Origin of the sequence: uncultured Streptococcus sp., assembly GCF_963525625.1 — a bacterium.
Taxonomy (GTDB): Bacteria; Bacillota; Bacilli; order Lactobacillales; family Streptococcaceae; genus Streptococcus.
This window is the reverse complement of sequence record NZ_CAURLD010000006.1, coordinates 1-57,671: the sequence shown is the minus strand read 5'-3', so window position 1 is coordinate 57,671 and position 57,671 is coordinate 1. Positions and strand designations below refer to the sequence as shown.

The following is a 57,671-nucleotide window of genomic DNA, read 5'->3' as shown; positions in this document are numbered from 1 at the left end:
GAGAATACTGCCCTTGTATTCTTTCAGCGCCCGTTTGAGTTCCTCCTTGGCATCGACATCCAGGTGGTTGGTCGGCTCGTCCAGCACCAGAACATTATTTTCTCGGTTCATGAGGAGGCAAAGGCGGACCTTGGCCTGCTCTCCACCTGAAAGGACTTGAATCTGGCTCTCGATATGTTTGGAAGTCAGGCCACATCTGGCCAGAGCTGCTCGGACTTCTGCTTGGTTAAGAGCCGGAAAGGCGTTCCAGACTGCTTCCAGCGGTGTCTGACGATTGCCGCCTTCGACTTCCTGCTCGAAATAACCCAGCTCCAGATAGTCCCCGCGCTCGACTTGACCTGCGATAGGCGGGATAATCCCTAGCAAGCTCTTGAGCAGGGTTGTTTTCCCAATCCCATTTGCCCCGATGATAGCCACCTTCTGATTGCGCTCAAAGGTCAGGTTAAGGGGCTGGGTTAGCGGACGGTCGTAACCAATCTGCAAATTCTCAGCCTGAAAGATAAAGCGACCAGGTGTGCGGGCAGGCTTGAAGTCAAAGGTAGGCTTTGGCTTCTCACTTTGTAGCTCAATAATATCCATCTTATCCAGCTTTTTCTGGCGGGACATGGCCATATTACGAGTTGCCACACGGGCTTTATTACGAGCTACAAAGTCTTTGAGGTCCGCAATTTCTTTCTGCTGGCGCTCATAGGCTGCTTCCAGCTGAGATTTTTTCATCTCATAGACTTCCTGGAACTGATAGTAGTCGCCAGAATAACGAGTCAAGTGCTGATTTTCCACATGGTAGACGATATTGATAACGTCATTCAGGAAAGGAATATCATGCGAGATTAGAACAAAAGCATTTTCATAATTCTGCAGATAGCGTTTGAGCCAGTCAATATGCTCCGCATCCAGATAGTTAGTCGGCTCGTCCAAGAGCAGAATATCCGGTTTTTCCAAAAGCAACTTAGCCAAGAGAACCTTAGTCCGCTGCCCACCAGATAGCTCCGTTACATCGCTTTCCATACCGTAGTCCATGACACCTAGAGCCCGTGCGACCTCGTCAATCTTGGCATCTAGAGTATAGAAATCTCGGCTCTCCAAGCGGTCCTGCAGCTCACCCACTTCTTCCATCAGGACATCAACGTCCGCTCCATCCTCAGCCATGCTCATATAGATTTCATTTATGCGGGCCTCTGTCTTGAAAAGCTCGTCAAAGGCCGTGCGCAAGACATCACGGACAGACTGACCTTGCTCCAGCACAGCATGCTGATCCAGATAGCCAGCCGTCACATACTTGGACCACTCAACCTTACCTTCGTCTGGCAGCATTTTACCCGTCACAATGCTCATAAAGGTTGACTTTCCCTCACCATTGGCACCGACTAGGCCGATATGCTCACCCTTGAGCAGGCGGAAGGATACATCCTCAAAAATAGCCCGGTCTCCAAAACCGTGGCTGAGATTTTTCACTTCTAAGATACTCATTTTTTCTCCTCTATCATTGATTGCAGTTCCTTGATTATACCATCAAAAGGGATTTTTTGGCAAGACTGAAGAAAAGGAAAAGCGAGCCACTTAGGTCTCGCTTGCTTGTTCTCAATTCGCATGATGCGTATGCTTGGTAATCCACTGGGTCATTTTGATTTTCAGCCAAAAGCCATAAATACCAAAAGTAACAATGGTCAGGAGCCACCACTTGATCCAATTTCCAAAAAGCTGCATAGCAGTACCGTCAAAGTAAAGACGGTGCCCGTCAATAACTGTATGTTTTATCTTCCAATTATACAGAATACACATGCCCCAAGGTGCACAAATCCCCAGTGTAAAAACGGTAATCAAGGTAGCCAAAATCACATGACCGATGTAAGAAAAGAGACCACCATCAAAATAAGACTCTTTGTACATACTATCTCCCCTTTAAACCAACTCTTTTAGAAATTGAATCAGGGTTTCTGCAGAGCGTTTACCAGCTTCAAGAATAAATTCATCAAAAGTGACATTGGCATCATGACTAGCTGTGTCGCTCATAGCGCGAATAACCATAAAGGGCAAGCCAATCGAATGTGTGGCTTGAGCAATAGCTGCGCCTTCCATCTCAACAGCCAGGACATCTGGAAAATGCTCCTTGATGCGGTCAATCTTGTCTTGACCAGCAACAAAACTATCACCTGTCGCAATCAACCCTACTCTGGCCTTCTGATGAGTCTTGTCTAAAATTTTCTTCATTTCAGATACCAGATAGCGACTCGCTTCAAAATAGAGTGGCTGCCGCGCCATCTGACCATAGTCATAGCCAAAGGCCGTTACGTCCACATCATGGTAGACCAGACGATCTGCGACCACCACATCGCCGATAGCTAGGCCTTCTGCCACTGCTCCAGCTGAGCCTGTGTTAATCACAGCTGTAACCTTAAAGTCATTGACCAAAACAGCCACACTCATAGCGGACATAACCTTGCCAATCCCGCTTTCGACCAACACCACTTCATGGTAGCCGATGGAGCCCGTATGATAGACATGGCCCAAACGTAGGTGCTTCTGCGGGTTTTCTAAATGCTCCAGCAGAATCTTCAACTCCTCGGGCATGGCTGCGATAATTCCAATTTTCATATAATACCTCAAATCATCTGATGAAAAAGAAGCTTAGACAGGCTAGGCTTCCTTTTAAGTGCAATAGAGCAGGTTTTTAAGGCCACCAAATAATAGCAGCAATCAAACCAATCAGCAGGATAACTACCCAAAGGAGAATCTTATTGAGTTTGGCTTGAAAGAGGCTCCGCTTTTGGTTTTCAATCCGACGGCTCTTAGTCACGGTCGGATCTACCTCAATGTGCAGAGTCTCATCCGTAAACTCCTCTTGGTTTTGAGCAGTCTGATAGCCAAAACGACTCTGATTCTGCTGAGACCGAGCTTCTTCATAACCAAAGCGGTTTTGAGGGCTCTGATAACCAAACTGAGTATCCTGTCGGCTAGACTGCTGTGAGCTAAAGGAGCTTCTGCCAGTTGAAAGAATCTTGGTTTCCTCGTCATCCATGAGAGGCGGCCCCGAAATATCCTCACCGCGGTTGGCCCGCTCAATGATTTCATCTGTTAATAAAGCTTTTCCCATTGATCTACGTTCCTATTTATTCAGATTTTTTTGTTGCCAGTACTGAAGGGCCATGATGGTCTTGGCATCACAGATATCACCGTTTTTCAGCAACTGATGTGCCTCCTCCAGACTGACTTCAAAAAGTTCCAATGTTTCATCCTCGTCTTGGGGACGAGGGTTTTCGACCTTTTTCAAATGGCTGGCGCTGTAGAGCTTGATTTTCTCATTGCAAAAACCGATGGCAGAGTAGAAATCATAGACCAACTCCAGCTGTCCTGTGTAGCCGGTCTCTTCTTCTAATTCTCGGAGGGCAGCCGCTTGGGGATTTGCATTCTCTCCTAGCTCAAGCTTGCCAGCTGGAATCTCGTAAGAAGTCGCTTCAATCGCCTTGCGGTACTGCTTGACTAAAATCATCTTGTTCTCCGGAGTGATAGCAATCACAGCCACCGCCCCATTATGAAAAATCAAATCCCGTTGGGCTTGACCCTTACCTCCTGGCAGCTCTACCTGGTCCTGAACCACTTTAAAAATCGGTCCCTGATAAATTTCCGTACGTTGGACGGTTTTTTCTTCAAATTCCATGACTGAACCTACTTATTTTGAGGATGATGAGGAAGTCGCTTAGCGTAATCTTCCTTGTTAATCTGACGGCCACGTCCCAGAGCAATAGCATCTGCTGGTACATCTTTCGTAATAGTAGAACCCGCACCGACTAGTGAATTGTCACCCAGTTCAACTGGAGCAATAATAGTCGAGTTAGAACCAACAAAGACATTGTCGCCAATGATAGTCTTGTACTTCTTCTGACCATCGTAATTAACCGTAATCGTGCCTGCACCAAAGTTGACATTGGCTCCCACCTCAGAGTTGCCAATGTAGGTCAAATGACCAGCCTTGGTATTTTCTCCGATTGACGATCCTTTAACTTCAACAAAGTTGCCGACATGGACATCCTTAGCCAGAATAGAACCTGGACGAATGTGAGCGTAAGGTCCGACCGTCACTCCATCCGCAACACTTGACTCCTCAATCATGGAGTTGGTGATAACGGTCCGCTCTCCAATGACAGAGTCCACGATATAAGTACCATTAGTCAAAATAGTCTCTGCCCCAATCTTGGTCTGACCTTTCAGGGTCACATTTGCTTCGACTTGGACTTCAGGCGCAATTTCCACATCCACATCAATATAGGTCGCATGAGGATTGACAAAGCTGACACCATTGACCATATGCTGCTGGTTAATTCGGCGGCGCATAACACTCTCAGCTGTAGCCAGAGCCACGCGGTCATTAACACCCAGACTTTCATCAAAGTCTTTCAGCGTATAAGCGCCGACTTTTTCACCGTTCTCGCGGAAAATACCAATCACATCTGTGATATAGTATTCGCCTTGAGCATTATTGGTATTGATATTTTTGAGGGCTTCAAAGAGGCGAGCATTGTCAAAGACGTAAGTTCCTGTATTGATTTCCTTGATTTGCCGCTCAAAATCAGAAGCATCCTTCTGCTCAACAATTTTCAAGACTTCGTCATGTTGATTGCGAACGATACGGCCGTAGCCGAAAGGATTGTCTGCTTCTGCTGTCAGGATAGTCGCAACGTTCTTGTGGTTGACATGAAAGTCAATCAGATTTTTCAGGCTTTCTCCTGTAATCAGGGGAGTATCGCCAGCAATGACCAGCGTCTGACCTGTCAGATTTTCCAAAACAGGCTCCGCCATCATAACGGCATGACCCGTTCCCAGCTGCTCGGTCTGACGGACAAAGTCTGTCTGACCTGCCAAGACTTGCTCGACTAGCTCTGCCTTGTGGCCAACAACTGTCACGGTCTTTTCTGGATTAATGGCATTGACACTGCGGAAAACATGTTCCAGCATGGAAATTCCTGCAACCTTATGCAGAACCTTTGGTAAATCTGACTTCATGCGAGTCCCTTTACCCGCAGCCAAAATAATCGCGTAATTTGTCATCAATTATCTCTTTTCTGTAGGATATCACCTTTATTATATCACTAAAAGGTAATTTTTAAAAATTTAAAATCAAGCCAACCCCATAAAAATCTGCAACAAAAAAACTTTTGCACAAAAAAATCAGCCTTTAAACAGCTGATTTTGCTTCTTTTTCTTTGATTTTCTTTGGAAGATGAACTTTAGCCTTGCCATAGTCCTTGAAAACAGCCCGCTGCTTGAAGTAAATCAATTCTTCATCTAAAGCTGTATCTTCGTCCAAATCCATAGTCATATCAATAGAGCGGATGGTCCGAGTCTTAGGGTCAACCACAAAGGCAACCTTACACTTCTCAATGTCGATGGTCGTATCATAATGCTCATCATTATAAGCATAGTAGAAGGCATCGATAAGGTCATAGGCCAAATCACCTTCTGCTGTCACCGAAAACTCATAGCCGCCTTCCACTTTTTTCTTAGTTAGTTCTGACTCATTATCTACCATGACCTGCAGCAAAGCCTTAAAGGAGGATATGCCCGAATAGCCATCAATATGTTTCCGGGAGTCGGTGTCATCAATGGTCTCAAATCCATCCTTTTCTTCCAAGTACATCCGATCTTCGCTGAAATAATGGGTCAGTTCTTGATCATCATAGGTTTCATAAAGCTTGGCTAAATAGGGTGACTCTGAAACGGTCAGCTGTTTAACGGTCTCAGCTTTTCTTTTTTTGTAGCCTTCCAGGTAAGTCGACTCAGACAGCCGATCCATATAGAAACTATCCTGATCGAATTTTTCAAAGGACGCATCCACTACAGCTGACAGCTTAAAGCGGGATTCAAGAGCTTCTGCGATTCCTCCAGGTTTAAAGTAGGTATAAAGAAAGGTTCCGCCAATCAGTACAAAGCAGACACAGCCGTAAATGATAAAAAAATGAACCTTCTTCAAAATCAATCCTCCTAGAAGCCTTCTGTCGTTTTATAGCTTTTATTATAAGCTTTTTTAGACCTATTTTCAATCTTTTTTCAGAAACAGTCTTTGAAAGACTGTAGCGGAAGAAATGCTAATTGGTTTTTCAAACTCTCAAAGTCATTGCCAAATGTATCTACAAGGGAAGTAGCCGGTGCTTTTTGAATACTTAGCATCTCAGCCCTCTTTCTCATTTTCAGCCAACTGCTGGCGAAGCTTGGTAAACCAGTCCAACTGAAAGCGAGCCGAATCAAGCCCAAATTCTAGCGTTTTCATTTCAAAATAGCCAATCTGGGAAATACTTTCAGCTAAATCACCTGCCTGACTGGTCTCTATCAGCTCTGTAGCCAGGTGGCTGTTCTGCTCTAGATAGGCTTTTACTTTTTCTTGTTCCTCCGTAAAACGAATCGCGTCTTTGACAGCTTCAAACTCTTGGACTTCAATTTCCAGCCCCTCAATGGTCAAATCCAGCATCTGAAGCTGCTCTTTCTTAGGAAGATAACCCATAAAGAGGAATTTCCCCAAGTCCATATTCTTGTTCTTGCTCATGTCAATAGGCGTTTTAAGCCACTCCAAAAACAAGATTCGTCCCGAAGCTGTAATGGCATATTCCTTTTTCATTTTTCCTTTTTCTACATACTCCGAATAAGTCACTGCTCCTTGCTGGGACAGTTTTTTTAAGGCTGCTTGTATACTGCCTAGACTGTCACTGCACATAGAGCTGAAATTTTGCCGCATTACCTGACGAATTTCATAAACTGTAAAATGCTTTATCATGAGTAAGCCTAAAATTAATTTGTCCATTTCTCCTCCAAATCACGATTTCTTTATATACCTAATAGTAATATTTTTACTTCGATTTATCAAGGGAAAACAAAAAGCCTATTCAAAAATAGACTTAAGCTTGATCCAGCGGATAGACCTTGCGAAATTCTTCTAGGACGACACCCGTTTCTTGGGAAAATTCCAAATCGGCTTCCACCAGACACTCCGTAAAAAATTCCTCATGGACTTGCTGCCAGTAGGCCAAGGATTTGTCTCCTTCTCCTTCCTTAAAAGCGTGTTCGGCTGAAATCTCATTAAAAGGCAGCACAGAGACTTTGGTGATTTCGATGATACAGACGGCTCTATTCCGGCTGTCTAGTATGATATCGAAAGTTCCTACTTGAGGTAGAGGCTCATTTTCAAACTTATAGAGCTCATAGACCGAATCCGTCGCTGTCTTTTCACCACGAAGCACCAAATCAGCCAGTTGGTCTGCTTGGACACCGAAGGCCCAGGCATCAATCTCGTCACCAATCGCCGGATTGATTTTCTTGTATGCCTGCCACATTTCTTTTGGGGTCATCATTTCTCCTGTCTTTCTAAAATGATAATTATTGTTTATAAACATCTTCCTACAAAACTGTATCTTTATCAAAATCCATAAAGTCATCATGATCATAATAGTAAAGCAGAGCCTGTAAACACTCTTGGTCAGTTGCTTCTGCTTTCTGCTCCATAACTGACAAGAGAACATCCGCAAAATCTTCACCGTAATAAATCAACTCCAGCTCCTGCTCCCTTACTTGTCTTTGGACTCATTGAAGATACCATTTCTTATGTAAATCCTATTTTTCAAACTGTTTTTAAGACCTTCTTGAAAAACAAGGATAAGATCCTGAACGCACTGGAACTGCCCTACTCAAACGCAAAATTAGAAGCTACTAACAACCTCATCAAAGTCATCAAGCGAAACGCTTTCGGTTTTCGGAACTTTGACAATTTTAAATCTAGAATCCTTATCGCTTTGAACATCAAAAAGGAGAGGACTGATTTAGTCCTCTCCAGATTATAACTTCTCATCAACCCACTACAGTTGACAAAGAGCCAAAAAATCAAACATTTCCCACACTTTCTGAAATCATTTCATCCCCTTACATAGAAAGCAGACACCATTTTATAGCCTCTAGGCATTTCGAGACTTGCTTCCGTAACAAACCTTTAGTAAAATGTTAGTAACACAAGTCTAAAGGAGGCGCTTATGACTCAAAAAACGATCCGTCGCTGGGCTCCCTGGTCTATTTTAGGAAGCTGGCTGATTTATGTTGCAGATATATTGATTGCTATCTCTGACGGTTTTGGAAAGGGATTTTGGCAGCACATGCCTGATTTAGCAGCTTGGAAAGTTGATTTTGCAGGCTATGCCTTACTTCTTTTCCCGCTTTTAGGAATGGGCGTCTATATCCTCTCTATCGGGCTGAGACAAAAATGGCTAGGAATAGTAGGAGCTTGGATTCTCATGACTGTCTGTGTTTTCCTCCACACCAGCTATTTCTATTTTGCCGCCACTTCGCGGCTGTATGCCCATAATCCCTCTGCCGATATTGCAAAATTACTAGAAAGCTTTTCAATAGTGAAAAATAACTTTCTGCTTATTTATTTCGTACTTATGGCTGTACTTCTCCTATTTATTGTTATCCTCGTTTTGAGTAAGAAAACGGCTTACCCGCGCTGGTTTGCCCTAACAACTCCCTTAACAGGAATTCTCCTTAGTCGGCTACTCAGCGCTATTGCACCAGCCCTTCGTGAAATGCTTTCTCCTATTCTCATTCCCGCCTTTTGGTTTGCTTTAATGATAACAATAGCCATGATTTTTGCCCTAAAGGACAAAAACTTTACCAACAAGGAAGCAAGTAGCTGTCCTGAAAATTCAGTTCTCCATTTTCCTTAGCATACAAACAGAAATCATCATCTAGCTCTTCCGATTTTACAGCCTCCATGATGTCTTTTAAGAAATAGGTTTGGTTTTTCTTCATTGGTCAAAAGTCCCTCTCCATTCATAAGCTGGATAAGCTCCTAGGCACTGATAGCCCAAGCTTTCTGCGACTTTTTTGGAGGCTTCATTGTGCGCATCCCATAGAGGAAAGAGTAAGCGTTTTCGAGCTTCTAAAATCATCTGGGCACCTAAAATTTTGGCCAAGCCCTGTCTTTGGTAGGCTGGCTTGGTGGCAATTTCAATCTCAAGAGCTCCATGATAGACCAATCCTGTCGATACGCCAGCTATGATTTCCTCTCCTGAATAGAGTAAAAAGCCAAAGCCACCCGCCGCTTGAAAATGGTCAAAATCGGAAAAATCACCCTGCAAATCCTGAGACCAGGCTTCCTCAGCCAAACGCTCATAACTCTCCTCATCAATCGGACAAAGGTGGTAGTTTACTGGTAGACTGCTCTGCCATTTCTCCAAAGCCTCTGTGTCAAAGGCAACCCTGTCCGCAAAAGCATAGCGAGTAAACTTGCCCAACTCACTCTGACTATCCAGAAACTCTTGCCAACTGCGCTCCTCGGAGATAATGACCTTGTCAGCTAAACTATATTTTTCGCTAAATTCCTGCCACAAATCGGGATCCACCTGACCAGCCGGAAAGATGAAATTTCCTAGTTGGTAAAGGCAGGATGTCTCAGGCGCATTCATGAAGAACTGCCCTAAGCCAGCATCCAAACCGTAAATTACCATATTTTTGGTCCAGGTTTGGAAAAGGTTCTTAGCTTTCTCATTGTTCGCATCCTTCATTTACTTACTTCAAACTCCATCCGCCGTCGATTTTGATAATCTCGCCCTGCATAGCCGCTGCCTTACCACTAGCTAGAAAGAGGCTGATGTCTGCCACTTCCTGAGGATCCAGCCAGCGCTTGATCGGCGTTTCCTCAGCAACCCAGTCTGCCAGTCCGCCTGGCTCAAAGTCGGCGGCAGTCATAGCTGTCTTGACAGCGCCTGGCGCTAGGCCAAACACTTGGATATTTTTATCCGCATAGTCTAAGGCTATCTGTTTGGTCAGGCCAGCCAGAGCATGCTTAGAGGCTGTATAGGCAGCACCGCCGCCGCCAGCCAGAAAGCTAGCAATCGAGCACATATTAATGATGATACCAGACTTTTTCTCCAGCATTTTCTGCAAGTAAAAATGGGTGATTTTCATGGTAGCGGTCAGATTGATAGCAAAAATCTGCTCCCAGTCTTCGTCACTTATCTCGTGTAGGGGACGATAATCGTCCAAGATACCTGCTGTATTGCAGAGAATATCCACCTCAGGCAAGTTAGTGAAGAGCGGTGTCAAATCACCCGTCAAATCCAGCTTGACAAAACGAAGCTCATTGAGAAAGCCAGGGTTTTCATCCTTGTCCACCCCATAAACCCGGTAGCCATTTTCCAAAAAGATCAGAGCCTGAGCTCGGCCGATGCCAGAGCTAGCTCCCGTCACCAGTACCGTCTTAGTCATCTACTTCCACCCAATCTGTCGCGAGGACATCACAAGGAGTCGGACTCCACATGGAGAAGCCCTCCCCTTCGCCTGAAACATTGATGAGGAAATAAGGTGTCACTTCAAGAGCCACCCCATTCTGCTCAATCGTGTCAAAGAGCTGGACATAGTTTTCCGCTCCGCCCCAACCTGTACGCACATATTTTTTCTTGGCCTTAAGGCCTGGTAAAATTTCTTCAAATGTCATGGTTTTCTCCTTTTGCTTATTGATATTCATTTACAAATTAGCTGATAATCGTCCGCAGTCATAAGTATATTGGACGACTTTTTCTTGACTGTCAACAAGTTTTTCTGTTGCTTTGCAACAAAGTCTAAAATTAGGTGTTTTTCTCCATCTCCACAAAGAGATGAATATCACCATTGCTTTCCTGCGGGATGCGCCTCACCACTTCAAAGCCCATGTTGAGATAAAGCTGCTGGGCTCGGTGATTGAAGTCTGCCACGGATAGCCTTAGGACTTGGGGCGCAAATTTTTTCTTGATAAAGTCCAGAATTTCCTGCAAAAATGCCGCGCCTTGACCTTTTCCGCAGTGCTCCGGCTTCATCCCCAAACCAAGCTCCAAAATGCGCTCTCCTTTCTGCTCCAAGCAGAAAAATCCATAAAGTTCCCCTTCACTCAGTACTTGATAATAACGGTCTCCACGCGCTTCAGGAGAAACCATTTCTTCATAATCTTCCAGATCATTTTTCATATCATAAAAGTCATAAGGCGCCTCGTAATGCCAGTCGTCAGCAATTTCTAAAGCATGCTGCTGGGTTAGTGGTTCAATCATCCTCTACTCCTCCTTTCTCTAAAATTCCCAATAAAATCGTTTCTGGTCTGCTTTTTCGCTGCAGCCGAGGCTGCGATAAAATTCATGGGCTGAAGACCGTGAAATACCTGAATTAATCCGAATCCCTGTGTAGCCTGCGGCTTTTGCCTCTTCGCGCAAAGCCTGCATCAGCGCTCTGCCATGTCCCTGCCCTTGAAATTCCTGAGCGACGGCTAAAGCCAAGAGATTGAGCAAGGACGGGAAATAGAGACAGTCGTAGCTAGCCGCATGAGCGTAACCTATGACCTGACCGCCTTCTTCAGCTACCAAAATCAAATGCTGGTTACTCTCTAGTAACCTTTTTAGTTGAGTCTCCGTCGCTTCCCTATTGAAGTCATAGCCCAGGCACTCAGCATTAAGCCGCTGAATGGCTGCGGCATCTCTTAGTTTTACTTTACGAATCATCTGTCACCTCGTTCTTCTCTTTATTATAGCAGAAAAGCAGTCTTTTTGACTGCTTTCAATGAACTATTCTCCTAACTGTCCCTTCAACCAAGACTCCGCATCTTCTAAAGGCTGTTCTGTTTGGACATCGGGCTGAATGGCCTCATTCTCATAAAGCTTGCCCGTGCGATCTAGGATACTCGAGGTAGTCAAGAGCAAAACCGCTCCATCATATAGTTGATAATAATTATTTCCCGTAGTATAGCTTGCCGTTGGCTGACCAAATATTTTAACATTTTCCAGTCCCTTAAAAGCTAAAACAGTCATCTCTCCTGAGCTACCTGTCTTCCCATTGGTAAGGACAGCTATTGGCACTTTCTTTGCTTTCTCATCAGTCTGCTCCAGACCAAGCTGCTTAAGAATATCTGACCGAGAAATCGCGCTCTTGCTTCCATTTTTATAAACAAATTGGAAGAGGTCTTCATCAGGCAAAAGAGAGGACAGTCCCGCAATCATCGGATACATATTCCCTCCGGTATTGTCTCTCAAATCCACAAGAACCGCCTGATAGTCACCCTTTTTAAGAGCTGCTGACAGCTTGTTGGCATAAGCCTTCGCTGCCTGTGCGTCACCAGTGAAAGCAGGAACTTTTACATAGAGAATACCCTCCCGATTCTGCACTTCAGGCTGATTTTTGCTTTCTGGACTATTCTCGGGATTATCCTGTGGGCTTAAAAAATAAGAATGCTTCCCGCCAGCCTCTTTGGTTAATTTTTCCAATACAGGATAGGTGTCTTGATAAGCCTTGGCTGATTCAAGCTTCTCTAAAGCTTTCTTTTTCTCATTTTCCCAGTCTTTGCCCGTATAAAGACCGAAATCAAGCTTTTTTACAACCGAGCGAGCGTAGTCCTGCGGACTAGGTGGGAAAAGAAAAATGCCATAGTCTGGACCAAAGTAGGCCAGAAAACCTATTAAAAGAGCAAGCAAAACCAGCACTGTTCCCGAGCAACCTAAAAGGACTTTTTTCATAATCGCGCAACCTTTCTTGTGAGGATTTCTTAGCTGATTATAGCAAAATAGAGACACGTTTTCCATGTCTCTACCTTACATTTATCATCGTCAATCTTACATTTTTGTAAGATGATTTTATTTCCATCTACAGAAGCTTATTTCCATCTCTCACTCTTGGAAAATGCAATCATTAAACCAGACCCAGCTAGAACTGCTAGAATAACAAGACAGATATTTTTCAGTGGATAGAGCCAGTCTTTATTTTCCTCATGCCAAGTTGTCTTCCAAAGCCGAACATAATCAGCATGCATATCTTCGGGCTGGTTCAGCTGAATATTAATCACAATCGCTAGTAAGATCAGGGCGATAAAAGCAAGGGCAAAGAGCCAGATTTTCTTCTTTTGGGTTAGATTAAGTTTTTTCATACTTTTCTACTTCTACTTTCTGCTTAATAGCAATACTCTATCCCTACTTCTCTTTTACAGCGATTTCAGAGTTTCGATAGCCATAGAAGGCATAGATGAGACTTCCCAGAGCTAGGGCAATTCCAAAGGCTTGCCAGGTTTCCTTGGTGTACTGAGTCATAAAGGATAGACAGATAACAATGGACAAGATTGGCGTCAGAGGGACTAAAGGCGTTTTGAATTCTCCAGCTTTGGGCATTCCTTTGTCTTTCCGCAATTTCAAGACTGCCACAGCTAATAAAATCAGATAGGCCAAGGTACAGATGTTGAGGAAAGAAGCGATACTAGCCAAGGGGAAGATACCCGCACAGATGGCTGAAGCAATCCCTACCAGAATCGTTGCATTCTTTGGCACCCGACTGTTCTCTGTCAATTTCTTGAAAGAGCCAGGCAAGAGACCATCACGCGCAATACTGTAAATCATCCGCGACAGGGCGTAGGTCATGGAGATGCAAACTGTAATCAGAGTCAAAATAGCGACGACAGAGATATAGTTAGCTGCCCAGCCAAGTCCGACGCTGCGCAGGGCAAAGGCCACCGCATCTGAGACATCCAGCTTGCTATAGTGGACAATCCCAGTCAAGACCAAGGTCACCAAAATATAGAGAATGGTCACAATGCTCAAGGATAAGACAATCCCACGCGGAACGTTCTTTTGAGGCTCTTTGATTTCATCGACCGCCATGGAAATGGACTCAAAGCCTAGAAAAGCAAAGAACATGAGTGAAGCTCCAGCCATGATGCCGACCTTACCGCCATAAATTTCCCCAAAGCCAAAAGGTGCAAAGTTAGACCAATTTTCTGGTTTGATGAAGAAAAATCCTGCAATGATAAAGAGGGCCAAGGCTGAGAATTTCAATACTACCAAAGCTGAGTTGAAGCGCAGGGCGGCCTTTGAGTTCAAAAGGACAACCCCCGTAACAAAGGCCAAGACCAGAATGGGCAGCAAGTCCACATAAGTACCTGCTTTTGGATTGAAGGTACCATTCAGAGCTGCCGGCAGCTGGATACCAAAGCCACTAAGCAATCCTTTCAAATAAGAGCCCCAGCCAGAGGCAACACCTGAGATAGCGGTCATGAACTCCATGATGGTCAGCCAGCCAGCCAGCCAAGCAGGAAATTCTCCCAGAACCGCATAAATATAACTGTAGGCTCCGCCATTGGCCGGAATCCGCGAGGCAAACTCAGCGTAAAAAAGGGCCGAAATACTCACACAAAGGGCTGAAATGACAATCGAGATGGTCAGAGCAGGCCCAGCATATTTGGCTGCCCCAGTCCCTGTGATGGTGAAAATCCCAGTTCCTACCATGGCTCCAATACCAAGCAAAATCAAATCAGGAATTTTCAAGTGACGGCGCATGCCCGTTCTATCCTTGCTGGCATCTTTTTTTCTAAAAATATTCATCTATTTTTACTCTCCTAATTGCATTAACGTCCTATTTTATCATATTTCCACGCTTTTAGGAATCTTTCTCAGAAATTTTCCGAGAAAAGAAAGGCTGAGAGAAATCTCAGCCTAGGTCTTTAAAATAGATGAAAGATATATAGAGCCTGGCTCTGCTATCACATAGCCACAATTTTGCGATAGCTGCGAGAAGTAATGAGAAAGACACCGACATATACTGCAATAAATAGAGCGCAGACACCGAGAGTCACCACTAACATGAGTGTGGCATTCAGCACCCCTAAAGCAGATAAAATCAAGCTCAACATGTGATAGGCAAATGCCAAATGAAGAAAGGCAAAGATTAGGGGTAGGAAGAAGACTATCAGAATCTGCCTACGAATCGTTCTCTTAATTTGTTTTTCGTCCAATCCAACCTTTTGTAAAATAACAAAGCCTTCTCGATCTTCATAGCCTTCAGAGATCTGCTTGTAGTAGATGATAAGAACAGTTCCAAGCATAAAAACGATTGATAGGAAAATTCCAATAAAGAACATACCACCTAGCATTCCTTTTATTTCTTGCTTATCGAAGGCTGTCACCGAACCATAAATACCTTGATTTTCAGGTAAGGTGGTATTAAAACTGCTTAGCTTTTCTTGGTATGCTTCTTTGAGTTTTCTCTGTTCTTCTTTTGGAAGCTTGAGATTTAATCCTCCATAATAGTTAACATTGACAGCGTAATCGTTCATCAATGAAGAAAAGATTTGACTCGGATTTTTAGCTACCATATAGATTTTTTCAGGCACTATCATATTCATCGGATCGGGTATATTACCGAAAACGAAATCTTCTTTTAATTTTCTCTTGATTTTTAAATTTTTATCAGCTAGCTGTAAATCTTTTTTGCTATCTAGTTCCAGTCCTTGCTCAAATATGGCTACTTCATCATCCTTAAGCTGAAGATTTTGACCCGTCATCCCTTGATAATCACTCTCAGAAATGGCCAAAATATAAAGATTTGGAGTGAATGATTTCTGTCCCTTAGAATAAATATCTAGCTGATTACCAGTTCGACCGCTAACTCCTATCGTATAATACTGGTAAATAACTTTTTTACTAATCTGCAGCTGCTGCTCTTGAACAAACTCTGTCAAAGCTTGGTCCAGTATCTCACCTGTTACTTCTTTTCCTTGGATGCTGAAATCATGCGGGAACATGGCATTCTGCATATAATCACCACCAGCATAAATGTTGGCTCCACCAGATAAAGTAACCAGAACCATTGTCGACAAAATAGAAATCGTCGCTAAACCGATTGCATTTTTCTTCATTCGAAAAATTAGATTAGATACCGAAATCATGTTATCAGGCTGATAATAAAACGTCTTCTTCTTTTTCAAAAATTGCAAGAAAACAGTTGTTCCTGCATTAAAAAGCAGATAAGTCCCTAGAATAACAAAAAGTACAGCTACGAAGAAAATGATAATGGCTGCCATCGGATTAGATACACCTAAAGCAAGATAATAGCCAAAAACGAGAGAAGACATACCAATAATAGTTTGCAAGAGTAAAAAGCGACTCTTTTTCTCCCCGCTATTTTTTTCTTTGACTAATTGCAGAGCATCAAACTTTCTTAAGTAAAAGCCATTTTTAATCAGCAAACAGAAAAATACAAAAGCATAGAAAATGATAATCAATACCAATACAAAAGGTTGAAATGTCGAAACCAGAACCACCTTGGTACCCATGAGCTTGAGCAGAAAGGCATAAATCAGCTGGTCAAAGAGAACACCAATAGTCAGCCCCAAGCTTACAGCCACTAGGCCGAAAATCAGCAGCTCAATAAAGGTCATAACAAAGAGATGGCGCTTATTGAGCCCCAACATGCCGTAAAGTCCTAGCTCTTTGGAGCGATTCTTCATGACAAATTGATTGGCATAAAAGACAATAATTCCAGCTGTGATGTTCACAATAACGACCCCGAGGACCAAAACGAGGATAACAGAGCTGGCCCCTGTCATTTTGGATAGATTGGGATTAAAAGCCAAGGAGTTGAAAATATAAGAAATGGCTACAGCCACACAGGTAGCCAGTGCAAAAGGATAATAGAGACGGCGGTTCTTAATCAGATTGGATACCGCCAATTTTGCTGCTAATCGAAACACTAGTTCTTCACCTCACTTGCCATAACTGTCAGAGTATCAGAAATCTCTTGGAACATCTGCCGCTCGGTCTTGTCACCACGGAAGATTTGATTGTAGAGAATCCCATCCTTGATAAAGAGCACCCGCTTGGCGCGGCTAGCCGCTGCCGTTGAGTGGGTCACCATGAGAATGGTCTGACCGCGGGCATTGATGTCGTCAAAGACATCCAGCAACGCAGCCGAAGACTTAGAATCCAAGGCTCCCGTCGGCTCATCCGCCAGCAGAATCTCAGGGTCTGTGATGATGGCTCGAGCTACTGCAACCCGTTGCTTCTGACCACCGGAAATCTCATAAGGAAACTTCTCTTGGAGTTTGTTAATCCCCAGCTCATTGCAGGTTGTGACCAGCTTTTGCATCATCTCGGTAATGGGACGACGAGAGAGGACCAGAGGCAGGAGAATATTATCCTTGACCGACAGGGTATCCAGCAGATTGAAATCCTGAAAGACAAAACCTAATTTCTCCCTACGGAAGCTGGAAGCCTGACTGTTTTTGATGGTTGCTGTGTCAGTTCCGTTGAGAAAGACACGGCCCTCAGTCGGCTTGTCCAGCATGGCTAGGATGTTGAGCAGGGTGGATTTCCCAGAGCCTGACTCCCCCATGATGGCGACATATTCGCCTTTTTCTACCGTAAAGTGAATGTCCTTCAGTGCCTCTACTTGGCTGCCCTGAAAGCGGGTTTTATAAATCTTTTTCACGTGCTGTACGTCTAATAATGTCATATTCGAACCTCTTCTTTATTTAACTTGATACTACTATCATACCGGAAAGACAGACAAGTTTCCATAACCTAATCTTTCATTTTGCCTGCCAATCTTACATTTTTGTCATCTTGTGCTCCAAGTCGGATAAAGAGAAAAGTCAACTGACCTTTCTCTTATCCTTGAATACTGAAATCTCTCAGTGACTGTACTGCAGCCAGAAATAATATTGGCTGGAAGCGCAGCCTAGGCGAGTCTTCTCGATTTCTTCCTTGGAAATCTTTTGAGCTTTAGGTTTACTTTGGCGATGGTTAAAAAGATTGATTTTCATAGCGGGCCTCCTTCTTGAAATCTGATTTTTAGTTTGGAAGATAATTATCTTCTTTTTCTTTACACTTATAGGATAGCGAATTCCCAGGCTAGCTGCCATAAGATAACCTTTCATTTTAGCCTTTAAACTTACATTTTTGTCACTTAAAAAAATAGTTTTCGATTGCCCTTAAACTGCGTCAATAGGCCAAAATTCAACGATACCTATCGGCTTCTTTCATCAAGCGCATAAAAAAACAAGCGTCAATGTTCATTGACACTTGTTTTCTGTTTTATTTTTTGAAACGAATCCCAAAATAAACCCCACAACCAACTATGATAATCAAGCCTATAGCAAGTAGCGTAAAGCTGATTTCTGTACCTGTGAAAGGTAGAATTTTCTTCGTCTTCCCCTTATCTCCAGGTTTATCTTGGTCTTTTTCTATTGGTTTATCTTGATTTGATTTTTTCGGATCTGGTTCATCTGTTTTTTTAGACGGTTCCTTGTCTGGGCCAGTCGGTTTCGTTTGGTCAGTTACGACTAACGTCCCATCCTTGTATTCTACTGTATTTCCGTCAGCATTTACAACTGTTACTGTGCCATCGAGATTCACTTGGAACACAATGTCGGTAACAGCTAGGTAACCGGTTGGGGCTGCAGCTTCATGGAAGGTATATACTCCAGGAGCTAATCCAAGCTCATGCGATGTATTTGCTTCTGAAGTCCATTTTGCTACAGGATTGCCAGTTGCCTCTTTGCCTTGGAAAATTTGAATCTCTGCACCAGCAATTTCTGTACCGCCGAGGTTGACCTTACTGAAGGTTACCTTACGTGGAAGATTATCGTCCTTATCCGTTACTGTAACAGTTGAGCCGTTGGTTACGACCTTGTTCTCTTCACCCTTAGAGTCTTTCTCGCCGACATTGGTTACTTCTACTGTTCCGTCAGTTTTTACTTGGAAAGTAATGTCTGTCACTTTGAGGTAGCCGGTTGGTGCCGCTTCCTCATGGAAGGTGTAAGTACCTGGAGTCAAGTTCAATTCTTTAGACTTACCAGCTTCAGATGTCCAGCTTTCTACTGCTTGGCCTTCTGCCTTGTTGCCCTTGTAGATCTTGATCTCAGCACCGGCAATTTCAGTACCGCCGAGGTTGACCTTGCTGAAGGTAATCTTACGTGGTAGATCATCATCCTTATCGGTTACTGTAACAGTTGAGCCTTTTGTAACAACCTTGTTTTCTTCACCCTTAGAGTCTTTCTCTCCGACATTGGTCACTTTCACTGTACCATCATGGTTCACTTGGAAAGTAATGTCTGTTACTTTGAGGTAGCCTGTTGGAGCTGCTTCCTCGTGGAAGGTGTAAGTACCTGGTGACAAGTTTAGTTCTTTAGACTTACCAGCTTCAGATGTCCAGCTTTCTACTGCTTGGCCTTCAGCTTTATCGCCCTTGTAGATCTTGATCTGAGCACCGGCGATTTCTGTACCTCCAAGGTTGACCTTACTGAAAGTTACCTTACGTGGAAGATCATCATCCTTATCGGTCACTGTAACAGTTGAGCCGTTTGTTACGACCTTGTTCTCTTCACCTTTAGAGTCCTTCTCACCAACATTTGTCACTTCTACTGTGCCGTCAGTTTTCACTTGGAATGTGATGTCGGTTACTTTGAGGTAGCCGGTCGGTGCTGCTTCCTCATGGAAAGTATAAGTACCAGGTGCCAAGTTGATGTCCTTAGGCTGATTAGCCTCGGATGTCCAGCTTTCTACTGCTTGGCCTTCTGCCTTGTCGCCCTTATAGATCTTAATCTCTGCACCGGCAATCTCAGTACCACCGAGGTTGACCTTACTGAAGGTCACCTTACGTGGGAGATCATCGTCCTTATCGGTAATAGATACTGTTGAACCACTGGTCACAACGGTGTTAGCTTCGCCCTTAGCGTCTTTCTCGCCAACGTTTGTCACTTCCACTGTGCCGTCATGCTTGACTTGGAATGTGATGTCGGTTACTTTGAGGTAACCAGTTGGGGCTGCTTCCTCATGGAAGGTGTAAGTACCTGGTGCCAAGTTTAGTTCTTTAGACTTACCAGCTTCAGATGTCCAGCTTTCTACTGCTGTACCTTCAGCTTTCTCGCCCTTGTAGATCTTGATTTCAGCACCTGCAATCTCAGTACCGCCGAGGTTGACCTTACTGAAAGTTACCTTACGTAGAAGATCGTCGTCCTTATCAGTCACTGTAACAGTTGAGCCGTTTGTTACGACCTTGTTCTCTTCACCCTTAGCGTCCTTCTCACCAACATTTGTCACTTCCACTGTACCGTCTTGTTTGACTTGGAATGTGATGTCGGTTACTTTCAGGTAACCAGTTGGTGCGGCTTCCTCATGGAAGGTGTAAGTACCAGGCTCCAAATTGATTTCCTTAGACTGATTAGTTTCCGAGGTCCAGCTTTCTACTGCTTGGCCTTCAGCTTTATCACCCTTGTAAATCTTGATTTGAGCACCAGCAATTTCAGTACCGCCTAAGTTGATCTTACTGAAGGTTACCTTACGTGCAAGATCATCATCCTTGTCAGTCACTGTAACAGTTGAACCATTGGTCGCAACGGTGTTAGTTTCACCCTTAGCGTCCTTCTCACCAACGTTTGTCACTTCCACTGTGCCGTCATGCTTGACTTGGAAAATGATATCAGTAACTTTAAGGTAACCGGTTGGTGCGGCTTCCTCATGGAAGGTGTAAGTACCAGGTGCCAAGTTGATATCTTTAGACTTACCAGCTTCAGATGTCCAGCTTTCTACTGCTTGGCCTTCAGCTTTATCACCCTTGTAAATCTTAATCTCTGCACCGGCAATCTCAGTACCGCCGAGGTTGACCTTACTGAAAGTCACCTTACGTGGAAGATCATCGTCCTTATCGGTAATAGTCACTGTTGCTCCATTTGTCGCAACGGTGTTAGATTCGCCCTTAGCGTCTTTCTCGCCGACATTGGTCACTTCCACTGTTCCGTCAGTTTTCACTTGGAATGTGATATCAGTAACTTTAAGGTAACCAGTTGGAGCTGCTTCCTCATGGAAAGTATAAGTACCAGGTGCCAAGTTGATGTCCTTAGACTGATTAGCCTCGGAAGTCCAGCTTTCTACGGCCGTACCTTCAGCTTTCTCGCCCTTGTAGATCTTAATCTCAGCACCAGCAATCTCAGCACCACCTAGGTTGACCTTACTGAAAGTAATAGCCTTAAGACTATTGTCCTCTTTATCGGTTACAGTAAGAACCAATCCATTTGCTTCAACAGAATCTGTTGCACCTTTAGCATCAACTGTAATGGTGCCATCAGAATGAACTGTGAATTTAATATCTTCTACAGCTACAAATCCAGCAGGAGCAAGGCTCTCTTTCAGAGAATAGGTTCCTGGAGCTAACTTAACCACCTTAGATGCGTTGGCTTCGGAAGTCCACTCTGCAAGAGGCTTAGCTTCAGGACGAATCTGACTGCCTTTGTAGAGTTTCAATTTCGCACCAGGAATTTCCTTCCCGTTTGGATCTACTTTCTTGATCGTCACATCTCGTTCTGAGTCGTCATCCTTGTCTGTTACCTTCAAGGTTGCTCCGTCAGTCACAACCTTATTGTTTTCACCTTTGGAGTCTTTCTCGCCGACATTGGTCACTTCCACTGTTCCATCATAGTTGACCTGGAAAGTGATGTCGGTTACTTTCAGGTAACCAGTTGGAGCTGCTTCCTCATGGAAGGTGTAAGTACCAGGTTCCAAATTGATTTCTTTAGGCTGATTGGCTTCGGATGTCCAGCTTTCTACTGCTTGACCCTGCGCTTTGTTGCCTTTGAAAATCTTAATTTGAGCGCCAGCAATCTCAGTACCACCTAGGTTGACCTTACTAAAGGTAATGGCTTTAGGACTATTATCCTCCTTGTCGGTAATCGTCAGAATTGAGCCCGCTGCCTGAACAGTATCTTCTGCTCCTTTTTTCACAAGAGCAACAGTACCATTAGCACCTACTGTAAATGTGATATCTTCTACATATTGATAACCAGTAGGAGCGTTAGCTTCAGTCAGTGTATAGGTTCCTGGAGACAGTTTAATTACTTTAGAAGTATTTTCTTCTGAAGTCCAGTCTGCAACAGGAGCTTCTTCCTGATCAACATGATCACCTTTATAGATTTTCAGTTGCGCACCAGGAATTTCTTTCCCGTTTGGATCTACTTTTTTGAAAGTTACATCCTGCTCGGTTACAGTCTTCTTATTGACGATCTCGCGTGATACAGATTTGTCTGTTCCAAAATCCTGGGAACCAATCTTAATTTCCTCAGTTAATTTATCATATCCTGTAGGAGGAGTCACTTCACGGATGGTATAATCATCGCGCAACAAATCACCCAAGTTGGCATTCCCGTTAGAATCTGTGGTTAATTTTCCGACAACTGCTCCGCTCCGATCACGAACAACTTCAAATTCTGCACCTTGCAAGTTCTCACCATTTTCATTAACCTTATGAAGCTTAATAGTGAAAACATAGCCTTCTCCAACACCGCCTGCAATTTGGTAAGAGCGATTTTCAGCTGATGTCGTTGTTTGACCACCGTTATAGGTCATGGTAGCACTGTTGGAAACACGCTCACCATCAACTAAATCGTAATCTGCTTTTGTCTTATAGTCCAGCAAATACCCGAAACCATCCATGTCACCAAGGTCAATCGTGAATCCATCACCAGCAGCATTCTCCGTGATTTTTGATTGGAAATTAGCTGTCACGTCTTCTGTTGAATCCCGCACCCAATCTCCATTATTCCAGCGCCAAGCAATTTTATAGACCCGAATTGAGTCTCTCATGATTTTAAAATTAGGCGAGGTAATCTTATCAGTTATCGTTACTCCGGTATAATGCTCCATATTGCGGTTAATCGCAATATTGTAATGAACCTCGTTCTTACCGTCTTCTGCTGCCTGATAAGAGCTCTTCTCAATTTTTGAGTCATATCTTTTGGGTGGTCCATTATAATGGACGATTCCCGGATACAACATCCGACCTCCTACGGTAAATCCACCATTCAAGTCACCTTCTTGTCTCACAACATCATGGTCAACTCGTGCATAGAAGAAGAATTCTCCTTGGACACCAGACTTTTGCTCAACATAATTTGTATAGGTCAAAGTAATGGTCTTGTTGGTTGAATCCAAAAATCCATTTGCCACTACGTTATCCGAGCTGTCTTTAAGTTCAATAGCTGAAGAGTTCCCAAAAGCATACTCAGAGGGCAAGGTGATTTTTGTCGTATCTCCTTGATGTACTTGGTTATCCGGCAAGACAAACTTTGCGTAAACTCGAAAAGTTTCCCAAATATCAATTCCCTGCGTCAAATCACCACCTGAAGAGTTCTTCAGGCTCATCTCAGTGATAACATCACCAAACTCAGCTGCTTGCACCTGAGTAAGAGGAGCTACTGATGGCAAAATGACTCCTAAACAAAGAATAATAAGGTGGAGCAATGCTCTAATCCTTTTGTTCATGCAATTTTCCTTTCTCACAATATTCAGTTTTAAATGTACAATGTAATTGTATACTAACTGAGCTTCCCCATCTTGTCAGTGCCCACTTGCTAAAAAGTGAACATTTATAGATACATTACATCTACATTTTATCATACTATAAGAAAAATGGCTATACACAAAAGGAGATTTTTTTAACATTTGTTTACCTTTTTGTCATTTAGAAAAGGTGGACGATTTGTATGGTTCATTTGCAAATCAGACCACTATTGCTAGGGCCAATTGCGTCTGACAATCAATGTCCTCAATAAAATAGAAAAACCGGAAACAAAGTCCGGTTCTTCTGATTTATTTCCTAAACGTCAGGACATAAAATTTCCCATCCCAGAGGAGTTTCAACTCCTTCTCCTTGACACCGGCCGGTATAGCGGCCTCAATTTCTCCCAAATCAACGGTAGCGTCCTTAAAATAGTCCTTGCTGAAGTGGTTCTTCTTATATTGCTGGTCCACATAGTCTGCCGTCTCGTCTGAGATCATAATCTTAGTTCCTGGCTTAGCCACTCGCAGCATTTCCTGCATGGCCTTGGCCTTATCGCTAAAGAAATTAATTCCGCCGATATGATAGACGATGTCAAAGCTATTATCCGCAAAGGGCAGGTCCTCTGCACAAGCATGAAAGAGCTGCAGATTTGTCTTCTTGGCGCAGGATTTCTGGCATTTTTTCAGCATGCCTATGGAAATATCTGCCCCGACAAAGTCTAGGCTTTTCAGGTCAATATTCTCAGGAATGTAGCGCAGGTCTTGACCCGTCCCGATAGAGACATAAAGGACGGATAGATGATCCTTCCATTCTATTTCTGCCATCTGGTCCTTTCTCAGCTTGTCAATTGCCTTGCCATGGAGAAGTGGCCCTATCCATTTTTCACCAAAGTCATACCAGCGAGCCAAGCGATTGTACATGGTCATATACTTGGCATTGTCCCCTGAGACATAGTCCGAATTCAGCGCCAGATAGATGTCTCCATCTTTTTGAAAATCCGCTAACTTCAAACCTGGCTTCAGCTTCTCTTGTATTTTTGTATCTGTCATATCTTCTGTCTCCTTTTTCTATTTGCCAATTATTATAGAGGATTCTGAGACAAAAACAAGAGTTTTTCCGTAAGTGGCTGCCCAGCATGAGTAACTGGAAGAAATTGCTCAGTAAGCTGCAAAAAAACTAGACAAAAAATGTGCAAACAAAAGAAGATAAAGCATTCTGCCTTACCCTCTCTTTGTTTATTTGCTCAGTCGAGTCTTACGGTAAAGTCCTAAAAGAGACAGGACTACCAGACCAGCAAGAACTAGTCCAAGGCTTTCAGCAGAGCCAGTCGCAGGAAGAACTTTTTTAGATTTTCCTTGACCGTCTGCTGCTTTATCAGAATCAGATGATTGATTTGGTTTAATACCGCCTTGAACTACTTTATCAGGCGTACCAGGTTCAGCTGGTGCCACTTGGTCAGTAATGAACAACTTACCATCTGTATATTCTACAGCATTGCTATTGGCATCTAGAACTGTTACAGTGCTATCTTCATTGACTTGGAAGATAATATCAGTCACAGCCAGATAACCTGTCGGAGCCGCTTCCTCATGGAAGGTGTAAACACCTGGCTCTAGGTTAATTTCTTTAGATTTGTCAGCTTCTGAAGTCCAAGATGCGACAGGACTGCCCTTGCTTTCCCGTCCCTTGAAAATCTGAATCTGTGCACCGGCAATTTCTTCACCAGCTAGATTGACCTTGCTGAACGTTACCTGTTTATCCGTTGGAGTTTGAATTTGCTTATTGACCACATTGACTGCAACCAATCTGCTATCTCCAGAATCTCCAGAGGTAGGACTGCCTACGTTCAAAGTCTTACCAAAATCTGTCGGACTGATCGTAATATCCTCTGTCAGGCGGTCATAACCAGCTGGAGCAGTCGTTTCACGTAGGATATAAGTGTCGCGCAGTAGATTACCAACTTCCGCATTCCCATCTGCATCTGTCGTGATTGTGCCAACCACCTTATTGGTCGCTTTCCGCACCACTTCAAAGACTGCACCGCTCAGAGAGGCATTAGACTCATCTGTCTTGTGAACCTTAACCTTGAAATTATAGCCTTCGGACTTTCCTCCAGCAATCTGATAAGAGTACTCGTTGGTGACAGATACTGTCTCGGTATTGTTGTAGTTCATAGTAGCCCTATTTCCTACAACTTCTCCATCAGCCAAATCATAGTCGGCCAGCGTCTTGTACTCAACTAGGTAGCCGAAACCTTCTACATCACCGAAGTTGATTGTCAAGCTATCGCCTTCAGCGCCAAAGGTCATCTTAGACTGGAAATCTGCTGTTACGTCTTCAGTCGAATCACGCGCCCAATCACCATTATTCCAGCGCCAAGAAACCTTATACACTCGCACAGAATCTTGAACAATCTTAGCGTTTGTATCACCCAGCTTGTCCGTCACAGAGACATTTTTGTAGTTGCCCATATTACGGTTAATGGCTACATTGTAGCGGATTTCATTCTTAGCATCAGCATCCCACTGAAAAGCACTCTTTTCTAGCAGAGACTCATACTTTTTCGGCGGCCCATTATAGTGAATGCTGCCAGCTGGAATTCTATTATTGCCTACCGTGAAAGTAGCTGGAATATCCCTTTCCTCTGTGACAACTTCGTGGTCAATCCGCGAATAGAAGAAAAACTCGCCTCTGACACTGGACTTCTGCTCCACATAGTCTGTGTATGTCAGCGTGATGGTCTTGGCATTGCTATCCAGGACTCCATTAGCCACCAGGGCTCCGTTTTCATCCTTGAGCTCAATAGCTGAGGAATTTCCAAAGGTAAATTCGTTCGGCAAATGAATCACTGTCGTATCACCCGCATGGGCTTGGTTGTCCGGCAGGGCAAACTTAGCATAAACGCGGAAGGTCTGCCAGATATCCACACCATTGGTCAGCTGCTCACCAGAGTTAGTGGTGAGGTGCATCTCAGTGATGACATCATTGAGTTCCGCCGCCTGAGCCTTAAGGGTTCCGGCTAGGAAAGGCAGGAACACGCCTAGACAGAGAATGATGAGCTGAAACCATACTCTCAGTTTTTTATTCATTCAATCTTCCTTTCTCACAAGTAAAATTTGTTTAAAAGTACAGCGTATTGGCCAGCCAGTCGAACACGTTCTTTTCATGTTTTTCTGCCTTTTTGACAAACACTGGAAAGACAATACTAATTCATTGTACCATATTGACTATTAAAAAACTATAGGAACGCTCACAGGGTTTTATCATAAAAAGGAGAAAGAAGACGCTAAGCCTTCTCTCTCCTATTGATACGCAAAACAGGCCAAAAGATGACCTAAAAATCATTGAACAAACTCCGCTCTTCTATTTTGACAAAAAAGTCAATCTTTCTGTGACGCACTGGAAGTTGCATCTACCTGATTCTGATCTGTTTCTTCTTGTTTGGAAGAATTTCTTTCCGTCTTATCTGAAGTGTCGGGCTCTTTCTGTGTATGCCCGCAGGCCGTTAGGATAAAGACAGAAATCAGAGCTAGAAACAAGTTCCCAATTTTCTTGAACCTAGGCATACGAGTCCTCCATTTATGCGAAACTTGATGAGACTAGCACTCCGCTAAAAATGCCTGCACAGTCTTGACATCTTCTGGACTACCGCCTTGGTCAATATCGCAGATATGCTGGAGCCCGTATTTTTCAATAATCAAGGCAGTCGCCCCGCAGAAAGTCCGGCCGTGTTTAACAGAGTCACCATTGTTTACAAAACCTTTAATCAGCCCAGGATGTTTCTTGATAAAGCGTTTGGTAGACCAAGGAATTTTCCCAGCACCAGCATTTCGAGTAATGAGAATACAGGGCTCTTCCAGTTTCTCCTTGATGGTCTGGGTTCGATAGCCCAGTGATTCTGCAAATCGTTTACCAACACCAGTATTTGAATCATAAACTACAATCATCTTCATCACCTACTTTCTTAAAAAAAGAATAGCAAACCAGGCCGCAAAGCCTAAAACCACAACATCTGAGATGAGCATAAGCATGAACTCCAAATCTGGCATCATGTGAATGTACATCAGCAATGCTAAAGTTGTCAAAGCCAGTACCGTCAGCTTAGCAACTGCTGGCAAGCCCGGAATCAAAGCTGCTCCGATTAGGATCACAATGAGACCTCCGACTAAAAATGACTGAAAATCCACACTCAAACTAAAACCAACTGTCACACCGCCGTAGCCAATGGTCAAAAGACCAATCAGCACCAGACAGATACCAAAAATAGCCAATCCGCTCATGGCAAATCCTCCTTGCTTATTCATTCTTTTCCTCACTTTCTGTTTTTGAATGAACAATTCCTAGCATTCATTCAAGACCTTCTAAAAAATAATTCACTTTATACTTATCCAATCACGTTTCTTATCATTACTATTCGCACTACATAAGACATCACCTCCTTTATGTGTGAATGAATAATTTTATAAATTCATTCATTTTTACTTCTAAGAAAAGGAATTTCCTCTATTTGGAAAAAATCCCCTTAACAAAATATTTCACTAAAGTCTCAAGACTATCGAAGTAGCCTGAAAATTCCTGCTCTGTGACATGCATATCTATGTAGTAAATCAAGTCATAAACCTTCATAATCTCAGCTATTTTCTCCTTCGAAAAACCCTCTTCCTGCAAGCGCTGGCTGAAGGTCTGAATCAGAAATTGATGAAAGGCATTGGACGCTCGGCCAGAATCCTGATTATAGTAATCGTGCAGAATCTGAGAAATACCTGGCTTGTTCCACTCAGCTAGAATTTTATTGGGTGAAATCAATTCAAAAGTAACTGCAAAAAGCTGTTCAACAATTGCCTCGGGCTCGCCCTGCCAGTCTACGCGCCGCATGGTTTCCTCACGTATACGGCTATTTTCAGCTACATAAACCTCCAAGAAGATAGCTTCCTTAGACTCATAATACTTGTAAAAAGATCCGACAGCCATCTGGCTTCTCTTAGCAATATCAGAAATTCCAGCTGCCTTATAGCCTTTTTCTGCAAAGACTTCTCTAGCCGCAGCCAGGAGCTCATTTTTTTTATCCATTTCCACGCCTCTTTTGTGAATGAATTTATTTTTATGTTCATTCATATTTTAACACAATATTGCCACTTGTCAAGCATTTATGTTATACTATACAAAAAAGATAGTTTGCAAATCAAATTATTTTTTAGATTATATTTTGGAGGTTGAGCTATGCTCAAGGAAAGACGAAACCAGGGTACCATCGCCCTACTGGTAATTTCTCTTATTTTTCTAGTTGTTGCTGCAGTGATGGGCTTTATCCAATACCAAAAAGTCAACACCAAGACTGCCTATGACCGAAATAGCGAGTCTGGATCAGATTCAGCAGTCTATGCTGAAGTGTCATATATTTTCCCAGAGGCCCTGATTGAAGTAGAAGATAATACTCAAGTTTGGCTGGTTGCTTACCAAGACGGATATGTTGGTCTGCAGGCTAAAAAAGGGGACAAGCAGATTGCCCAGCTCTTGGAAAAAGAGAAAAAAGGCGAGCTGGAAAAAAATCCTGTCCGAATCGTTGGCTCCTACGTTAATGCTAACTCCCCTAAAAAAAATCAGGGATATATCTCTAATTATGGCAGCCTCGTTCGCGGTCTCCTAGCAGACAATCCCGAAGTCATCACAGTAATGTCAAGCAGCTCCTATATCTCTATCACTGAATTTGAATCTGACAATCTTGCATTCATGTTCTACATTCTGTTTTTGCTTGGACTCTGTGTTGTCTTTGTCGTCATTGCAATCATCGGTCGTAAGAAAAATATTGCTGCTTATGAAGAAATCTACGCAGCCTATCCAGAGGCCAAGGACAATCTCAATATCCTGCTGGAGCAAGCTTCTTTCCACGACGATGTGCTGAAAATTGCTGTTTATAAAGACCATCTCATTACCTACTATCGAGGTTTCAAGGCGATTGATCTCAAACAGGTCGTCCATCTCTACCACCACATTCTCACCATGCATCGCGGCTTCGTTGCTTCAAACAGAAACTCAACCTTAGTTGCTATTCGAAACAATCAAAAGAAATACCAAATGCCTTTTAAGAATATTGGTAAAACAACAGACACCAAACTCCAGTCAACCTTTGACTATCTCTACAACCACTTTCCTCATATCAGATTGGGAGTGTAATAGCACATAAAACTCAAGCTAGATTTTCCAGCTTGAGTTTTTTATATAAAAACAGGAGCAGGATACAATCCCAGCTCCATTTTTTTATGATATGCTTGTCAGAACGTTTTTCGGTAGATTACTTGCCTTCTTTTTCCCTTCTGCGCTTGGCCAAGGCACTGTTAATCTTCTTAGTCTTAAGATTTGTATCCAAGTAAAGAAAGAGCCATACAAAGAGATAAATCAGAATAAAATCTAGCCAAAAATGCCAGCTGGCAATTAAAAATCCCCAGTTATTATAGACCATGAAACAGCATACTAGGACTGCGACCGCAGCAAAGCGCAGTAACATCGAGACTAAAAAAGAGAATCGGTCTTCAAGAGTTTTTAACATTGAAGTGATGATTCCAATCAAACCGCTCATCACCATGACACTGATGATATTACTAGTTGTGGGCGGATGTTTTTGAATAGAGAAAGCAAGGGCAATCAGATAGACTGCACTCCCTGTCTGGATGCCCATTAATATAGCGTGTAGACATTTTTTTATACTCATCACTTACCTCCTAGATTCCCAGATATTCCATCAAGAGTTTGACATAACGACGGCTGACTTCGGTCTTGATTTGATTGGTCAGCTTGGCAGTCATATTGCCAGAAAAACTGTCAGACAAAGACTCCAGATGGTCAATATTGATGACAGCATGCCGGGAAACCTGGATAAAGTTCGAGCTGCTAATCCGCTGCTGAAAGCGAGTCAAGGTCTCTGTCGTCTGGTAAATGCCTTCTCTGCTGTAAATCATCAAAGTTGTCTGGTTGATGTCTGCTAGGATAATATCTTCAGTCTTCAGCAAGATAAGCTTATCGTCCGACTTGATAGGCAGGACACCACTTGGCCCAGCCTTGTACTGCTCTAAATAATCTAAGATGGACTTGGCTTCTGCCGCTAACTGGTCTGCCTTGACCACAACCAGCGGATCCTTGGAAGAAATGGTCGGATCTGTTTCAAATTTTGCTTGCAAGAGGAAGCTCCCTATTCACATTCTATTGTAGTTTCAGCCGGCGGATGACAATCAGATTTTGCACTATCCAAATAAGCGCTGTTGCAACTAAAACTACTCCAACTATATAGAAAGTTTCTGTCCTTGTCAAGAGCTCCTGCCATTCAATGCGAATTCCCATTGTTTTTTCAAAAGCTGCTTGTGACTGGCTGCTATTAGCAAAAGTATCTGCTAGACTTTCTTTCATGAGAACCTGTCTGAAAAGAGATGCCATGTAGTTAGAAGGCGTAAGCTTCATCAGGTTTTGCGCCATATTCGGCAAGGTTCCAATGGGGATATAGGTACCCACTAGAAAACCAGAAGTTGCTCCGACTACTGTCGCCAATTTCCCTAAACTATCCACTGATTTGAAGCATTGAACAATCAGAGCATTTATCAGTGTGGCCAAGAGGCTGTTTAAGAGCATCAGAAGAACCAGGTAAGGAAGGATTCCCCACTCAAAGGAAATGTTATCCGCTAGCGTAAAATAGCTGAGCATAAAGGCAAACATAATGACCTGCATCAAAAAGCCGATAATGACAGAGCTGACAAGATAACTAAGCTGCAAGCCCCATGGTCCCAATTCTGTGATAAAGAGGTCGTCTGTCACCTTCCGCTCCCGATCTTCGACCTGCCGAGAGAAAGCTGCTAGGGTGGTCGTTAATCCTGTAACTGCCAACACACCACCAATCAGCCACAAGTCCATCAGCTGGCTGGAATGGTCTTTGTAATTATTTTTCAAAAAAACGATATAAAGCACAAAGGGAATAATGGCTCCGAAGAGGGACAAAATTACCCCACTGCGGTTGCGGAAATAAAGTAAAAAATTACGTTTTATCAAAGCGAGCATATTAGCGTACCTCTCTTCCTGTCAGTGCCATAAAGGCATCGTCCATGGTTCCAGGTTGGAATTCAAATTGTTCAATATAGGGACCAGCCTGAGCCAGTAAGGTCAGAGCTTCTTGAGTCGTTTTAGGGTGGAGGATAAATTCCCCTTCCTTGACTTGCTCCCAAGCGCAGCCTCTTGGCAAGCTTTTCTCTAAACCTGCTGCATCTTGACTTAAAATCCGTAAGACATTGCGGGCATAGTTTTCCTTAATCTGGTCTGCAGAGCCTTGGGCAATGACCTGACCATGATCTACGATATAGATCTTATCTGCATCATCAGCTTCATTGAGATAGTGGGTTGTCAAGACAATGGTCATCTGCTCTTCTTTCTGAATTTGTTTGAGTAGGCTCCAAATACTCTCCCGAGTCTGAATGTCCAGGCCTGTCGTAGGCTCATCCAGAAAAAGCAGGTCGGGACTGTTGAGCAGGGCTCGCGCAATGTCCACCCGACGCTTTTGGCCGCCAGAAAGTGTCCCGTAGTGCTGGCTGGTGAAGGCTGACAAGCCCAGCTGAGAGACCAAGCGTTCGATTCTACCTGTCGGCATCTCCTTGTACTGCTTGGCTCTGATAGTCAGATTTTCCAAAACTGTCAGCCGGGCGTCCAACACACTGTTTTGGAAAACCACACCCAGCCTAAGCTTTTCAGCATAGCAAATCTGCCCTGAAGTCGGCCGCAAGAGACCTATCAGCATCTGAATGGTCGTGGATTTTCCTGCGCCATTAGGGCCTAGAATAGCTGTAAAACTGCCTCTCTCAATCTGAATATTCAGATCATTAACTGCCACCTTATCGCCATAAATCTTGCTAAGATTTCTTGTTTCTACTAACATGATCTTTTCTCCTTTTCTTAACTTCTGAGACTATGATAGCAAGTCTTTTTTGAAAAATCTCAACTTTTTGGACAAGCGGTAAAATGAGGGAGATGAGAGGTGAAAATCCAGACGTCAAAAAATCCCCGACCATTCGGTCAGGGAAGTTTATTAGCGGGCGACAATCTTGCGGTAACTGCGTGAAGTCAGTAAGAAAACTAAAATATAGGTCAGGAGGAAGACTCCGCAAGTTGCAAGTGTTGTCTGAATTAAGAGAGGAAGATTGGTCACACCCAATAGGGCAACTATCAAGCGCAGCATATGAAAGACCGCTGCTACATGTAGAAAAGCAAAGATGAGAGGTAGGAAGAAAACAGTCAAGATCTGCTTGCGAATGGTACTTCTAGTCTGCTTTTCATCTAAGCCAACCTTTTGCAAAATGATAAAGCCATCTCGGTCTTCATATCCTTCAGAGATTTGCTTATAGTAAATCACGAGAACGGCCCCTAGGAGGAAGATAACGGAAAGGAAGACACCGATGAAGAGCAAGGTTCCAGTAAGTTCTTGATAGCTCTTTTCTGCGCTGTAACGGTCACTAGCCATTGCATAGCTACCATCTTGAGCTTGTTCCTGATCCAAAAAGTCCCTCAACCCCAGCTGGACTTGCTCAATAAACTTTTTACTGTCCTTAGTCTCTGAAGTAACTCCAATGTAGTAGTAATGATCCACATCAAGATTAACCTCTTTGCTATCATTGACCACCATATAGAGACCCTGTTCCATGGCCACATCATTTGGATTAGGGATTTCCCCATGAGTGAAATTCGACGATAAAAGCTGCTTAATCTTCCAGTCCTTTCCATTCACTCGGAGAGGCTTGTCCTTATTTAAAGAAATATTTTTTCCATAGACAAGAGTTTCATCGTCTGCCAAGTCTATCTTTTCCCCTGTCATTTTTTCATAATCCTGACGATTGATGACCGTAATCGTGCCTGCAGACTTGGTCAAGATACTTGTATCCGACTCTAGCTCTCTTTGCATTGGAACTGTCACATCATTACCAGCCAGTTTCGTAATGAAGGCTGATTGGTAGAGATAGGTAGTATAGCTTGGCTTCTTCAGATCTGTGTCCTGAGCAACTTGCTGAACCTTGTCCAACAGAGCCTCCTTCTGATCGGTCGATTTCGGCAAGACGACGCTGACATTGTAATCCTTTGGATGCAAGGTTGTAATATAATCCTGACCTCCAACATAGATATTGATTGTACCAACCAGAGTCACTAAGAGCATGGTAGATAGAATGGAGATAGTTGCCAATCCTGCTGCATTTTTACGCATCCGCGAGATGAGATTGGAAACAGAAATGAAATTCTGCGTTTTATAGTAGTAACCTTTGCGCTTTTTTAGAAATTTCAATAGTGTAATTGAACCTGCATTAAAAAGCAGATAGGTTGCTAGGATAACCATGATCACGGCTATAAAGAAATTGCCGATAGCAGCGACAGGCTTGGTAACGGTCAAAGCCATATAATAAGCCACACCCATGAGCAGGAGACCCAGCAAGGTTTGCAGCAAAAGGAAGCGTCCTTTCTTCTCACCTGCTTTCTTTTCTTTCATTAGGTTAAGAGAGCTATAGCGTAGAAGGCGCGTAGAGTTGAGCAACAAAATCACCGCAAAAGCGACACCCAGACTAGCTAGAGTCATCCCGACGTTCTGCCATTGGAAGGTCGAGTCAAGAACTGCCGGCAGTCCCATCAATTTCAAAAGGACTGCGTAGAGCATCTTATCTAAAGCTAGGCCAGACAAGATACCCAGACCAACTGTAGCCAGATAAAAGACACAGAGTTCAAAGAAGGTCATGACTAGCAGATGCTTTTTCTCCATGCCCAGCAGACTATAGACTCCCAACTCTCTCGAACGGTTCTTCATAACAAAGCTATTAGCATAGGTAATGAGGATGAGGACGGCAATCTGAATGACATGGATACCAAACTGCAAGGTCATGCGAGCTGCCGAACCGCCATAAGAGGTCTCCATATTAGGGCTATGAGCCAGTGAAACAAAACTATACAAAATCGCTGTTGCCAGTACCGTCGCCAAAGCAAATGGATAATACAAACTGCGATTTTTAACCAGGTTTGACAAAGCTAGTTTACTCGTTAGTTTGAACATAATTGCCCACCTCACTTGCCATAACTGTCAGAGTATCAGAAATCTCTTGGAACATCTGCCGCTCGGTCTTGTCACCACGGAAGATTTGATTGTAGAGAATCCCATCCTTGATAAAGAGCACCCGCTTGGCGCGGCTAGCCGCTGCCGTTGAGTGGGTCACCATGAGAATGGTCTGACCGCGGGCATTGATGTCGTCAAAGACATCCAGCAACGCAGCCGAAGACTTAGAATCCAAGGCTCCCGTCGGCTCATCCGCCAGCAGAATCTCAGGGTCTGTGATGATGGCCCGAGCCACTGCAACCCGCTGCTTCTGACCACCGGAAATCTCATAAGGAAACTTCTCTTGCAGCTTGTTAATCCCCAGCTCATTGCAGGTTGTGACCAGCTTTTGCATCATTTCAGTAATGGGACGGCGAGAGAGGACCAGTGGCAGGAGAATGTTGTCTTTGACCGACAGGGTATCCAACAGATTGAAGTCCTGAAAGACAAAGCCTAATTTCTCCCGGCGGAAGCTGGAAGCCTGGCTGTTTTTGATGGTTGCCGTGTCAGTTCCGTTGAGAAAGACGCGACCCTCAGTCGGCTTGTCCAGCATGGCTAAGATGTTGAGCAAGGTGGATTTCCCAGAACCTGACTCCCCCATGATGGCGACATATTCGCCTTTTTCTACCGTAAAGTGAATGTCTTTCAAGGCCTCTACTTGGCTGCCCTGAAAGCGGGTTTTATAAATCTTTTTCACGTGTTGTACGTCTAATAATGTCATCTTTAATCCTTTCTGTCTAGCAGGCACCTATCAAAGCCCTGCTTTTAGCAGCATTTATAAACTGCCTCCTAATTGATAAGTCTATTTTATCTCAACACCAACCGCCCTGCCATAACCTAAGCTTACATTTTAAAGTGCAATCTTACACTTTTGTAAGATAAGATGAGCTTTATTTTACCCAAAAGGCAATCAAAGCAATTAGCCAAAGGTGGGCTGGATAGAATATATAGAAGAAATATTTGCTCCACTTGCTGCTGGATCCTCGCTCACCATTGTAGAAGTGCAAGAGAGGAAGAACACTGATAAAGAGCCAGTCTGAATTATAGAGCAGCATTGATAGTGTGTCCTGCAAGGTTGGATAAATTTGAATACTCATGGCAAAGAGAATTCCCGCCCAAACTACATAGGACAAGTTTCTGAAAAAGACTTGATTTCTAAAAAGGTAGGTCAAGAGCATGAAAGGAAGCAGAGCCATGCCGCCTTCGCTAAAGAGAAGCCCAGCCAGCAAGACTAATACTCCTGCCGTCAGCCGCAAACCACGCTTCTGCTCCTTAGCAGCTCCTCCATTGTCAGAAAAGCCAAAGAAAAGACTCAGCATGAGGACCCCGCAGGCCAAGGTCAGGAAGATATTGTGAGTGAGGTAGATGCCCTTTTCCTGAAAGAGGAGCGTCAGGATACAGTTTCCTGTCTGCATCAGGGCTGCCCAAAAGAAGAGCCGCATATTGTAAGCCAGGCGGTTGCGAGTGTGGAGAAAACCTTCCACTGCCATGAAGGCAAATGCTACTCCGACACAGCGGGTTAGGGCATGTAAGACACCATCCCAGCCGTCCGGCACCAGCCCCGGTATCTGACTGATATGGTCAAAAACCATAAGAAATGCCATGAAGAGCTTCAACTGAAAAGCATTCAAACCTTTTGATTTCATTTTTCTGTCTCCTTCTTATTTCTTGCCTCTATGATAATAAAAAAGAAAGGCCGGTACCATAACCTAACCTTTCATTTGCTAGTTTTATTCTTACAATTTTGTCACTTTTAAAAATCATGCAGGAGCATCCGTCAAAAATAGCACAAAACCTAGTGGCTTTTATGCACACTTTCAGCTGTCTGCAACTGTCCTAGAAAGCCTTTGACTGCCTTTCTGTCTGCTTCCGTTCCAGAGCCCTCTATGTTACGAATATGGCGAAGACCATACTGCTCCACTATCTTATCCGTCGCCCCGCAAAAGGTCCGCGGATAACGCTTCTGATTGCCATTGATGACAAAGCCTTTGATTAGATGTCTGTTCTTTCTGATGAAGCGCTTGGTCGTCCACGGAATCTGCCCTGCTCCGCTATTTCTGCTGACTAAAATACAGGGCTCCTCTAGCTTTTTCCAGACTGACTGGCTAGGCAGTCCCAGACTTTTAGCAAACTTCTTACCCAAACCAGTCAGACTATCATAAACCACTACTAGCAACTTTCTTCCTCCTACTCAAAGATCAATTTCTTCTCAGGAAAGGCGATGGAAACCGTCGTTCCCTGACCAACTTGAGAGTCTATAGCAATCTTGTGTCCCAACTGGTCAGCAATTTTCTTGGACAGATAAAGACCTAAGCCTGATGACTGCTGGGTCAAACGACCGTTGTAACCTGAGAAACCACGCTCAAAAACCCGCAGCAAATCAGCATTTTGAATCCCCAAACCCGTGTCCTTAATGTAGAGGCTGCCCTCGTGAAAATAAATCTCTATGCTGCCTTCTTTGGTGTATTTAAGACTATTGGATAGGACCTGCTCCAAAATCACTAGAAACCACTTTTTATCAGTGACAATCGTGTGGTCTAGGTCATGAAGATTGAGGCTGAGTCCTTGCTGAATAAAGAAAAGAGCGTATTTCTTGACTACTTCTATGACCAAATCAGCCAGATTTTCCTGCTTCAGCACTAGATCGTCATGGAAGCTTTCTAGACGGAGGTACTGGAGCACCAGATGAACGTAGGACTCAATTTTAAAGAGCTCCTGCTCCAACTGAGACTTGGTTTCCTTATCCTTCAAGTCTCCAATCAAGAGCGAGCTGGCTGCAATAGGTGTCTTGACTTGATGAACCCAAAGAGTATAGTAGTCCAGCAAATCATTGTATTTTTCCTGCTCAACCAAGAGCTGATTCTTCTGCTCGTACTCCAGCTCTTCCACTCGTTCCTGCAAAAGCTTTTCTAGAGGAGTCTGAGCCTGAGCAGATGCCTGCAGCTTCTGGCTGCGATAGCCCTTAAAGGACGTCCAAGCATCTGCTCCGATAAACAAGAAAGACAGAAAAGCCAGCAAGAGCGCGACATATTCCAGCAGACTGCGGTAAGTATCAAAGACAAAGGCAAAGAGCAGAATAAAACCTAGCAGCAAAATCAGCAGAGCTAAAAAAAATCGCCGCGAATAAAGGTAAGACTTAAGAAAGAAAAATTTATCCTGTATGTCCATTGATGAGACCGTATCCTATTCCTTTTTTGGTTTCGATGAAATTCTTCAGTCCGTGCTCTTCAAGCTTCTTACGCAGGCGAGCCACATTGACCGATAGGGTATTGTCATCGATGAAAAAATCGCTGTTCCAGAGTTCCTTCATCAGATCATCACGCGCTACGATACCATCTGCGTGCTCAAAGAGGACCCGCAAAATCTGAAATTCGTTCTTGGTCAAGGTCACCACTTTCCCATCAAAAACCAGATCTGTCGACTTGAGATTAAGAATGACACCCTGGTGCTCCAGGAGACTCTGGTCGTTTCCAAACTCATAGGAACGGCGCAGCAAGCCCTGAACCTTAGCCAGAAAGACATTATTGTCAAAAGGTTTGGTCACATAGTCATCTGCCCCCATATTGATAGCCATGACAATGTCCATGGACTGATCGCGAGAAGACAGAAACATGATGGGCACCGTTGAAATCTTGCGGATTTCCTGACACCAGTGATAGCCGTTAAATAAGGGCAGGCCGATATCCATCAGCACCAGATGCGGCTCCTCTCGAACAAAGACAGTCAGCACATCCATAAAGTCCTCAACTGCCACTACCTGAAAGCCCCATTGTTCCAGCATTTTCTTAATCATTTGACGGATGACTGGATCATCTTCTACTAGTAAAATCTTGTGCATCTTTCCCTCCCGATTACTTGCTAGTAACATTATACCAAAAAATGCTTTTGCTTGTTTATCATCCTCAGTCTAAGGTAGGATTTTTCTGGAAAAGAGAAATTCTATCAGAAAAATATGCTATACTAACTAGTAGAAATCGGAGATAAAACATGAGCAATATTTTTACTTACCTTGAAGAAGTTCAGCATGACAGCATTTATGATAAAGCTTTCAATGAACTGGATCTGCTAGTTCTGACAGAGATGACCTACTTGCCTTTTGACCAACTGGTGCACGAGGACATGTCCCCCTACTGCGACTGCCGGCTGCTGGATTTGGCCGATCAAGTACCGCGCGACCTCTCCATGATGGTCAGCAAAAACCGACTGAAACTGCTAGATTTGGCCGCAGCCTCTACCCGCTTTAAAAATCTAAAATTGATGGGCTATGTCAATGATGTTGACCAAGATATCCAGAAGCAATTCGCTGCCTTGACTTTCAAAATCAAGCCTGATACCTATGTCCTGGTCTTTCGGGGTACGGACGACTCCATTGTCGGCTGGAAGGAAGACTTCCACATGACTTATATGGACCAGATCCCTGCTCAGAAAATGGCTGAGCGCTATCTGCAAAAAGCCTTAGAAAGTCTATCAGGTAGCTTTATTCTAAGCGGTCATTCTAAAGGAGGCAATCTGGCTTCCTATGCAGCCAGTCAGATGGAAGCATCGCTCCAAGACCGTATTGAAGCCATCTACAGCTATGACTCTCCCGGTCTCAATCACTCTGTCACCGAAAGCAATGGCTATCAGGCCATGGTTGAAAGGATGAAGCGCTACCTGCCTCAAAACTCCATCGTCGGCATGATGCTGGAAACACCTAAGGAAGCAAGGATTGTCAAAAGCAGTGCCATCGGCGGCTTTGCCCAGCACGATACCTTTTCGTGGAAAATCAAGGGAGACTCTTTCCTATTGCTGGATACACTAGATGCAGAGAGTCTGCAGATAGACAAAACGTTTAAAAATTGGGTGAGCACCGTTTCAGATGAAGAACTTAAAGACTTTTTCGACCTCTTTTTCGGACTGATTTTGGATGCTGGTATCCAGTCTGTCGACGAACTGTCCAATGTTGAAAACTTTAACAAAGTTCTCGATATCCTGAAAAATGCTCAATCTCTAACAGACCAAGAACGTGACATGCTGCTGCGCTTGTCCAAGCTCTTGCTGGATATGCGTGTCCAAAGCTGGAAGGACTCCATTAGCTTGCCTAAGCCTTCTGCTATTGGCAAGGATATCCGAGAAAACCTATCACGCTGGAGCAAGCAGTTGCCTTTCGGCCAGTCTGAGACTGACAAAAAGGAAGACACTGCCGCAGAGGTTCAAGAGTAAAATCACAAATCTCTTCTATAGCTTGGCTAAGGGAAGACTTGACCTATCCATACCAAAAACAAAACAAGCTCTTATCTTGACAGCTTGTTTTTTCTTTGTTAGAATGTAACAAATCCATTTACAACTAAATAGTGATAAAAATCAGAAAGGAATCCATCATGAAATCTATCAAAGGAATCGCCCTTATTGCTCTTAGCATACTCCTGACCATCTATGCTTGGGCTTCAGCTGGAATGACCAACTTTATTGTACCCGGTTTGGCCTTAACAACCCTTTCGCTGACCTTTTTACTTGCGACTCGGAATGCACTTTTGGAAAAATGGTTCCATGGCATCGAAAAGATGTATGCTTATCATAAGTTTACAGCTATCTTTTCCGTCGTCCTGCTTGCTCTCCACAATGTTGCTATGGGTGGTAGTCTCTGGGGATCTCATCTGGCAGCCCAGCTTGGGAACGTCGGCATCTATCTATTTGTCAGCATTGTTCTGGTGGCCTATCTTGGCAAGCACATCAAATATGAGGCTTGGCGCTGGATTCACCGCTTTGTCTATTTGGCCTATATCTTTGGTCTCTTCCATGCTTATATGCTGATGGGCGGTCGACTCCTAACACCAACCTTGCTGGGTTTCGTAGTCGGATTCTACGCTATCATCGGTTTAGCTTCTGGCTTTTACATCATCTTCCTCTATCAAAGTTTGGCCTTTCGCCATCTGGGAAAAATCATGCAGGTCAAACGCCTCAACCACGATACCGTGGAGCTCAAAGTTCAGCTCAGTCAAAAGCTAGACTATCAGTATGGGCAGTTTGCCTTTGTCAAGATTTTCCAAGAAGGATTTGAAAAAGCGCCACATCCCTTCTCTATCTCTGGCGGTCATGACAATATCGTCTACTTTACTATCAAGAACTCTGGAGACCACACTAAGAAACTTTATGACAAGATCCAAGAGGGAACCAAGGTCACCATTGACCGAGCTTATGGTCACATGATTCTTGACCAGGGGCAGGAAAAACAAATCTGGATTGCGGGTGGGATTGGCATTACACCCTTCATTTCCTATATCCGTGAAAATCCTAATCTGAATCGTCCAGTCAGCTTCTACTACGCTTATACCGGAGCAGAAAATGCTGTTTACCTAGACCTACTCAAAGACTATGCAGCTAAGAATCCGCAGTTCAACCTTCATTTGGTTGATAGTAAGGTCTCTGGCTATTTGGACTTCAAGAATTATCCTTTGGACGACAAAACTACCGTCTTCATGTGCGGACCTGTCAAGATGATGGATAAACTAGCCAACGAATTTAAAAAGACCAATCCTAAAGCAGTTCTGGTCTATGAAGGTTTTAAGTTTAAATAAAGAAACCAAAAAGAGGAGTTCAATCCTCTTTTTTAGTCTATTTGGATTCAACAGATTTTGAAAAAGATCAATTTTGTATCACTCAATATCCAAAAATAGACTTTTCAAACTACAAAAATATACGGAAAAAATTAATTCCAATTAGAATGAGCAAGAAAATAGAAAATCCGATAAACAAATATTTAAAATACTTTTCATTGCTATAGTAAACCATCATACTTGAGCCGACGGGAAATATTTTTTTCAAGTCTAGACTTCTATCCGAGCCGTAAACATAGTCACTTGAAAAGACATCTTTTTGGATTCTTCCTGAAGATGCAGGGATAAACTGTTTATACTCAAGTCTTTGTCGATATTGTTTTCCACGGACAGTATAATCTACAAGAGGCAAGGCTACCTGTGGTGGCTCACCATGGCGAGTATAGATGGAACTGTTATATCCTACTACTTTGCCTGATATTAAAGATGTAGATTTACTTCTAATAGAAATTTCTTTTCGATAGTGAAGATAGAGTGGAAAAACAATAACTAGCCAGAGTAGCCCAAGCACCACAATCATAAACATAGGATTCATTACTATCTCCTTCGTTACTTTGATATTCAATACATATTGTATCAAAATTTTCATCGATACCAAATCCTCTATAAGATATCCTTTTGGTCTCAAAAAAATTATCGTTTTTCGATATATTTTTCTTGAAATACAATAAAAAATAGATTATAATAAGCATAAAAGGAAAAGAAAATCTACTGCCGGCTGATTTTCGATAGAGGTAAGCATCATGAAAAAGATTGAATTAAAAAATAACTCTTTGCTCAAAGATATTGTTACTCTATTAAACCTTATCATAGTGGGTTATACTGCTATTCTGGTCTTTCTTACTATCCTAAGTGTGATTTCTTACACCGGTCTTTCCGACAGGCTGGGAATAAAGCTCAATGTTCAATTTCTGCCCTCAGTTGATTTTTCAAATTGGTGGAGTGTTTTAGCCTTTTTTATAAATCTTCTCACAGCTTCTTTGACTATTTATCTCATCTATCTTGCTCGTAATTTCATCAAAAATTTGATTGGTGGAAAGATTTTTGATTCATCAAACACGCAACTAGCTGATAAGGCATGGAAAGTCTTTTTGGCTCTGACTTTTCTTTCCGTTAAGGTTGCTACATCAGGCAATCCCATTGCCCTCCCCTTCTCTTTTAACGCCAGTATGAGCTTTACACCTCTCTTGGGCGCTCTGATTATTTGGCTGATGATGAAAATTCTAGAAAAGGGGATTGATATAGCTGAAGAAAATGAATTTACCATCTAGGAGGCTGCTATCATGATTATCGTTAATCTTGATGTCCAGCTGGCCAAGAAAAAGATGAAACTAGGTGAACTGGCCGATATCATCGGTATTACCAACGCCAACCTTTCCATTCTCAAAACGGGCAAGGCCAAGGCTATCCGCTTTAGCACCCTCAATGCTATCTGTCAAGCCCTTGATTGCCAGCCCGGAGACATCCTAGAATTTACAGATGATGAAGAATAAAAAAACTCCCGTCTTAGCCGATTCCATTCAGCTAGGAGGGGAGTTTTTATTTGCCTATTCAATCATTTGTGTTTCGGCTAGTTTCTTATACCAGTGAGCGGATTTCTTCGGATAGCGTTCCTGCGTTTCGAAGTCTACGTAGAATAAGCCGTAACGCTTTTCATAACCGTTAGACCAAGAAAAGACATCCATCAGAGACCAGATAAAGTAGCCCTTGACATTAGCCCCGTCCGCAATCGCATCGGATAAGACTTCCAGATGCTGCTTGACGTAATCAATCCTAGCATCGTCGTAAACCGTATTGTCCACAAATTCATCCTTATAACCCAGACCATTTTCTGTGATATAAATCTTCTTGTAGTTGGGATAATCCTTCTTAATCCGCATGATCTGATCATAAAGACCTTGTGGATAGATAATCCAATCCCAATCAGTTTTTGGTATATGGGTTGGAGATTCTCTGCGCCCTACACCCTTAATCTGGTACTTGGAGCTTCCCTTTTCGCCTTTTCCGTTATGGATAATTTCTGTTTCACCGTCAAAGTCGCGCATCCAGTCACTCATATAGTAGTTGATGCCAAGGAAGTCATTGAGGTCTTTAGCTGCTTCTAGAGCTGCAAAGTCTTCATCTCGTAGATCCAGCTGACCACCATTGACCTTAAGGATATGATTTACTCCTGCCAGAGTTACATCTGAATAGTGCCCCAGATAAGTCGCATCTAGGATAAACTTGTTATGGATAATATCTTCCAACTCTGCTGCTCTGACATCTGCTGGATTTTCTGGATCGTAAGGATATTTTGTCGGAAGTGCATGAACAACACCGATTTCACCCTTGTAGCCCTTGTCCTTATAAAGCTTAACGGCACGGGCATGAGAGAGCATCATGTTGTGATGGGATTGGAAAACCTTGGCTAAGTCATACTGAATCCCCGGCGGGAATTTCCCAACCAAGTACTGGCCATCACCAATAGGACCAATTTCGTTGAAAGTCGTCCAATAGCGAACTTCTGGAAATTCTTCAAAACAGAAAGCCGCATAGTCCACAAAGTGCTCAATATTTTCCCGATTGAGGAAATCTCCATTTGAATGAAGAGCCTCTGGTGTATCAAAGTGGTGGAGGGTCACAAAAGGTTCTACATGACGCTTGTGGCATTCTGCGAAAAGATTATGGTAAAACTCTACACCTTTTGGATTGACCTCGCCATAGCCTGTCGGGAAAATCCGTGACCAAGCAATGGAAATCCGAATACCATTGACACCATATTCTTCAGCCAATTTCAGATCCACAGGGTACTTGTGGTAAAAGTCGCTGGCAGGTTCTGCCGTGTACCAGTAGTTATCCTCTAGGTATTTATCCCAGGCAACAGGTCCTTTTCCATCTGTGTGGGTTGCTCCCTCAGCTTGATAGGCTGCTGTGGCACCACCGAAAATAAAATCTTTAGGTAAGGTTTTTGTCATCTTATTTTCCTTTCAATAGCATTTGAGATGAAGGCAAGCTTGATGATATTCTTATCAAGTTGCTTCATCTCACATAAACAGATTTAGTTGTTGAATTGCTCCTGAACGAAGGCTAGCGCTCCTTTGCCATCACGGGTGAGTTTGATGTATTGGCCGCCTTCAGTCTTAGCCAGCTTGATACCCAATTTATCAGTTTCCGCCTTCATGTCTTCAAAGTTGGAGGCAACTTGAGGAGCCAGGATAACCAGGTCAAACTCAGGCAGCATTTCACGGTGAGCACCGTAGCCACCCGCTGCTGCCTTGACAGGAACATTGTATTCAGCTGCTGCTTTATTCAAAGCGTTGGCCAGCAATCCGCTGGTACCGCCACCTGCACAGAGCACCAGAACATTGGTTTCTTCGCTAATATTGTTTTGCGCTGTAGCTTCTTCCTCCACTCCTGCTTTTTCAAGGATAGCGTCCGCTTTAGCAGTGTTAAAGTTAGCTGCTACTTTTTCTTTAAGAGCATCGTTAGCTTTGCCGGAACGTTCTTCTTCTAGGATTTGTTCGTCATAAACCTTGACAAATGGATAGTAAATAATCACATCCACTACGACAAGGAGGGCTGCAAGAACAAAGGACAGAAGTTGGAAGTTGGTACCCAGCACGATTCCCAGAGGTCCAGGTGTCACCCAAGGAAGGTTGGCTGAGAAGGAGTTCATGTTTAAAGTATCAACAAAGAATTTGAAAATCCATACGTTTGCGATAGGTGCAAAGATAAATGGAATAAAGAAAATCGGATTCAGTACGATTGGAGCACCAAAGAGAATGGGCTCATTGACACCAAAGAAAGTTGGGACAACAGATGCCCGTCCAATTGCACGGTTACGCTCTGACTTACAGATCCACATGAAGAGGAATGGAACAATCAAGGTCGCACCAGTACCACCCATGGTAACGATGAACATTTGAGTACCAGAAGTGATGACCTTATCCGCATGCTGACCAGCTTGTACCAGAGCCAAGTTGGCATCGATATTGGCATAAGTAATGGCAGCAATGGCAGGCTCAACGATAGATGGACCGTGAATTCCCACAAACCAGAAGAAAGCATAAGCACCAAAGATAAGTGTGATTCCCAGATAGCCATCTGCCGCTGAGAAAAGCGGAGCGAGAAGTGTTCCGATGGATTCAGCAACTGTTACTCCCAGACTTGCTTTAACAAGCAGTTCCAAACCGTAGAGCAGAACGACTGAGACAGTAAATGGAATCAAGTCTTTAAATACTTGCGAGATATTTGGTGGAACTTCTTCTGGCATGCGAATGGTGACATTATTTTTCACACAAACCTTGTAGACATTAACCGTAACGAAGGCTGCGATGAAGGCTGTCAAAAGACCTTTGGTTCCCATGAAGGCAGTCAGGAAGCCACCTTCCTTGGCAGGTTCAGCCGCCATGAGGAGGAAGCCGACCATAGAAGCCAGCATAGTAGACAAGAAGTTAATCTGGTTTGTCGCAGGCAGGTCGCGGTTGACAGAGTCTGTCAAAGCCTTTGCAGTGGTCCCTCCCACAAAGAAAGCCAGAATCCCCATCGAATAGCTATAAGGGGTCATTAGGAAAGTTTCAATGTCCTTAGACCAGTGAAAGCCCCAAGCATTTGGCACATAGGCAATCAAGATAAAGATAGATGAGAAGAGGATGACTGGCATACCAGCGATAAAGCCATCCCGAATGGCACGGAGATAGATATTCCGAGAAATCTTCTCAAAGAAAGGCTTCCCTTTCTCAATAAGTCCGATGAGTTTATTCATTATTTTACTCCTCTTTTGTATAGTTCAATCAAATGGTGCATCATATCTTTTAGCAAGATGGTAGTCATTAGGTGATCTTGGCCGTGCATCATGGTCACACTGTAAGCCAAGTCCTCACCAGCAGCTTCTTTTGTCAAGAGACTGGTCTGAGCATGGTGAGCTTCAGCGATGCAACCATTGGCTTCTTCCACCAAAGCATCTGCCTTAGCAAAATCCCCAGCCTCTGCTGCTTTCAAAGCTTCTAGGAGCTTGGAGCGAGCGTCACCAGCGTAGGCCACAATTTCAAAACCGAGCAATGTTACTTCTTCTCTATTCATGAGAGTTCCTCCTTGTATTCTTATGTAAAATGTTATTATTGTTTTCTATTTATAAAAGGCGTTGAATATGTAATACAATATAAACCCGTTCGCTACGATATAAATCAACACCGGTCTCAGTTGCAATTACTTCATATATTCTCGTTCCAATCTCATAGGCCTTAGGATAGGAATTTTTTATGTGTGATTCCATATCTAAAAGAGAGGTATTATCATCTCGAGACCTATCTAAGTAATCTAGGAAATAACTAAGATGAACCATAAAGCGATCATAAAAATTACTATTTTCTTTCGTTCGTTCAATTTGGCTCTCTTTCAGTTCTTCTTTTACTAATTCAAGGATATTCTTTGTTCTATTAATCTTACTTGTTGGAGAAGATACATCTTCACCTTTAGCATTAATAAAATGTAAAGCAATCCTACCTACTTCATCATCAGGGAAACTGTCCAATAGTTTCGTTTTAAATATTGCTAAAGCTTCCTCAGCCATGGCATACTCTATGGGATACTCATAAGAAACATCAGGCAACCGGCTATATTGATAAGTTCCTTTTTGAACAGCATGATAAGAACAGTAAATGTGATCCGTCAATGTTACATATAAATATTCTTGAACAGAATATTCATATTTGACCACTAATGCATCAATAACATCATAAGTTACAGTTATGAAATCAAGAGGTACGTCTTTTAAAAGTGTTAAGAAATTCTCTTTAGACTCTTCTGTATTAAGACGAAACACTTTATCAACTTTACTTCCTATAATTAAGTCACCTTTCCGTTTTTGAAAAGCTATCCCACTGCCTGTGACCATCAATTCTTCATGTTTCTCATTTTTTACTAAAGCGACATTATTATTGATGATATTGACAATACGATACATCAGAACCCCCTTATCATAGAATTTGTAATAGGATTTCAGCAATCCCAGTTGAAATTTTAGTTTAAATAGTTAATAGTACCACAATAAAGAAATAAAAAGAGACCACAAACGAACTGAGGGAGATAGAAGCCAAATAACCCTCATATTCATTTGTGGTCTCGCCTAATCCAACTTAGTTACGAGCCACCTTATTTAAACTATATACATTATAACAATAAAACGAAATTTTGTAAACCCTTTCTGCTAATATTTTTTAAAAATATGATTTTTTTAATCATAAATTGTTTATAACGAACAAAAAACGTCTTAATTGTTATTTTTGTTTAAATTTGATAATACAAATTCGACAGCTCCTTTAGGATCTCGAGTTAATTGAATATATTGAGCTCCCTCGGTTGCAATTAGCTGAATTCCTAATTTGTCAGTGTCTTTTTTAATATCCTCATAATAAGTTTTGACCTGTGGTGCTAGAACAATCATATCATAATATTTCATAACTTCGTAATGAGAACCATAAGCTCCAGCAGAAGCACTGAGAGGGAGCCCCAAATCTTCAGCACCTTCTTTTAACGCATTTGCAAGCATTGCACTCGTACCAGCACCTGCACAAAGCACTAAGACTTTCACCTCTTTTTCTACATCTAGAGAGTTAGCAATTGAATCAATTTCTTTTATATCACTTTCTTCTAAATTACTTTCTTCAGTTTCTACGCTAGAATTATCCAGCTCTTGTTTAAGCAATACCTTATCATATGCTTTACAGAACGGATAATAGATCAAGAAATCTACAACTAGTAGCAAAACAGTAAATACAAAACTAATTGGTTGGAAATGGGTACTCATTAAATTCCCAATTGGACCTGGTGTTGCCCAAGGAAGGACATGCATGTAGCCATTCATTCCAAGTACCGAAATAAAGAATTTACCTAAAATAACATTAACAATAGGTGCTAAACAGAAAGGTATAAAGAAATAAGGATTTAGAACAATTGGAGCTGCAAATAGAAGAGGTTCATTAACAGCAAACATTACTGGAATAATAGAAGCCTTTCCTACCGCTTTTAATTGCTTGGATCTCATAAACAAAATGAAAATTATTGGAACAATAAATGTTGCACCTGTACCACCTAGTTCGCCAACAAAATTACCAAAATTTTCTGTTAAAGCATGATATGGATGATGACCAGCTCTAAAAAGATTTAAGTTCGCTTCTGTATTACCATACAATGCAGCTGCTAATCCTGGCTTTACAACGGAAGGCCCATGAACACCAACAAACCAAAAGAATGGCACTAAGAACCATATTAAAGATAGACCAAAATAACTTTCAGCTCCTTGAAATATTGGAGACAAGACCTTTGAAAACACTTCCGCAAATGGAACTGATAGAAAATGTCGAGTAATGACATCAATTAAAGCTGCAGCTAAAACAGAGAATGAGAAAGGAAATACATCGCGAAAATTTTGAGAAATACTTCCTGGAACTTCTTTAGGCATTTTGATGGTTATATCTTTGATAACGCAAAATTTGTATACATTAACAGTGATGAAAGCTGCTACAAAAGAGGATAAAATCCCTTTTGTTCCGAAATAATCACCCAGAAAAGAACCATCTTTTTTAGTAATAGATAATAATAGAAAACTACAAATTGCTGCTAGCATGACAGAAACTTCATTAATAACTTTACCTGCAGGCATTTTTCTATTCATATTTCCAGCTAAACAACGAGCAGTTGTTCCTGCAACAAGTAACCCTACAACTCCCATTGAATAATCATATATCTTCCATAACCAAGCTTCAAACCCAGCTGAAAGTTTAATTCCAACTAAAGGGGGAATTGCTGCACAAAGAATAAAAAGACTTGAAAATAGGATAACAGGCATTGCTGTTAAAAATCCATCTTTTATAGCGGTTAAATACGCATTAGCTGATATACGTTGAAATAATTCTTGATGCTTTTCAATACGTTTAATAATACCATTCATAATCAGAACTCCTATCTATATAATATTTTTAGTTTGGCTTACAAACTTATACCAGTAGGCCGATTCCTTAGGATATCGTTTTTGAGTTTCAAAATCTACATAAAACAACCCATATCTTTTATTGTAGCCATTAACCCAAGAGAAAACATCCATAAGGGACCAGATAAAATATCCTCTTACATTTACACCATCTTGAATTGCTCGAGCAATAGATTCAAAATTTCCTCGAAGGTAGTCAATTCTAGGAGTATCCATAATAATTCCGTCTTGAAAGTTGTCCTTAAATCCCAATCCATTTTCAGTAATATAAATTTCTTTATAATCTGGATATTCCTCTTTTATAAACATAAGTAAATCATACAATCCCTGTGGATATATAATCCAATCCCAATCTGTCTTTGGTAAATCTTCTCGTTGAACCCTCTCCCCAACACCTTTAATTCGATAGACTTGTGTGCCTTTTTCACCAGTAGTATTATAGAAAAGAGTACTTTCTCCCTCATAGGATTTAACCCAATGGCTAACATAGTTATTTATACCAAGAAAATCATTCCTTTTTGATGCTTTCTCCATCTCAATAAAATCTTTTGGATCTATATGAACTGACATTCCATTTTTCAGAAGAATTTCTGAAACTAGTTCCCAAGTTACTTGACTGTATCTTCCAAAATAAGTTGCATCTAAAAGAAAACGGACAGAAAGTGCTTCATCTACTCTAGCCGCATGAATATCATCTGGACTATCACTATAAGGATATTTTGGCTCGAGGGAATGAACAACCCCTATTTTACCCGAATAGCTACCATCTTTAAAAATATTCACAACTCGTGCATGAGCATACATCATATTATGTAGACAAGTTATCACTTTTTCAAAATCAAACTTAATCTCAGGAGGAAAAACTCCTGTTAAATATTGATTTGTAGCTAGTGGATATATTTCATTAAATGTGCTCCAATATTTGACTTCTCTGAATTCATCAAAACAGAACTTAGCAAAATTAACAAAGTGTTCAATTGTTTCACGATTCAAAAAATCTCCCTTATCAAACAAAACTTTTGGAGTATCAAAATGGTGAATAGTTACAAAAGGAGTAATACCATTCTCTATACATTCAGAAAATACAGAATGATAAAAGTCAACACCTGCTTGATTTATATCTCCATACCCATCCGGAAATATTCTGCTCCAAGCTATTGATAATCGAAGGCTATCAATATTAAATTTTTTGCACAAAGCAATATCCACAGGATATTGATGATAAAAATCACTCGCTGGTTCTGCTGTATACCGACCTTTTTGTTCCAGAAAAGTGTCCCACGCAACAGGGCCTTTGCCATCCTTATTAGTAGCACCCTCGGCTTGGTATGAAGCCGTAGCACCACCCATTATAAAATCTTTCGGTAATTGAAACATATGTTCCCTCCTTAAAATTAAGACCATAGTACCGATGATAGCGACATTAACAGGGTAGAGATTCCTCCTTTCTACAATAAAAAGAGACCACAAATAAATTAAGCTAGAATACTTAATTTATTTGTGGTCTCGCCTAATGTTACGATCCACCCTATTAAATTCAAATTTATTTTACTACATTTCATAATGAATGTAAACTAATTATGTGATTTTTTTAACAAAAAATCAGTCGTTAGTGAACTTCCCATTCCGAAGTACCAATGACTGATCCTATTTTTAAGAAGTATCTAGATAATTCTTTTAATATAGAAACGCTTACGTAGGAATATACTCCCCTTTCTATTTTAAAGTATGAATCATTTAGATCTTCATTTTAAAATAGCACTTTAAACTCTTTCTTTCCAAGAGGTAGCTGTTTTTTGAAGAACCTTGTTGAGCTCATCAATATTTTCAAATCCAGTTGTACGAAGCCACTTGCGAGCTGCTTCTTCGCCTTGCTCAATGTAGTCTTTAACACTACCAGCCCAAGTAGCACGTCCACAAAGAACGCCGTTGAAGTTGGCACCTGACTCATGAGCGAACACAAGTGTTTCTTGGAAAAGTTTCGCAGATACACCCGCACTCAAGTAGATGTATGGAAGGTTAGTTGCCTCATCTTGTTCCTTGAAGAAGGTAGCTGCTTGTTCTTTAGTATGCACTACTTCACCATCGCCAAAGCCTTCAACATATTTGACGTTGACTGGAACTTCTACTTTCAAGACATCAATGTTGAAACGTGGATCTGAGAAGACCTTCATGGCACCAATAACCTTGTGAGGTTTCACTTTAGCGTATTCAGCGCTGGAAGCATCCGCAATCTTTTCATCGTAAGCCAAGATTTCAAGGAAGAAAGGAATATCTTCTGCCACACACTCAGAACCCACACGCTCGATATAAGCCTGCTTTTGCTGGTTGAGTTCTTCAGAGCTGTCTACATCATAGTAAAGGAGGAATTTCACTGCATCCGCGCCTTGTTCTTTGATGCGTTTTGCTGACCAAACATCCAGACAGTCTGGCAGACGCTTGGTACTAGAAGTATCATAACCTGTCTTTTCATAGGCCAATAGCAAGCCAGCATTCTTGTCCAAAGCCTTAGTAGCAGGCAGTCCATACTCAGGATCCAGAAGCATAGATGAAGCGTAAGGGGTCAGCTCTTCTGCAACCAAAACTTTCAGTTCTTCCATTTGAGCTACTGTTGGTTCTGATTCCTGGTGTTGAGCCATGAGGCGTTTCAAAGCACCGCGTTGGTCAAATGCCAAGGCAGAAATGATGCCATTCTCATCAGAGAGTTTTTCCATGTACTTGCGTTTTTGTTCTGTTAATACCATTCTTTATACCTCTTTTACTGTGATTTGATTGTATAGGCCGTCGTAGTTTGTAACATTGACATGACCGGTCATTTTTTCTTGAGCATTGAGCATGCCGAGAACATTTGCTTTCTTCAATAAGGAAGCATCATCTAAGCGAAGACTCAAAGCCGAAGAAATCCCTGCAACAGTTGAGTCTCCAGAGCCAACTGGATTGACCACTTGGATTTTAGGAATATCCACTTTATAGAAAGTGTCCCAGTGTTTGGCAAAAGCGCCATCTGCACCGAGTGATACGATGATCCACTCGATTCCTTCAAATAGCGGTTCTGAAAGGACAGCTTTTAACTCATCCAAATCTTTGGAAACCTCGCGATCCAATAACTGAGAAAGTTCCTCGTTATTTGGTTTGATGGCAGTTGGTTTCACATCTGATTTGAGCACAGCTTCCAGAGCAGCTCCAGAGCAATCCAGCACCACCTTATTACCAGCTTGATTAGCCATTTCAACCAATTGAATATAATATTCAACTGGTAAACCGGCTGGTAGACTTCCCGAGATACTAACTACCTCAGCTGATTCCATTAATGATTTAAAATGATGTAAAAAACCATTTGCCTCATCCGCTGTAATAGTCGGACCGGCTTCCAGTATTTCTGTTTGCTTGCCTTCGTGTAAGATAGCAATACAGTTTCTCGTATCTCCCGAAATGTTATAAAAGCATTGTCTAACATTAGGATGAAGGTTTTGTAATAAGAACTCTCCATTAGTCCCACCAATCAGGCCCGTCGCAGCAACATTATCTCCAATTTCTGCCAAGACCCTGGTTACGTTGAGACCCTTTCCGCCTGCTGTTTTACTGACTTCTGCAACACGATTAACAGTATCTATTTTCAATTCTTCTAAGGGATAGGAAATATCGATAGAAGGATTCATGGTCACTGTAAGAATCATCTAGCTACCTCACTAATCGTGGTACTCTCCACGATCCCATTTTTCAAGAAATTCTGTAAAGAAATTATCATCTGCTTGATGAGCATTGTGAGTCTCAACGTGCTCAATTTTTGCGATCAATTTTTTATTTTCTTCAGTTTGCTTGTACTCCGCATGGATGAAAGCTTCAATGATGTCACACATAAGGAGCTCACCAGTAATTTTTCCACCAAAGCCGATAACGTTGGCGTTGAGCTCTTCTTTAGCATAGAGAGCTGAGGTCATGTCGCGCACCAAAGCTGAACGAACACCAGGAACTTTATTTACAGCGTTGTTGATACCGACACCTGTACCACAGATACAAACACCAAGATCAGCTTGTCCACTAACGACTGCCTCCCCTACTTTTTTACCAAAGATTGGGTAGTGAGTACGAGTATGGTCATAAGTACCAAAATCAAGAACTTCATAGCCTTTAGATTTTAGAAAATCTGAGACCGCCATTTTTTCATTGGTAACGATATGGTCACATCCAATTGCAATTTTCATTTGATTTCTCCTTTTCTTAGCACATCTTGTTGAGCATGTCGACCCGGATTTGGTGACGGCCGCCGTCGTATTTCCCATTGACAAAGCCTTTGGCAATGTTCTTAGCCAGCCCTTCACCGACGATTTCAGCTCCCATCGTAATCATGCGAGAGTTGTTATGGCCGCGAGTCATGTAGGCAGAGCGTTCATCTGAGACTTCCGCCGCTACCATGCCTTTGATTTTGGTCGCTACCATAAATGGACCAGCACCATAAGCATCAATGACAATACCAAGATTTTCCTCTTGTTTATTCACCTCAGCCGCAACTGCAAGGGTCACATCAACAAAATCCTGACCTTCTTTCGTCACATCGACCACTTCAAAGTTTTCTCCGACGAGAAAATCCTTGACCACATCTTTCAGCTTGCTTCCAGTAGCATCTGCTCCAATAATAATTGCCATGAGCATTCTCCTTTGTTTGATTTTTTGCACAGAATATTGTTTATAAAAAACACTTTCTGTTTCCTATAAGCATACTATACTCCTTTAAAAGTTATTTGTCAACAGATTTTTGTTTATTTTAATCAAAATATTTTTAAAGATGATTAAAATAAACAAAAAAAGCCCTAAAAAGAGCTTTTTGATAATTTTTTCATCCATTTAAAATAACCTAGGAAATAATCTTGGTATAAACCTCCAGTTCTTCTTGAGCATTTTCAGACATCTGGTCTGTGATAACAGCTGTAATATCAGCCAAAGGACAGATAGAGGTGAAATCTTCCTTACCAATCTTAGAAGAATCAATCAAGAGGTAAGACTCTGATGAGCGCTCCATAGCCAGCTTCTGGGTGTAGGCTTCTTCAAAAGAAGAAGTCATAATCTGACCATTTTTGATACCATTGCCGCTGAAAAACATCTTAGTAAAGTACATCTTATCCATGATGGCATTGGTCATCTCGCCGACAAAGGCTTGAGTCGCTTCCCGCATCTCCCCACCAAGTAGAAAGACTTTGAAGGTATCCGACTTCTTCTTCAAAAGATCGTGAAAAATCGGAAGGCAGTTGGTAATCACGCGCAAGTGCTGATTGCTTATTTCCTCAGCCAGCACTTCCACAGAAGTCCCCGGTCCAAGAAAAATAGTATCGCCATCTTCAATCAGCTCCACAGCCTTCTTGGCCACAGTCCGCTTGGCCTTGATATTCTGATAAAGCTTCTCTTCATGAGGGATTTCTCTATACTTGAGATGCTGATTACTTTTAGCCCCACCGTGAACACGAGTCAGCAGCCCTTTACTTTCCAGCTCAATCAAGTCCCGCCGAACCGTCATGTCGGAGACCTTCATACTCTCTACAATTTCAGCAACCGTCACTGTCCCAGCTCGATCCACCAGCTTAACTATTTCGTCCTGTCTCTGATTTTTACCCATACTTTAGCCTCTCTACACATTGGTTTTGTTTATTATAACTCATTTTTCTGTTTTTTTCCATATTTTCTGTTTGTTTTAAACAAAATTGAGAGTTTGCGATATGGTATAGGAGATAAAAAAGCACCTCGCAATGATGTGCAAGGTGCTTTCTCCAGTTGATAGAACGATATATTTCACTATATGCCAAACTGTATCACCATAAAGAAATTTTGTTTCCTATTGATTCACATTTTTAAAGGTCACTTTAGCTTCTGGGTCAATACTAGTAACAATAGTTTTATAATAATGTTCTGCGGATTCCGTAATGAGATTTTTATATTGTTTAATATAATCTTCTTGTTCTTTATTGCTAAGAGATTTAGCAACATGCTCTCCAGTATCAATATTTTCTGTTGAACCGCTCAACAGCTGTCCACTCATATCATAGAGTTTGTATCGATCTTTGGGATTATCCGAGACCTCTACACCTATAACTTCATATTTAGGTATAGTTAGCTCGTACTCATGTTCAGCAATTTTCTTAATCTTAATTCCTTCTTTAATTCCAAATTTAGCCGTATAATTAAGAATAATAATAGCTTTCTTAACAGACAGTGGAATACTGATATTGGTGCCAGGAATCTTCTTATCTTTCTCAATCGTTTCAACCTTTTGAATCCCTACATCCAAAAAAACACTTTCGTTGACTTTCTCCAAGCGAGTGATTTGCGTATAGATTTGGCTTCGTTCATCTGAAGCGTTTTTACCTTGGAAAAATCCAATGATATTATAAGTTTTCGCAACAACAAAAAAGATAGCAAGAACGGCTACCACAATCCATATGTAAATCTTAGCCCCCAAAACTTTTTTTATGAAATCCTTAACTATTTTCATTATACTACTTCCTCCGAATCAAAAATGCTGTTCCAAGGCTAATAATAGCTAGAAAAGCTGCCAAATAAGGATTCAGCGGAAAGAGAATAACAATTAAAAGCAACAACAAAACAAGTGATGCAATTTTTACTATTTTCATAATATAACTCCTAAAACTTTTTCAATAAAAATTATATAAATATATATACCTTTTGTCAAGCGGTTTCAAAGAAAATATTACATCAAAAATCCCCCAGCAGACTCCTGCTAGGGGATTGTCATTAGATCAAAGATTTTTATCCAATCAAACTTCCATTTGGCACTTTCTCGTCCACGGTAAGGAGTGTCAGTTGGTCGCCATGCTCAGCTGATAGAATTATACCTTGGCTGATGCGGCCCATCATTTTGCGCGGTTTGAGATTGGCTACGATTTGGACTTTCTTACCGACCAGCTCTTGCTCATTTGGATAGTACTTAGCAATACCAGAGAGGATTTGGCGGTCCTCTCCGTCTCCTGCATCCAAGCGGAACTGAAGAAGCTTGTCAGAACCTTCAACTTTAGAAACCTCTTTGACTTCTGCAACACGGATTTCCACCTTATCAAAGTCATCAAACTTGATTTCCTTGCGGTTAAGTTTGAGCTCGACTTCTTCTGGCTTCCATTCTTTTTCAACCGCAGATTTGTTACCTTCCATTTGTCCCTTGATATAGGCAATTTCTTCTTCCATATCCAGGCGCGGGAAGATTGGTGTCCCTTTCTCTACAACTGTCAGGCCTGCTGGGAGCTGGTCAATTGCTAGGTTTTCCAGAGACGCAGATTGAGGCAAGCCAAGTTGGCTAAGGACATCCTTGCTCGTTTCCATCATGAAAGGCTCAATCATGTGGGCCACAACACGAAGGCTGGCTGCTAAGTGGCTCATGACTGCTGCCAGTTCTTTGACCTTGGAATCATCCTTAGCCAGAACCCAAGGAGCGGTTTCATCGATATATTTATTGGTGCGGGAGATGAGCGTCCAGACTGCTTCCAGGGCACGTGGGTAGTCAACTGCATCCATATGTTTGTAGTAGTCAGCGATGGATTGAACTGCTACCTGAGCCAGAGCTCCATCAAAGTCTGTCACATTTTCTTCATAGGCTGGCACTTGACCGTCAAAGTACTTGTTAATCATAGAAACCGTACGGTTGAGGAGGTTTCCGAGGTCATTGGCCAATTCATAGTTGATCCGACCTATATAGTCCTCAGGAGTGAAGGTTCCGTCTGAACCAACAGGAAGACTGCGCATGAGGTAATAACGCAGGGCGTCCAAGCCGTAGCGTTCTACCAGCATTTCAGGATAGACCACATTACCCTTGGACTTGGACATCTTGCCATCTTTCATGACAAACCAGCCGTGAGCAATCAAGCGGTCGGGCAGCTTAATATCCAGCATCATGAGCAGGATTGGCCAGTAGATAGAGTGGAAACGCAGAATGTCCTTGCCCACCATGTGGAAGACCGTTCCATTCCAGAATTTATCGTAGTTAGTATGATCATCCTGACCGTAGCCAAGGGCTGTCGCATAGTTGAGTAGGGCATCAATCCAGACATAGATAACGTGTTTAGGATTTGATGGCACCGGCACGCCCCAAGTAAAGGTCGTCCGAGATACGGCCAAGTCTTCGAGACCTGGCTCAATGAAGTTTTTCAGCATTTCATTGAGACGTCCGTCTGGTGTGATAAAGTCTGGATGAGATCTAAAAAATTCTACCAAGCGGTCTTGGTACTTGCTGAGACGGAGGAAATAAGACTCTTCTGATACCCACTCCACTTCATGTCCAGATGGCGCAATTCCGCCGGTTACCTTTCCATTTTCATCACGGAAGACTTCTGCCAACTGGCTTTCAGTGAAAAATTCCTCGTCAGAAACGGAATACCAGCCTGAATATTCACCCAAGTAGATATCATCTTGGGCTAAGAGTCGTTCAAAGACATCGGCTACAACCTTTTCATGGTAGTCATCGGTCGTCCGGATAAATTTATCATAAGAAATATCCAAGAGCTGCCAGAGTTCCTTGACCCCAACTGCCATACCATCTACATAAGCTTGAGGGCTGATGTCAGCCTCCTCTGCCTTGGCCTGAATCTTCTGTCCGTGCTCATCAAGACCGGTCAGATAGAAAACATCGTAGCCCATGAGACGCTTGTAGCGAGCCAGAACATCACAGGCAATGGTCGTATAGGCAGACCCGATGTGGAGCTTACCGCTCGGATAGTAGATAGGGGTTGTAATATAAAACGATTGTTTTTCAGTCATTTTTAATCCTTTCAAGACTAATGAAACCTTTTTTAGTAGCACTTCATTATATCATATTTTGTTAAGTTTGCGAAAAGACATTCATTAACATTCAAATCAATTAAAAAGAGTCTGGGACAATAGTCCCTTATCTCCAAAAAAAGCAACGGTTTTATGT

The 57,671-nt window shown here is 42.4% G+C and carries 59 protein-coding genes and 1 pseudogene (1 of these 60 running past the window's edge); 7 read left to right on the top strand and 53 right to left on the bottom strand.

Going from position 1 to position 57,671, the window contains the following annotated elements; genetic code table 11:
- The 10 genes from RYK49_RS04835 to RYK49_RS04790 form a co-directional block, all read right to left on the bottom strand.
- On the bottom strand, positions 1-1,470 hold the 5' portion of the coding sequence (locus RYK49_RS04835) for an ABC-F family ATP-binding cassette domain-containing protein (protein ID WP_314830549.1). It extends 72 nt beyond the left edge of the window; the window shows 1,470 of its 1,542 coding nt (coding positions 1-1,470); the start codon lies at positions 1,468-1,470; the stop codon falls past the left edge of the window.
- Between the two features lie 111 nt (positions 1,471-1,581).
- The gene (locus tag RYK49_RS04830) at positions 1,582-1,890 is read right to left on the bottom strand and encodes a DUF898 family protein (RefSeq protein ID WP_314830550.1); all 309 of its coding nucleotides are present in this window, start codon (positions 1,888-1,890) and stop codon (positions 1,582-1,584) included.
- Positions 1,891-1,902: 12 nt separating this feature from the next.
- On the bottom strand, positions 1,903-2,595 hold the full coding sequence (locus tag RYK49_RS04825; RefSeq protein ID WP_314830551.1) for a 5'-methylthioadenosine/adenosylhomocysteine nucleosidase: 693 nt from the start codon (positions 2,593-2,595) through the stop codon (positions 1,903-1,905).
- Between the two features lie 76 nt (positions 2,596-2,671).
- Positions 2,672-3,094: a cell wall synthase accessory phosphoprotein MacP gene (gene macP, locus RYK49_RS04820; RefSeq protein WP_002905026.1), complete on the bottom strand. Its 423-nt coding sequence runs from the start codon at positions 3,092-3,094 to the stop codon at positions 2,672-2,674.
- Between the two features lie 12 nt (positions 3,095-3,106).
- The gene (locus RYK49_RS04815; protein WP_314830552.1) at positions 3,107-3,658 is read right to left on the bottom strand and encodes an NUDIX hydrolase; all 552 of its coding nucleotides are present in this window, start codon (positions 3,656-3,658) and stop codon (positions 3,107-3,109) included.
- 8 nt (positions 3,659-3,666) lie between these two features.
- Positions 3,667-5,046, bottom strand: a complete 1,380-nt coding sequence (gene glmU / locus RYK49_RS04810) for a bifunctional UDP-N-acetylglucosamine diphosphorylase/glucosamine-1-phosphate N-acetyltransferase GlmU (protein ID WP_314865043.1) — start codon at positions 5,044-5,046, stop codon at positions 3,667-3,669.
- Between the two features lie 127 nt (positions 5,047-5,173).
- The gene (locus tag RYK49_RS04805) at positions 5,174-5,968 is read right to left on the bottom strand and encodes a hypothetical protein (RefSeq protein ID WP_314865041.1); all 795 of its coding nucleotides are present in this window, start codon (positions 5,966-5,968) and stop codon (positions 5,174-5,176) included.
- A gap of 198 nt (positions 5,969-6,166) precedes the next feature.
- Entirely contained in the window at positions 6,167-6,793 is a 627-nt protein-coding gene (locus RYK49_RS04800) for a PadR family transcriptional regulator (protein ID WP_314830555.1), read from the bottom strand.
- A 94-nt stretch (positions 6,794-6,887) separates the two neighbouring features.
- Positions 6,888-7,337 (bottom strand): ASCH domain-containing protein, encoded by a 450-nt coding sequence (locus RYK49_RS04795; protein ID WP_314830556.1) that lies wholly within the window; start codon positions 7,335-7,337, stop codon positions 6,888-6,890.
- Between the two features lie 49 nt (positions 7,338-7,386).
- Positions 7,387-7,536, bottom strand: coding sequence for a hypothetical protein (locus RYK49_RS04790; protein WP_173361594.1), 150 nt, complete (start codon positions 7,534-7,536; stop codon positions 7,387-7,389).
- Positions 7,537-7,562: 26 nt separating this feature from the next.
- On the opposite strand from RYK49_RS04790, the pseudogene RYK49_RS04785 reads away from it, so the two are divergent.
- Positions 7,563-7,826 (top strand): annotated as a pseudogene (locus tag RYK49_RS04785) (transposase); the annotation flags it as partial.
- A gap of 186 nt (positions 7,827-8,012) precedes the next feature.
- Positions 8,013-8,702: a DUF6796 family protein gene (locus RYK49_RS04780; protein ID WP_032909682.1), complete on the top strand. Its 690-nt coding sequence runs from the start codon at positions 8,013-8,015 to the stop codon at positions 8,700-8,702.
- Positions 8,703-8,783: 81 nt separating this feature from the next.
- On the opposite strand, the gene RYK49_RS04775 is transcribed toward RYK49_RS04780, so the two are convergent.
- From RYK49_RS04775 to RYK49_RS04690, 18 genes are all read right to left on the bottom strand, one after another.
- Complete coding sequence (locus tag RYK49_RS04775) at positions 8,784-9,542, bottom strand: GNAT family N-acetyltransferase (RefSeq protein WP_314830557.1); 759 nt, start codon at positions 9,540-9,542, stop codon at positions 8,784-8,786.
- A 4-nt stretch (positions 9,543-9,546) separates the two neighbouring features.
- Positions 9,547-10,245 carry a 3-oxoacyl-ACP reductase gene (locus tag RYK49_RS04770; protein WP_314830558.1) on the bottom strand — a complete coding sequence of 233 codons (699 nt, stop codon included), beginning with the start codon at positions 10,243-10,245 and terminating at the stop codon, positions 9,547-9,549.
- Entirely contained in the window at positions 10,238-10,474 is a 237-nt protein-coding gene (locus RYK49_RS04765; RefSeq protein ID WP_002899859.1) for a DUF2829 domain-containing protein, read from the bottom strand. Before RYK49_RS04765 ends, RYK49_RS04770 begins: the two co-directional genes overlap by 8 nt.
- A gap of 130 nt (positions 10,475-10,604) precedes the next feature.
- The gene (locus RYK49_RS04760; protein WP_314830559.1) at positions 10,605-11,060 is read right to left on the bottom strand and encodes a GNAT family N-acetyltransferase; all 456 of its coding nucleotides are present in this window, start codon (positions 11,058-11,060) and stop codon (positions 10,605-10,607) included.
- A gap of 18 nt (positions 11,061-11,078) precedes the next feature.
- Positions 11,079-11,504, bottom strand: a complete 426-nt coding sequence (locus RYK49_RS04755) for a GNAT family N-acetyltransferase (protein ID WP_314830560.1) — start codon at positions 11,502-11,504, stop codon at positions 11,079-11,081.
- Between the two features lie 63 nt (positions 11,505-11,567).
- Complete coding sequence (locus RYK49_RS04750) at positions 11,568-12,578, bottom strand: S41 family peptidase (RefSeq protein WP_314830561.1); 1,011 nt, start codon at positions 12,576-12,578, stop codon at positions 11,568-11,570.
- A 71-nt stretch (positions 12,579-12,649) separates the two neighbouring features.
- Entirely contained in the window at positions 12,650-12,919 is a 270-nt protein-coding gene (locus RYK49_RS04745) for a hypothetical protein (RefSeq protein ID WP_314830562.1), read from the bottom strand.
- A 43-nt stretch (positions 12,920-12,962) separates the two neighbouring features.
- Positions 12,963-14,363, bottom strand: coding sequence for an amino acid permease (locus tag RYK49_RS04740; RefSeq protein ID WP_314830563.1), 1,401 nt, complete (start codon positions 14,361-14,363; stop codon positions 12,963-12,965).
- Positions 14,364-14,521: 158 nt separating this feature from the next.
- The gene (locus tag RYK49_RS04735) at positions 14,522-16,510 is read right to left on the bottom strand and encodes an ABC transporter permease (protein ID WP_314830564.1); all 1,989 of its coding nucleotides are present in this window, start codon (positions 16,508-16,510) and stop codon (positions 14,522-14,524) included.
- The gene (locus RYK49_RS04730) at positions 16,510-17,271 is read right to left on the bottom strand and encodes an ABC transporter ATP-binding protein (RefSeq protein WP_223313372.1); all 762 of its coding nucleotides are present in this window, start codon (positions 17,269-17,271) and stop codon (positions 16,510-16,512) included. Before RYK49_RS04730 ends, RYK49_RS04735 begins: the two co-directional genes overlap by 1 nt.
- Positions 17,272-17,449: 178 nt before the next feature.
- The gene (locus RYK49_RS04725; RefSeq protein WP_009659231.1) at positions 17,450-17,581 is read right to left on the bottom strand and encodes a hypothetical protein; all 132 of its coding nucleotides are present in this window, start codon (positions 17,579-17,581) and stop codon (positions 17,450-17,452) included.
- Positions 17,582-17,852: 271 nt separating this feature from the next.
- Positions 17,853-23,072, bottom strand: coding sequence for a SpaA isopeptide-forming pilin-related protein (locus RYK49_RS04720; RefSeq protein ID WP_314830565.1), 5,220 nt, complete (start codon positions 23,070-23,072; stop codon positions 17,853-17,855).
- Between the two features lie 327 nt (positions 23,073-23,399).
- The gene (locus tag RYK49_RS04715; protein WP_314830566.1) at positions 23,400-24,140 is read right to left on the bottom strand and encodes a class I SAM-dependent methyltransferase; all 741 of its coding nucleotides are present in this window, start codon (positions 24,138-24,140) and stop codon (positions 23,400-23,402) included.
- A 186-nt stretch (positions 24,141-24,326) separates the two neighbouring features.
- Positions 24,327-26,180: a SpaA isopeptide-forming pilin-related protein gene (locus RYK49_RS04710; protein ID WP_314865039.1), complete on the bottom strand. Its 1,854-nt coding sequence runs from the start codon at positions 26,178-26,180 to the stop codon at positions 24,327-24,329.
- 291 nt (positions 26,181-26,471) lie between these two features.
- Positions 26,472-26,657: a hypothetical protein gene (locus RYK49_RS04705; RefSeq protein WP_314865037.1), complete on the bottom strand. Its 186-nt coding sequence runs from the start codon at positions 26,655-26,657 to the stop codon at positions 26,472-26,474.
- Positions 26,658-26,690: 33 nt separating this feature from the next.
- Entirely contained in the window at positions 26,691-27,047 is a 357-nt protein-coding gene (locus RYK49_RS04700) for a class Ib ribonucleoside-diphosphate reductase assembly flavoprotein NrdI (protein WP_314865036.1), read from the bottom strand.
- Positions 27,048-27,395, bottom strand: coding sequence for a hypothetical protein (locus tag RYK49_RS04695; RefSeq protein WP_002894781.1), 348 nt, complete (start codon positions 27,393-27,395; stop codon positions 27,048-27,050). It abuts the gene before it with no gap.
- A 199-nt stretch (positions 27,396-27,594) separates the two neighbouring features.
- Positions 27,595-28,206 (bottom strand): TetR/AcrR family transcriptional regulator, encoded by a 612-nt coding sequence (locus RYK49_RS04690; RefSeq protein ID WP_314865034.1) that lies wholly within the window; start codon positions 28,204-28,206, stop codon positions 27,595-27,597.
- Positions 28,207-28,311: 105 nt separating this feature from the next.
- Between RYK49_RS04690 and RYK49_RS04685 the strand changes: the two genes are divergently transcribed.
- Positions 28,312-29,265: a hypothetical protein gene (locus RYK49_RS04685; protein ID WP_314830572.1), complete on the top strand. Its 954-nt coding sequence runs from the start codon at positions 28,312-28,314 to the stop codon at positions 29,263-29,265.
- A gap of 118 nt (positions 29,266-29,383) precedes the next feature.
- On the opposite strand, the gene RYK49_RS04680 is transcribed toward RYK49_RS04685, so the two are convergent.
- The 10 genes from RYK49_RS04680 to RYK49_RS04635 all read right to left on the bottom strand — a co-directional run bounded on the left by RYK49_RS04680 (position 29,384) and on the right by RYK49_RS04635 (position 38,030).
- A complete protein-coding gene (locus RYK49_RS04680; protein ID WP_314830573.1) occupies positions 29,384-29,800 on the bottom strand; it encodes a DUF3021 domain-containing protein in 417 nt (138 codons plus the stop codon).
- A gap of 10 nt (positions 29,801-29,810) precedes the next feature.
- The gene (locus RYK49_RS04675) at positions 29,811-30,266 is read right to left on the bottom strand and encodes a LytTR family DNA-binding domain-containing protein (RefSeq protein ID WP_004185919.1); all 456 of its coding nucleotides are present in this window, start codon (positions 30,264-30,266) and stop codon (positions 29,811-29,813) included.
- A 22-nt stretch (positions 30,267-30,288) separates the two neighbouring features.
- Positions 30,289-31,134, bottom strand: a complete 846-nt coding sequence (locus RYK49_RS04670) for an ABC transporter permease (RefSeq protein ID WP_314830574.1) — start codon at positions 31,132-31,134, stop codon at positions 30,289-30,291.
- A 1-nt stretch (position 31,135) separates the two neighbouring features.
- Positions 31,136-32,002, bottom strand: a complete 867-nt coding sequence (locus tag RYK49_RS04665; RefSeq protein ID WP_314830575.1) for an ABC transporter ATP-binding protein — start codon at positions 32,000-32,002, stop codon at positions 31,136-31,138.
- 150 nt (positions 32,003-32,152) lie between these two features.
- On the bottom strand, positions 32,153-34,153 hold the full coding sequence (locus RYK49_RS04660; RefSeq protein WP_314830576.1) for an ABC transporter permease: 2,001 nt from the start codon (positions 34,151-34,153) through the stop codon (positions 32,153-32,155).
- Entirely contained in the window at positions 34,134-34,913 is a 780-nt protein-coding gene (locus RYK49_RS04655; protein WP_002899832.1) for an ABC transporter ATP-binding protein, read from the bottom strand. The genes RYK49_RS04660 and RYK49_RS04655 overlap by 20 nt, the downstream gene beginning before the upstream one ends.
- A 169-nt stretch (positions 34,914-35,082) precedes the next feature.
- Positions 35,083-35,838, bottom strand: coding sequence for a TraX family protein (locus RYK49_RS04650; RefSeq protein ID WP_314865032.1), 756 nt, complete (start codon positions 35,836-35,838; stop codon positions 35,083-35,085).
- 149 nt (positions 35,839-35,987) lie between these two features.
- Positions 35,988-36,368 (bottom strand): class Ib ribonucleoside-diphosphate reductase assembly flavoprotein NrdI, encoded by a 381-nt coding sequence (locus RYK49_RS04645; RefSeq protein WP_314830578.1) that lies wholly within the window; start codon positions 36,366-36,368, stop codon positions 35,988-35,990.
- 11 nt (positions 36,369-36,379) lie between these two features.
- Complete coding sequence (locus tag RYK49_RS04640) at positions 36,380-37,360, bottom strand: sensor histidine kinase (RefSeq protein ID WP_314865030.1); 981 nt, start codon at positions 37,358-37,360, stop codon at positions 36,380-36,382.
- On the bottom strand, positions 37,344-38,030 hold the full coding sequence (locus RYK49_RS04635) for a response regulator transcription factor (RefSeq protein WP_023916543.1): 687 nt from the start codon (positions 38,028-38,030) through the stop codon (positions 37,344-37,346). The genes RYK49_RS04640 and RYK49_RS04635 overlap by 17 nt, the downstream gene beginning before the upstream one ends.
- Before the next feature lie 149 nt (positions 38,031-38,179).
- Here RYK49_RS04635 and RYK49_RS04630 point away from each other — a divergent pair, with 149 nt between their 5' ends.
- Together RYK49_RS04630 and RYK49_RS04625 are read left to right on the top strand one after the other, a co-directional pair.
- Positions 38,180-39,394, top strand: a complete 1,215-nt coding sequence (locus RYK49_RS04630) for a DUF2974 domain-containing protein (protein WP_314830581.1) — start codon at positions 38,180-38,182, stop codon at positions 39,392-39,394.
- 158 nt (positions 39,395-39,552) lie between these two features.
- Positions 39,553-40,749 carry a ferric reductase-like transmembrane domain-containing protein gene (locus RYK49_RS04625; RefSeq protein ID WP_314830582.1) on the top strand — a complete coding sequence of 399 codons (1,197 nt, stop codon included), beginning with the start codon at positions 39,553-39,555 and terminating at the stop codon, positions 40,747-40,749.
- A 109-nt stretch (positions 40,750-40,858) separates the two neighbouring features.
- Here RYK49_RS04625 and RYK49_RS04620 read toward each other — a convergent pair whose 3' ends face one another.
- A complete protein-coding gene (locus RYK49_RS04620; protein ID WP_314830583.1) occupies positions 40,859-41,323 on the bottom strand; it encodes a DUF3592 domain-containing protein in 465 nt (154 codons plus the stop codon).
- 208 nt (positions 41,324-41,531) lie between these two features.
- Here RYK49_RS04620 and RYK49_RS04615 point away from each other — a divergent pair, with 208 nt between their 5' ends.
- Positions 41,532-42,059 carry a DUF2975 domain-containing protein gene (locus RYK49_RS04615; RefSeq protein WP_314830584.1) on the top strand — a complete coding sequence of 176 codons (528 nt, stop codon included), beginning with the start codon at positions 41,532-41,534 and terminating at the stop codon, positions 42,057-42,059.
- Positions 42,060-42,071: 12 nt separating this feature from the next.
- The gene (locus RYK49_RS04610; RefSeq protein WP_002894739.1) at positions 42,072-42,281 is read left to right on the top strand and encodes a helix-turn-helix transcriptional regulator; all 210 of its coding nucleotides are present in this window, start codon (positions 42,072-42,074) and stop codon (positions 42,279-42,281) included.
- Between the two features lie 54 nt (positions 42,282-42,335).
- On the opposite strand, the gene lacG (RYK49_RS04605) is transcribed toward RYK49_RS04610, so the two are convergent.
- From lacG (RYK49_RS04605) to metG, 14 genes are all read right to left on the bottom strand, one after another.
- A complete protein-coding gene (gene lacG / locus RYK49_RS04605; RefSeq protein WP_314830585.1) occupies positions 42,336-43,742 on the bottom strand; it encodes a 6-phospho-beta-galactosidase in 1,407 nt (468 codons plus the stop codon).
- Positions 43,743-43,825: 83 nt separating this feature from the next.
- Entirely contained in the window at positions 43,826-45,532 is a 1,707-nt protein-coding gene (locus RYK49_RS04600; RefSeq protein ID WP_314830586.1) for a lactose-specific PTS transporter subunit EIIC, read from the bottom strand.
- Positions 45,532-45,849: a PTS lactose/cellobiose transporter subunit IIA gene (locus RYK49_RS04595; RefSeq protein ID WP_002894735.1), complete on the bottom strand. Its 318-nt coding sequence runs from the start codon at positions 45,847-45,849 to the stop codon at positions 45,532-45,534. The genes RYK49_RS04600 and RYK49_RS04595 overlap by 1 nt, the downstream gene beginning before the upstream one ends.
- A 49-nt stretch (positions 45,850-45,898) precedes the next feature.
- Entirely contained in the window at positions 45,899-46,732 is an 834-nt protein-coding gene (locus tag RYK49_RS04590; RefSeq protein WP_314830587.1) for a PRD domain-containing protein, read from the bottom strand.
- A 306-nt stretch (positions 46,733-47,038) separates the two neighbouring features.
- Positions 47,039-48,718, bottom strand: a complete 1,680-nt coding sequence (locus RYK49_RS04585) for a PTS lactose transporter subunit IIBC (protein WP_314830588.1) — start codon at positions 48,716-48,718, stop codon at positions 47,039-47,041.
- Positions 48,719-48,733: 15 nt separating this feature from the next.
- Positions 48,734-50,134: a 6-phospho-beta-galactosidase gene (lacG, locus tag RYK49_RS04580; RefSeq protein WP_314830589.1), complete on the bottom strand. Its 1,401-nt coding sequence runs from the start codon at positions 50,132-50,134 to the stop codon at positions 48,734-48,736.
- A gap of 386 nt (positions 50,135-50,520) precedes the next feature.
- Positions 50,521-51,501 (bottom strand): tagatose-bisphosphate aldolase, encoded by a 981-nt coding sequence (lacD, locus tag RYK49_RS04575; protein WP_314830590.1) that lies wholly within the window; start codon positions 51,499-51,501, stop codon positions 50,521-50,523.
- Between the two features lie 3 nt (positions 51,502-51,504).
- Entirely contained in the window at positions 51,505-52,434 is a 930-nt protein-coding gene (locus RYK49_RS04570) for a tagatose-6-phosphate kinase (RefSeq protein WP_314865027.1), read from the bottom strand.
- Between the two features lie 12 nt (positions 52,435-52,446).
- Positions 52,447-52,962 (bottom strand): galactose-6-phosphate isomerase subunit LacB, encoded by a 516-nt coding sequence (gene lacB, locus RYK49_RS04565; RefSeq protein WP_314865025.1) that lies wholly within the window; start codon positions 52,960-52,962, stop codon positions 52,447-52,449.
- Between the two features lie 16 nt (positions 52,963-52,978).
- Positions 52,979-53,404, bottom strand: coding sequence for a galactose-6-phosphate isomerase subunit LacA (gene lacA / locus RYK49_RS04560; RefSeq protein WP_143877718.1), 426 nt, complete (start codon positions 53,402-53,404; stop codon positions 52,979-52,981).
- Between the two features lie 208 nt (positions 53,405-53,612).
- A complete protein-coding gene (locus RYK49_RS04555) occupies positions 53,613-54,368 on the bottom strand; it encodes a DeoR/GlpR family DNA-binding transcription regulator (protein ID WP_314831600.1) in 756 nt (251 codons plus the stop codon).
- 216 nt (positions 54,369-54,584) lie between these two features.
- Positions 54,585-55,241, bottom strand: a complete 657-nt coding sequence (locus RYK49_RS04550; protein WP_314831599.1) for a DUF4230 domain-containing protein — start codon at positions 55,239-55,241, stop codon at positions 54,585-54,587.
- Positions 55,242-55,245: 4 nt separating this feature from the next.
- Positions 55,246-55,380, bottom strand: coding sequence for a hypothetical protein (locus tag RYK49_RS04545; RefSeq protein ID WP_002903218.1), 135 nt, complete (start codon positions 55,378-55,380; stop codon positions 55,246-55,248).
- Between the two features lie 136 nt (positions 55,381-55,516).
- Positions 55,517-57,514 carry a methionine--tRNA ligase gene (gene metG, locus RYK49_RS04540; RefSeq protein ID WP_314831598.1) on the bottom strand — a complete coding sequence of 666 codons (1,998 nt, stop codon included), beginning with the start codon at positions 57,512-57,514 and terminating at the stop codon, positions 55,517-55,519.
- Positions 57,515-57,671: the final 157 nt, after the last annotated feature.

Excerpts from the sequence above, each read along its gene's own strand:
- RYK49_RS04600 (WP_314830586.1), bottom strand. The coding sequence starts at position 45,532 with ATGAATAAACTCATCGGACTTATTGAGAAAGGGAAGCCTTTCTTTGAG.
- RYK49_RS04770 (WP_314830558.1), bottom strand. The coding sequence starts at position 10,245 with ATGACTAAGACGGTACTGGTGACGGGAGCTAGCTCTGGCATCGGCCGA.
- RYK49_RS04690 (WP_314865034.1), bottom strand. The coding sequence starts at position 28,206 with ATGAATGAACATAAAAATAAATTCATTCACAAAAGAGGCGTGGAAATG.
- lacA (WP_143877718.1), bottom strand. The coding sequence starts at position 53,404 with ATGGCAATTATTATTGGAGCAGATGCTACTGGAAGCAAGCTGAAAGAT.
- RYK49_RS04595 (WP_002894735.1), bottom strand. The coding sequence starts at position 45,849 with ATGAATAGAGAAGAAGTAACATTGCTCGGTTTTGAAATTGTGGCCTAC.
- lacD (WP_314830590.1), bottom strand. The coding sequence starts at position 51,501 with ATGGTATTAACAGAACAAAAACGCAAGTACATGGAAAAACTCTCTGAT.
- RYK49_RS04730 (WP_223313372.1), bottom strand. The coding sequence starts at position 17,271 with ATGACATTATTAGACGTACAGCACGTGAAAAAGATTTATAAAACCCGC.
- RYK49_RS04685 (WP_314830572.1), top strand. The coding sequence starts at position 28,312 with ATGCTCAAGGAAAGACGAAACCAGGGTACCATCGCCCTACTGGTAATT.
- RYK49_RS04625 (WP_314830582.1), top strand. The coding sequence starts at position 39,553 with ATGAAATCTATCAAAGGAATCGCCCTTATTGCTCTTAGCATACTCCTG.
- RYK49_RS04830 (WP_314830550.1), bottom strand. The coding sequence starts at position 1,890 with ATGTACAAAGAGTCTTATTTTGATGGTGGTCTCTTTTCTTACATCGGT.
- RYK49_RS04720 (WP_314830565.1), bottom strand. The coding sequence starts at position 23,072 with ATGAACAAAAGGATTAGAGCATTGCTCCACCTTATTATTCTTTGTTTA.
- RYK49_RS04555 (WP_314831600.1), bottom strand. The coding sequence starts at position 54,368 with ATGGGTAAAAATCAGAGACAGGACGAAATAGTTAAGCTGGTGGATCGA.
- RYK49_RS04680 (WP_314830573.1), bottom strand. The coding sequence starts at position 29,800 with ATGAGTATAAAAAAATGTCTACACGCTATATTAATGGGCATCCAGACA.
- macP (WP_002905026.1), bottom strand. The coding sequence starts at position 3,094 with ATGGGAAAAGCTTTATTAACAGATGAAATCATTGAGCGGGCCAACCGC.
- RYK49_RS04745 (WP_314830562.1), bottom strand. The coding sequence starts at position 12,919 with ATGAAAAAACTTAATCTAACCCAAAAGAAGAAAATCTGGCTCTTTGCC.
- RYK49_RS04775 (WP_314830557.1), bottom strand. The coding sequence starts at position 9,542 with ATGAAGGATGCGAACAATGAGAAAGCTAAGAACCTTTTCCAAACCTGG.
- RYK49_RS04545 (WP_002903218.1), bottom strand. The coding sequence starts at position 55,380 with ATGAAAATAGTAAAAATTGCATCACTTGTTTTGTTGTTGCTTTTAATT.
- RYK49_RS04780 (WP_032909682.1), top strand. The coding sequence starts at position 8,013 with ATGACTCAAAAAACGATCCGTCGCTGGGCTCCCTGGTCTATTTTAGGA.
- RYK49_RS04655 (WP_002899832.1), bottom strand. The coding sequence starts at position 34,913 with ATGACATTATTAGACGTACAACACGTGAAAAAGATTTATAAAACCCGC.
- RYK49_RS04795 (WP_314830556.1), bottom strand. The coding sequence starts at position 7,337 with ATGACCCCAAAAGAAATGTGGCAGGCATACAAGAAAATCAATCCGGCG.
- RYK49_RS04800 (WP_314830555.1), bottom strand. The coding sequence starts at position 6,793 with ATGGACAAATTAATTTTAGGCTTACTCATGATAAAGCATTTTACAGTT.
- RYK49_RS04660 (WP_314830576.1), bottom strand. The coding sequence starts at position 34,153 with ATGTTCAAACTAACGAGTAAACTAGCTTTGTCAAACCTGGTTAAAAAT.
- RYK49_RS04715 (WP_314830566.1), bottom strand. The coding sequence starts at position 24,140 with ATGACAGATACAAAAATACAAGAGAAGCTGAAGCCAGGTTTGAAGTTA.
- RYK49_RS04760 (WP_314830559.1), bottom strand. The coding sequence starts at position 11,060 with ATGATTGAACCACTAACCCAGCAGCATGCTTTAGAAATTGCTGACGAC.
- RYK49_RS04640 (WP_314865030.1), bottom strand. The coding sequence starts at position 37,360 with ATGGACATACAGGATAAATTTTTCTTTCTTAAGTCTTACCTTTATTCG.
- RYK49_RS04825 (WP_314830551.1), bottom strand. The coding sequence starts at position 2,595 with ATGAAAATTGGAATTATCGCAGCCATGCCCGAGGAGTTGAAGATTCTG.
- RYK49_RS04585 (WP_314830588.1), bottom strand. The coding sequence starts at position 48,718 with ATGAATGGTATTATTAAACGTATTGAAAAGCATCAAGAATTATTTCAA.
- RYK49_RS04610 (WP_002894739.1), top strand. The coding sequence starts at position 42,072 with ATGATTATCGTTAATCTTGATGTCCAGCTGGCCAAGAAAAAGATGAAA.
- RYK49_RS04765 (WP_002899859.1), bottom strand. The coding sequence starts at position 10,474 with ATGACATTTGAAGAAATTTTACCAGGCCTTAAGGCCAAGAAAAAATAT.
- RYK49_RS04630 (WP_314830581.1), top strand. The coding sequence starts at position 38,180 with ATGAGCAATATTTTTACTTACCTTGAAGAAGTTCAGCATGACAGCATT.
- RYK49_RS04705 (WP_314865037.1), bottom strand. The coding sequence starts at position 26,657 with ATGCCTAGGTTCAAGAAAATTGGGAACTTGTTTCTAGCTCTGATTTCT.
- RYK49_RS04550 (WP_314831599.1), bottom strand. The coding sequence starts at position 55,241 with ATGAAAATAGTTAAGGATTTCATAAAAAAAGTTTTGGGGGCTAAGATT.
- RYK49_RS04725 (WP_009659231.1), bottom strand. The coding sequence starts at position 17,581 with ATGAAAATCAATCTTTTTAACCATCGCCAAAGTAAACCTAAAGCTCAA.
- RYK49_RS04740 (WP_314830563.1), bottom strand. The coding sequence starts at position 14,363 with ATGAATATTTTTAGAAAAAAAGATGCCAGCAAGGATAGAACGGGCATG.
- RYK49_RS04695 (WP_002894781.1), bottom strand. The coding sequence starts at position 27,395 with ATGAATAAGCAAGGAGGATTTGCCATGAGCGGATTGGCTATTTTTGGT.
- RYK49_RS04590 (WP_314830587.1), bottom strand. The coding sequence starts at position 46,732 with ATGTATCGTATTGTCAATATCATCAATAATAATGTCGCTTTAGTAAAA.
- RYK49_RS04710 (WP_314865039.1), bottom strand. The coding sequence starts at position 26,180 with ATGAATAAAAAACTGAGAGTATGGTTTCAGCTCATCATTCTCTGTCTA.
- metG (WP_314831598.1), bottom strand. The coding sequence starts at position 57,514 with ATGACTGAAAAACAATCGTTTTATATTACAACCCCTATCTACTATCCG.
- lacG (WP_314830589.1), bottom strand. The coding sequence starts at position 50,134 with ATGTTTCAATTACCGAAAGATTTTATAATGGGTGGTGCTACGGCTTCA.
- RYK49_RS04570 (WP_314865027.1), bottom strand. The coding sequence starts at position 52,434 with ATGATTCTTACAGTGACCATGAATCCTTCTATCGATATTTCCTATCCC.
- RYK49_RS04615 (WP_314830584.1), top strand. The coding sequence starts at position 41,532 with ATGAAAAAGATTGAATTAAAAAATAACTCTTTGCTCAAAGATATTGTT.
- RYK49_RS04665 (WP_314830575.1), bottom strand. The coding sequence starts at position 32,002 with ATGTTAGTAGAAACAAGAAATCTTAGCAAGATTTATGGCGATAAGGTG.
- lacG (WP_314830585.1), bottom strand. The coding sequence starts at position 43,742 with ATGACAAAAACCTTACCTAAAGATTTTATTTTCGGTGGTGCCACAGCA.
- lacB (WP_314865025.1), bottom strand. The coding sequence starts at position 52,962 with ATGAAAATTGCAATTGGATGTGACCATATCGTTACCAATGAAAAAATG.
- RYK49_RS04750 (WP_314830561.1), bottom strand. The coding sequence starts at position 12,578 with ATGGAAAACGTGTCTCTATTTTGCTATAATCAGCTAAGAAATCCTCAC.
- RYK49_RS04670 (WP_314830574.1), bottom strand. The coding sequence starts at position 31,134 with ATGCTCGCTTTGATAAAACGTAATTTTTTACTTTATTTCCGCAACCGC.
- RYK49_RS04650 (WP_314865032.1), bottom strand. The coding sequence starts at position 35,838 with ATGAAATCAAAAGGTTTGAATGCTTTTCAGTTGAAGCTCTTCATGGCA.
- glmU (WP_314865043.1), bottom strand. The coding sequence starts at position 5,046 with ATGACAAATTACGCGATTATTTTGGCTGCGGGTAAAGGGACTCGCATG.
- RYK49_RS04755 (WP_314830560.1), bottom strand. The coding sequence starts at position 11,504 with ATGATTCGTAAAGTAAAACTAAGAGATGCCGCAGCCATTCAGCGGCTT.
- RYK49_RS04635 (WP_023916543.1), bottom strand. The coding sequence starts at position 38,030 with ATGCACAAGATTTTACTAGTAGAAGATGATCCAGTCATCCGTCAAATG.
- RYK49_RS04620 (WP_314830583.1), bottom strand. The coding sequence starts at position 41,323 with ATGAATCCTATGTTTATGATTGTGGTGCTTGGGCTACTCTGGCTAGTT.
- RYK49_RS04815 (WP_314830552.1), bottom strand. The coding sequence starts at position 3,658 with ATGGAATTTGAAGAAAAAACCGTCCAACGTACGGAAATTTATCAGGGA.